At 58.9% G+C, this 56,833-nt stretch carries 55 protein-coding genes and 1 pseudogene (1 of these 56 cut by a window edge); 35 read left to right on the top strand and 21 right to left on the bottom strand.

The window, feature by feature from the left end; all coding sequences use genetic code 11:
* A protein-coding gene (locus QE432_RS09650; protein ID WP_306624004.1) for a hypothetical protein crosses the window boundary here: on the top strand, positions 1-328 show its end. The gene continues 452 nt to the left of window position 1, outside the view; the window shows 328 of its 780 coding nt (coding positions 453-780); its start codon lies beyond the left edge, outside the window; its stop codon occupies positions 326-328.
* 53 nt (positions 329-381) lie between these two features.
* Here the strand turns inward: QE432_RS09650 and QE432_RS09645 are convergent, their stop codons facing one another.
* Positions 382-1,026, bottom strand: a complete 645-nt coding sequence (locus QE432_RS09645) for a hypothetical protein (RefSeq protein ID WP_130692364.1) — start codon at positions 1,024-1,026, stop codon at positions 382-384.
* Between the two features lie 81 nt (positions 1,027-1,107).
* Between QE432_RS09645 and QE432_RS09640 the strand changes: the two genes are divergently transcribed.
* Positions 1,108-1,983, top strand: coding sequence for a hypothetical protein (locus QE432_RS09640; protein ID WP_130692362.1), 876 nt, complete (start codon positions 1,108-1,110; stop codon positions 1,981-1,983).
* A gap of 92 nt (positions 1,984-2,075) precedes the next feature.
* Here QE432_RS09640 and QE432_RS09635 read toward each other — a convergent pair whose 3' ends face one another.
* Positions 2,076-3,224 (bottom strand): site-specific integrase, encoded by a 1,149-nt coding sequence (locus QE432_RS09635; RefSeq protein ID WP_306624002.1) that lies wholly within the window; start codon positions 3,222-3,224, stop codon positions 2,076-2,078.
* A gap of 198 nt (positions 3,225-3,422) precedes the next feature.
* On the opposite strand from QE432_RS09635, the gene QE432_RS09630 reads away from it, so the two are divergent.
* Complete coding sequence (locus QE432_RS09630; RefSeq protein ID WP_306624000.1) at positions 3,423-4,514, top strand: RHE_PE00001 family protein; 1,092 nt, start codon at positions 3,423-3,425, stop codon at positions 4,512-4,514.
* A 641-nt stretch (positions 4,515-5,155) separates the two neighbouring features.
* Here the strand turns inward: QE432_RS09630 and QE432_RS09625 are convergent.
* Genes QE432_RS09625 through QE432_RS09615 form a run of 3 tightly spaced genes read right to left on the bottom strand, consistent with a single transcriptional unit; the run spans position 5,156 to position 8,267 of the window.
* Positions 5,156-6,169, bottom strand: a complete 1,014-nt coding sequence (locus QE432_RS09625; RefSeq protein WP_306623998.1) for an ankyrin repeat domain-containing protein — start codon at positions 6,167-6,169, stop codon at positions 5,156-5,158.
* A 21-nt stretch (positions 6,170-6,190) separates the two neighbouring features.
* Complete coding sequence (locus tag QE432_RS09620; RefSeq protein ID WP_306623996.1) at positions 6,191-7,201, bottom strand: alpha/beta fold hydrolase; 1,011 nt, start codon at positions 7,199-7,201, stop codon at positions 6,191-6,193.
* Between the two features lie 13 nt (positions 7,202-7,214).
* A complete protein-coding gene (locus QE432_RS09615) occupies positions 7,215-8,267 on the bottom strand; it encodes an NAD(P)-dependent oxidoreductase (protein ID WP_112392137.1) in 1,053 nt (350 codons plus the stop codon).
* A 54-nt stretch (positions 8,268-8,321) separates the two neighbouring features.
* Here QE432_RS09615 and QE432_RS09610 point away from each other — a divergent pair, with 54 nt between their 5' ends.
* The 5 genes from QE432_RS09610 (at position 8,322) to QE432_RS09590 (ending at position 14,422) form a co-directional block, all read left to right on the top strand.
* Positions 8,322-8,939: a TetR/AcrR family transcriptional regulator gene (locus QE432_RS09610; RefSeq protein ID WP_306623994.1), complete on the top strand. Its 618-nt coding sequence runs from the start codon at positions 8,322-8,324 to the stop codon at positions 8,937-8,939.
* Positions 8,940-9,215: 276 nt separating this feature from the next.
* On the top strand, positions 9,216-10,301 hold the full coding sequence (locus QE432_RS09605) for a PAS domain S-box protein (protein WP_112497046.1): 1,086 nt from the start codon (positions 9,216-9,218) through the stop codon (positions 10,299-10,301).
* Positions 10,302-10,328: 27 nt separating this feature from the next.
* Positions 10,329-10,760 (top strand): hypothetical protein, encoded by a 432-nt coding sequence (locus QE432_RS09600; RefSeq protein ID WP_112497045.1) that lies wholly within the window; start codon positions 10,329-10,331, stop codon positions 10,758-10,760.
* An 84-nt stretch (positions 10,761-10,844) separates the two neighbouring features.
* Entirely contained in the window at positions 10,845-13,847 is a 3,003-nt protein-coding gene (locus tag QE432_RS09595; RefSeq protein ID WP_112497044.1) for a TrlF family AAA-like ATPase, read from the top strand.
* 206 nt (positions 13,848-14,053) lie between these two features.
* A complete protein-coding gene (locus QE432_RS09590; RefSeq protein ID WP_306623991.1) occupies positions 14,054-14,422 on the top strand; it encodes a hypothetical protein in 369 nt (122 codons plus the stop codon).
* Between the two features lie 91 nt (positions 14,423-14,513).
* Here QE432_RS09590 and QE432_RS09585 read toward each other — a convergent pair whose 3' ends face one another.
* The 3 genes from QE432_RS09585 to QE432_RS09575 all read right to left on the bottom strand — a co-directional run bounded on the left by QE432_RS09585 (position 14,514) and on the right by QE432_RS09575 (position 17,457).
* The gene (locus QE432_RS09585) at positions 14,514-15,449 is read right to left on the bottom strand and encodes a DUF2971 domain-containing protein (protein WP_306623989.1); all 936 of its coding nucleotides are present in this window, start codon (positions 15,447-15,449) and stop codon (positions 14,514-14,516) included.
* A 135-nt stretch (positions 15,450-15,584) separates the two neighbouring features.
* Positions 15,585-16,856, bottom strand: coding sequence for a HEPN/Toprim-associated domain-containing protein (locus tag QE432_RS09580; protein ID WP_112497042.1), 1,272 nt, complete (start codon positions 16,854-16,856; stop codon positions 15,585-15,587).
* Between the two features lie 373 nt (positions 16,857-17,229).
* On the bottom strand, positions 17,230-17,457 hold the full coding sequence (locus tag QE432_RS09575; RefSeq protein ID WP_112392144.1) for a hypothetical protein: 228 nt from the start codon (positions 17,455-17,457) through the stop codon (positions 17,230-17,232).
* A 197-nt stretch (positions 17,458-17,654) separates the two neighbouring features.
* Here QE432_RS09575 and QE432_RS09570 point away from each other — a divergent pair, with 197 nt between their 5' ends.
* Both QE432_RS09570 and QE432_RS09565 read left to right on the top strand, forming a co-directional pair.
* Positions 17,655-18,734 (top strand): type IV toxin-antitoxin system AbiEi family antitoxin, encoded by a 1,080-nt coding sequence (locus QE432_RS09570; RefSeq protein ID WP_306623987.1) that lies wholly within the window; start codon positions 17,655-17,657, stop codon positions 18,732-18,734.
* Positions 18,722-19,591: a nucleotidyl transferase AbiEii/AbiGii toxin family protein gene (locus tag QE432_RS09565; RefSeq protein WP_112392145.1), complete on the top strand. Its 870-nt coding sequence runs from the start codon at positions 18,722-18,724 to the stop codon at positions 19,589-19,591. Before QE432_RS09570 ends, QE432_RS09565 begins: the two co-directional genes overlap by 13 nt.
* A gap of 157 nt (positions 19,592-19,748) precedes the next feature.
* On the opposite strand, the gene QE432_RS09560 is transcribed toward QE432_RS09565, so the two are convergent.
* The 4 genes from QE432_RS09560 to QE432_RS09545 all read right to left on the bottom strand — a co-directional run bounded on the left by QE432_RS09560 (position 19,749) and on the right by QE432_RS09545 (position 21,246).
* Positions 19,749-19,940: a hypothetical protein gene (locus QE432_RS09560; RefSeq protein ID WP_112392146.1), complete on the bottom strand. Its 192-nt coding sequence runs from the start codon at positions 19,938-19,940 to the stop codon at positions 19,749-19,751.
* Positions 19,941-19,953: 13 nt separating this feature from the next.
* Positions 19,954-20,199, bottom strand: a complete 246-nt coding sequence (locus QE432_RS09555) for a hypothetical protein (protein ID WP_306623984.1) — start codon at positions 20,197-20,199, stop codon at positions 19,954-19,956.
* A gap of 82 nt (positions 20,200-20,281) precedes the next feature.
* Positions 20,282-21,058 (bottom strand): exodeoxyribonuclease III, encoded by a 777-nt coding sequence (xth, locus tag QE432_RS09550; RefSeq protein WP_112497039.1) that lies wholly within the window; start codon positions 21,056-21,058, stop codon positions 20,282-20,284.
* Positions 21,059-21,069: 11 nt separating this feature from the next.
* Positions 21,070-21,246 (bottom strand): hypothetical protein, encoded by a 177-nt coding sequence (locus QE432_RS09545; protein WP_010974312.1) that lies wholly within the window; start codon positions 21,244-21,246, stop codon positions 21,070-21,072.
* Positions 21,247-21,445: 199 nt separating this feature from the next.
* Here QE432_RS09545 and ku (QE432_RS09540) point away from each other — a divergent pair, with 199 nt between their 5' ends.
* From ku (QE432_RS09540) to QE432_RS09515, 6 genes are all read left to right on the top strand, one after another.
* Complete coding sequence (ku, locus tag QE432_RS09540; RefSeq protein ID WP_112497048.1) at positions 21,446-22,345, top strand: non-homologous end joining protein Ku; 900 nt, start codon at positions 21,446-21,448, stop codon at positions 22,343-22,345.
* Positions 22,346-22,357: 12 nt separating this feature from the next.
* Entirely contained in the window at positions 22,358-23,170 is an 813-nt protein-coding gene (gene ku, locus QE432_RS09535; RefSeq protein WP_112497038.1) for a non-homologous end joining protein Ku, read from the top strand.
* Entirely contained in the window at positions 23,167-24,198 is a 1,032-nt protein-coding gene (gene ligD / locus QE432_RS09530) for a non-homologous end-joining DNA ligase (protein WP_306623980.1), read from the top strand. Before ku (QE432_RS09535) ends, ligD (QE432_RS09530) begins: the two co-directional genes overlap by 4 nt.
* Positions 24,199-24,371: 173 nt before the next feature.
* Positions 24,372-24,848, top strand: a complete 477-nt coding sequence (locus QE432_RS09525) for an Hsp20 family protein (RefSeq protein ID WP_060642025.1) — start codon at positions 24,372-24,374, stop codon at positions 24,846-24,848.
* Positions 24,849-24,919: 71 nt separating this feature from the next.
* Complete coding sequence (locus QE432_RS09520; protein WP_306623978.1) at positions 24,920-25,219, top strand: DUF982 domain-containing protein; 300 nt, start codon at positions 24,920-24,922, stop codon at positions 25,217-25,219.
* Positions 25,220-25,229: 10 nt separating this feature from the next.
* Entirely contained in the window at positions 25,230-25,505 is a 276-nt protein-coding gene (locus QE432_RS09515; protein ID WP_112497035.1) for a hypothetical protein, read from the top strand.
* 26 nt (positions 25,506-25,531) lie between these two features.
* On the opposite strand, the pseudogene QE432_RS09510 reads toward QE432_RS09515, so the two are convergent.
* Positions 25,532-25,950: pseudogene (locus QE432_RS09510) on the bottom strand (DUF4112 domain-containing protein).
* Entirely contained in the window at positions 25,947-28,601 is a 2,655-nt protein-coding gene (ligD, locus tag QE432_RS09505) for a DNA ligase D (RefSeq protein ID WP_168293334.1), read from the bottom strand. The pseudogene QE432_RS09510 and the gene ligD (QE432_RS09505) overlap by 4 nt, the downstream one beginning before the upstream one ends.
* 732 nt (positions 28,602-29,333) lie before the next feature.
* Here ligD (QE432_RS09505) and QE432_RS09500 point away from each other — a divergent pair.
* From QE432_RS09500 to QE432_RS09455, 10 genes are all read left to right on the top strand, one after another.
* Entirely contained in the window at positions 29,334-30,092 is a 759-nt protein-coding gene (locus QE432_RS09500; RefSeq protein ID WP_112497032.1) for an ImuA family protein, read from the top strand.
* Positions 30,010-31,524: a Y-family DNA polymerase gene (locus tag QE432_RS09495; protein ID WP_197729445.1), complete on the top strand. Its 1,515-nt coding sequence runs from the start codon at positions 30,010-30,012 to the stop codon at positions 31,522-31,524. The genes QE432_RS09500 and QE432_RS09495 overlap by 83 nt, the downstream gene beginning before the upstream one ends.
* Complete coding sequence (locus QE432_RS09490; RefSeq protein ID WP_112497030.1) at positions 31,521-34,787, top strand: error-prone DNA polymerase; 3,267 nt, start codon at positions 31,521-31,523, stop codon at positions 34,785-34,787. Before QE432_RS09495 ends, QE432_RS09490 begins: the two co-directional genes overlap by 4 nt.
* Before the next feature lie 10 nt (positions 34,788-34,797).
* Positions 34,798-35,463: an SOS response-associated peptidase family protein gene (locus QE432_RS09485; protein WP_112497029.1), complete on the top strand. Its 666-nt coding sequence runs from the start codon at positions 34,798-34,800 to the stop codon at positions 35,461-35,463.
* A gap of 29 nt (positions 35,464-35,492) precedes the next feature.
* On the top strand, positions 35,493-36,137 hold the full coding sequence (locus QE432_RS09480) for an SOS response-associated peptidase (RefSeq protein ID WP_112497028.1): 645 nt from the start codon (positions 35,493-35,495) through the stop codon (positions 36,135-36,137).
* Positions 36,138-36,609: 472 nt separating this feature from the next.
* Positions 36,610-36,786 carry a hypothetical protein gene (locus QE432_RS09475; RefSeq protein ID WP_165422072.1) on the top strand — a complete coding sequence of 59 codons (177 nt, stop codon included), beginning with the start codon at positions 36,610-36,612 and terminating at the stop codon, positions 36,784-36,786.
* Positions 36,787-37,002: 216 nt separating this feature from the next.
* Positions 37,003-37,968 carry a DUF3991 and toprim domain-containing protein gene (locus tag QE432_RS09470; RefSeq protein WP_112392081.1) on the top strand — a complete coding sequence of 322 codons (966 nt, stop codon included), beginning with the start codon at positions 37,003-37,005 and terminating at the stop codon, positions 37,966-37,968.
* Between the two features lie 141 nt (positions 37,969-38,109).
* On the top strand, positions 38,110-38,715 hold the full coding sequence (locus tag QE432_RS09465) for a DUF1419 domain-containing protein (RefSeq protein ID WP_112497027.1): 606 nt from the start codon (positions 38,110-38,112) through the stop codon (positions 38,713-38,715).
* An 11-nt stretch (positions 38,716-38,726) separates the two neighbouring features.
* Positions 38,727-39,128, top strand: a complete 402-nt coding sequence (locus tag QE432_RS09460; protein WP_168293333.1) for a DUF3085 domain-containing protein — start codon at positions 38,727-38,729, stop codon at positions 39,126-39,128.
* 100 nt (positions 39,129-39,228) lie between these two features.
* Complete coding sequence (locus QE432_RS09455) at positions 39,229-44,346, top strand: DEAD/DEAH box helicase family protein (protein ID WP_306623975.1); 5,118 nt, start codon at positions 39,229-39,231, stop codon at positions 44,344-44,346.
* Positions 44,347-44,537: 191 nt separating this feature from the next.
* Here the strand turns inward: QE432_RS09455 and QE432_RS09450 are convergent, their stop codons facing one another.
* Entirely contained in the window at positions 44,538-45,473 is a 936-nt protein-coding gene (locus tag QE432_RS09450) for an NmrA family NAD(P)-binding protein (protein ID WP_306623973.1), read from the bottom strand.
* Between the two features lie 73 nt (positions 45,474-45,546).
* On the opposite strand from QE432_RS09450, the gene QE432_RS09445 reads away from it, so the two are divergent.
* From QE432_RS09445 to QE432_RS09420, 6 genes are all read left to right on the top strand, one after another.
* Positions 45,547-46,371, top strand: coding sequence for an AraC family transcriptional regulator (locus QE432_RS09445; protein ID WP_306623971.1), 825 nt, complete (start codon positions 45,547-45,549; stop codon positions 46,369-46,371).
* A 293-nt stretch (positions 46,372-46,664) separates the two neighbouring features.
* Complete coding sequence (locus tag QE432_RS09440) at positions 46,665-46,982, top strand: hypothetical protein (RefSeq protein WP_112497023.1); 318 nt, start codon at positions 46,665-46,667, stop codon at positions 46,980-46,982.
* A gap of 328 nt (positions 46,983-47,310) precedes the next feature.
* Positions 47,311-49,068: a ParB N-terminal domain-containing protein gene (locus QE432_RS09435; RefSeq protein WP_306623969.1), complete on the top strand. Its 1,758-nt coding sequence runs from the start codon at positions 47,311-47,313 to the stop codon at positions 49,066-49,068.
* Between the two features lie 133 nt (positions 49,069-49,201).
* Positions 49,202-49,513 carry a hypothetical protein gene (locus tag QE432_RS09430; protein ID WP_112497021.1) on the top strand — a complete coding sequence of 104 codons (312 nt, stop codon included), beginning with the start codon at positions 49,202-49,204 and terminating at the stop codon, positions 49,511-49,513.
* A gap of 385 nt (positions 49,514-49,898) precedes the next feature.
* On the top strand, positions 49,899-50,486 hold the full coding sequence (locus tag QE432_RS09425; protein ID WP_112392083.1) for a hypothetical protein: 588 nt from the start codon (positions 49,899-49,901) through the stop codon (positions 50,484-50,486).
* Positions 50,487-50,760: 274 nt separating this feature from the next.
* Positions 50,761-51,690 carry an ArdC family protein gene (locus QE432_RS09420; RefSeq protein ID WP_112497020.1) on the top strand — a complete coding sequence of 310 codons (930 nt, stop codon included), beginning with the start codon at positions 50,761-50,763 and terminating at the stop codon, positions 51,688-51,690.
* 157 nt (positions 51,691-51,847) lie between these two features.
* Here QE432_RS09420 and QE432_RS09415 read toward each other — a convergent pair whose 3' ends face one another.
* A complete protein-coding gene (locus QE432_RS09415) occupies positions 51,848-52,339 on the bottom strand; it encodes a helix-turn-helix domain-containing protein (RefSeq protein ID WP_162705239.1) in 492 nt (163 codons plus the stop codon).
* Positions 52,340-53,263: 924 nt separating this feature from the next.
* On the opposite strand from QE432_RS09415, the gene QE432_RS09410 reads away from it, so the two are divergent.
* The gene (locus QE432_RS09410; protein WP_112392071.1) at positions 53,264-53,572 is read left to right on the top strand and encodes a DUF736 domain-containing protein; all 309 of its coding nucleotides are present in this window, start codon (positions 53,264-53,266) and stop codon (positions 53,570-53,572) included.
* Positions 53,573-53,694: 122 nt separating this feature from the next.
* Here QE432_RS09410 and QE432_RS09405 read toward each other — a convergent pair whose 3' ends face one another.
* Positions 53,695-53,844 (bottom strand): hypothetical protein, encoded by a 150-nt coding sequence (locus QE432_RS09405; protein ID WP_162716360.1) that lies wholly within the window; start codon positions 53,842-53,844, stop codon positions 53,695-53,697.
* Between the two features lie 46 nt (positions 53,845-53,890).
* Here QE432_RS09405 and QE432_RS09400 point away from each other — a divergent pair, with 46 nt between their 5' ends.
* Both QE432_RS09400 and QE432_RS09395 read left to right on the top strand, forming a co-directional pair.
* Positions 53,891-54,061: a hypothetical protein gene (locus QE432_RS09400; protein WP_165418274.1), complete on the top strand. Its 171-nt coding sequence runs from the start codon at positions 53,891-53,893 to the stop codon at positions 54,059-54,061.
* 260 nt (positions 54,062-54,321) lie between these two features.
* Positions 54,322-54,495 carry a hypothetical protein gene (locus QE432_RS09395; RefSeq protein ID WP_168293341.1) on the top strand — a complete coding sequence of 58 codons (174 nt, stop codon included), beginning with the start codon at positions 54,322-54,324 and terminating at the stop codon, positions 54,493-54,495.
* 212 nt (positions 54,496-54,707) lie between these two features.
* Here QE432_RS09395 and QE432_RS09390 read toward each other — a convergent pair whose 3' ends face one another.
* From QE432_RS09390 to QE432_RS09375, 4 genes are all read right to left on the bottom strand, one after another.
* Complete coding sequence (locus QE432_RS09390; protein WP_306623965.1) at positions 54,708-54,944, bottom strand: hypothetical protein; 237 nt, start codon at positions 54,942-54,944, stop codon at positions 54,708-54,710.
* Positions 54,945-55,102: 158 nt separating this feature from the next.
* On the bottom strand, positions 55,103-55,435 hold the full coding sequence (locus QE432_RS09385) for a WGR domain-containing protein (RefSeq protein ID WP_112497105.1): 333 nt from the start codon (positions 55,433-55,435) through the stop codon (positions 55,103-55,105).
* 147 nt (positions 55,436-55,582) lie between these two features.
* Positions 55,583-55,780 carry a hypothetical protein gene (locus tag QE432_RS09380; RefSeq protein WP_112497104.1) on the bottom strand — a complete coding sequence of 66 codons (198 nt, stop codon included), beginning with the start codon at positions 55,778-55,780 and terminating at the stop codon, positions 55,583-55,585.
* A gap of 15 nt (positions 55,781-55,795) precedes the next feature.
* The coding region (locus QE432_RS09375) for a type IV secretory system conjugative DNA transfer family protein (protein ID WP_306623963.1) at positions 55,796-56,833 on the bottom strand (1,038 nt) is incomplete at its 5' end.

Raw genomic sequence — 56,833 nt, 5'->3', positions numbered from 1 at the left:
AGTCTACGGTGACCTCAGCGGTGCAGCCCACGTTTCCCAGTCGGCACTTCTTCACGATATCGTAGAGATGGAGAAGGGTGAACTTCGTGGGCCATCGGCGTTCCCGATCTACCATCGCGACCTCGCCCGGAACCTATATTCGCTGCATGTCTGCTACATTGTGATGATCGGTAGGCTGACCAGCCAGATCCACGATGCCATCGGCCTAGACGGAGCGTCTGAGGACGAGGAGAAGATGCTTTACCTTGCCTTGGCGACGCTGGAAGGAGAGGGCCTCATTAATATCGAGAAGGCCCCCTTGGATAAGCCGATTGCGACGGTTGGCTAGGCCGAGCCTTCCACGGCCACCACCTGATTGTCATTGAGGAAAACGGGCGGCCTTTAGGTCGCCTGTTTTCGTTCATAAGCCTGCCGATCCCACTCCCGCTGAAGATATCTCCGACCAATCTCGCAGAACTCGTGCCGTGTGGCTCCCAGCAGTCCCATTCGCCGAGCGACTGCGACTTTGCCGTCAAGGTTTGGATCGTCCGACCACCATTGCGGGCGCCATGCCTGGACTATGGCATTGAACACCCGCATCTCTGCCGTCGTAGTTTCGAAAAGCAGCTTGTAGCTATGGGCGGCGCCGTAGACCGTCATCAAGATATAATCGACCGAGAAGTCGTTCTCTACCGCGAGATCGGAGGATGAGTGCTTGAGAAAATTGTACGAGTGCTGCAGGCCGGTGAACACCTCGTTTTCGAGATCTGGGGGGAGCTCTGCTTCTTTCAGCATATCTCGCACGCTATTCAATCCGACGCTGGCGCGGCCCTTTCCTAGGATTTCCATGATGGCGGTCGCGGCGCTTGCGAGCACGTGAGCCGAGATCGGATCCTCGTCGACCAGGAAGAGCCTGATCGCTGAGTTGATCTCCCGCTCGCAGATCTCCTGCCTGTTCAACCTAAGGAATTCGATGCCGGGGTTCTCCTCGGCGATCGGCAACGCGGCGCGCTCGTCCAGCGACATTGTGGTCTTTCGGCGTGCCATATCTCGATTTCCTTCCTTCGGTGTGGTCTTGTGGTCAGCACATTCGCACCATCCAATTTCTCAAGCAATTTCGGCGGGTCAATGACGGTTGAACCAGGGACATTTTCCGAGATCGAGCAGGAGGCCATCGTCCTCAGTGCTGTCATCAGTATGGTCGACGACATGGTCAATCACGCGATCTTCTGTCCCCTTGACGATAAGCGCACTGACACGAACCTCCTTCCACAGACCGCCGGAAGCCTGCGGCAGTTCGGGACCTTCCTCCGGGACTTTCTGTCACCGGTAACCGGTAAGGGTGGCTCGCGCCTGCCATTCAGCCTGCCAAAGCCGCCAAAGGATGGCAGTAAAGTCGATCACACGACACTTTATTATCTGAAGCGCGTCTGCGAGAAACCGCTGATCGGAACGAAAATCGATCACCTCAGCCGGATCGTTCACGAGTTCAGCGACTGGCTCGAGGCCTACTCTTTCGTAGAAGAGGTCTGGTTAGGCAGTATCGAGGTGAAGGTGGATCTTCGGATCAAGCGGATCGAGTTCATCCGTATGAGCGGTGACATCGGAAAGCACAACTTCCTGCGTCTGGGTGGGCAAGCAAATACCCTCCGCAGGATCTTGGCCGATAACAAGGTCGAGATCAATGAGAGCGACGCTTACTTGGCATTGCCGGACTGTTGGGATTGGTTTCACACCCATTTGCTCGCTTACCACGCCAGCACGATCGCGGAGTTTTTGAACAACATCCGTTATGCGATCCGGCTCTACATCACGCCAGTGGCGAAGGAACGGTACAGAGTGACTGGAAATGTCGATGGTTTGGAGATGTTCACTTTCGAGCGGCCAGACGAGATCGTCAACAAGTTCGCTTGGGCCCAGTTCTTCGAGCTGATGCAGGGATCACTCCGGCAGCCGAATTTCCCGCCTTTCAGCGTAGCCCAGACAATGAAGATGCGGTTCTGACCGAGGAGAATATCAGTATGGCAAAAATCTTCGATCGGTTGGCCATGATGCAGCTAACCGGACATTGGGCGACGGTTTTCGCGCGAACGCCGTCAAAGTATGCGAGCAGCACGTCCGCTTCGTCGTGTGGCACTGTTATAATAGCTGGATGCCTGCTGGACCGAGCGATGGCGTGACTGCTCCATTGCTTCGGGGAGGGGAATACCGCGGTTGGCGGCCTCTGTAAGATATCCCGACCGCAGCCCATGCGCGGAAAACTCCCCCCTCTCCAATCCTGCCATCTGCGCGCGCTGCTTCAGGATCGCATTGACCGACTGCGGATCGATCGCCCGCCGCGACACCGTCCCCCATCGCCCGATCGCCCGAAACACGCTCCCGCTGTCGATCTTCGCAGCCGCCATCCAGGCATTCAGCGCTTCCACCGGCCGGCCGGTCAGATAGACGACGTCATCCTGCTCGCCAGTGGTCGTCTTGGTGCGGCCGAGATGGATGGCCAAAGAGGGGAGGGCAGGGCCATCGGGCACCTCGATCGGTGGCTCGACGGTCAGCTGTTCGCATCGCAGTCCGGCGATCTCGCTGCGCCGGCGACCACCGGAGGCAAACGCGACCATCAGGATGGCGCGGTCCCTGATATCGCGAAGGCTGTCCGTCGCGCAGGTTGCCAGCAGTTTTGCCATCACGTCGCCGGTGACCGCCTTGGCACTCTTGCGACGTCGGGTCCGAGGAACGGCGCGCACCGCGAGACGAATGGCCGATTTCAGGGCAGGGGAGGCGAAGGCGCCGTCGAGGCCGCGCCATCTGGTCAGCGTCGACCAGTTCGCCAGCCGTCGGCGCACGGTCGCCGGGGCGTGTGGGCCGACAGATTTGAGAAAACCTTGGCGCCGAAGGTTGTCGTCGACATCGGACGGCATGCCGTGATCGGCATCGGTCTCACGCCGCTGCGGGTCCCAGAGGTGATGGGCGACGAATTTCAACAGCAGCGCCTCGGGCGCCGGCCAGGGCAGGGAGCGTCCGGTCGCGGCAATCCCCCAGGCTTCGAGATAGGCGAGATCCGAAGTCAGGGCGCGCAGCGTGTTGTCGCCCATGCCCTGGTTGACGAGATGGCGCAGCGTTTCGACATCGTGGTCGGTAAGCAGCTCGGCCAGCTCGTCGCGACGTTCCATTGGCAGCACCGCGGCGATGGTGTCGAGTTCTTCGGCACGGCGCTCGACGGCGGTCAGCGATGTCTTCGGTTTGGCCACGGGCGCTCCAAAAGGACGGTTTCAGCGGCCTTCTGGGCCGTGAGTTGGCCCCGATTCTGGATGATTTGCGGCCTCAGATCTACTACCATCGATAAACGTTCGTTATCGATGGTAAGCCAACGCGTCGGACACCTCAATGAGTGACGCTAGTAAAATGCTTGTTTGCTTTCTTAATGCAAATCATCGAAGGTGAAATCAATGGGTTACGATTACACCGAGATTAATCTGAGAGAACTAAATGCGCCCGCCGCGCGCGCCGGTGAGGCTCTTGCGCGCCTTGACGAGCGCATTGCCCGCTCGCCGATCCGTGACGGCTTTCTCGAGCGCCAAAACTTCGCTGATGCGATCGCGTCGTTATGGGTGGACGGTGAACTCGTTCACCTCGAGGACATCGTCCTGCATGACGCCCGCCTCGATATCCGGACCCCAACCCACGAATTGACAATCGCCCATTCAATCTTGCGCGGTCGCCGCCAGATTTTTGCGCATTCGGCCGAGTGGGCGCTGAGCGCCGCGGGCATTGCTCGTTTGCGGGGGAGGGGAGACGGAGGTGACAGTATCAATGTAGCACCGCGTAGTCTTCCACGCCCGGTCGCGATCGAGGGTGATGTTTTCCCGGTGGGCGGCTATGATGATTTTAGCGAGATCGACGCCGTGCTGGCGCGTAGCGCGGCCGTTCTCGATGGATCGGCTATGTCTAGACCAGTGAACGAGCGCGACCCGTTGGTCTATGACGCGGACTGGAATGAAGACCAGAGATTAGAGCAATGGCGTTTTGTACTCAATGGAACCGAAGGCCTGTCGCCGGTTCTACGAGCCGCCATTCTCCTTGACGCTTGGAACGCGATCGAGGTGCTTCAGCGTCGCGCGGAGCTTGGTCGCCAGCTGGTCGCCTCACTCCTGCGCCGCGACGGCACGACGCCGGCCCACCTGCCGGCGCTGAACATCGGACTACGTAGCGTACGACGGGAGCAGCGGCATGCCAGGAGCCGGATGACGCGGCTGATGGCGCTGCTCGAAGCATTCATCGCGACGGCCGAACTGGGGATGAAGGAGCACGACCGCATTCTGCTCGCCCGCCAGCAACTAGACCGTCAGACATCCGCCAAACGCACCAACTCGAACCTGTCGCGATTGGTCGATTTGGTGGTGGCGCGACCCGTCGTCTCGGCTACCATGATTGCCAAGGAGCTCGAGGTCACGCCGCAGGGCGCGAGGTATCTGGCGGCGCAGCTGCGGCTCCGGGAGATGACGGGCAGGGGAAGGTTTCGGGCATGGGGATTGCTGTAAACCGGTTCAAGCTGAGCCAAGTGAATTGGATCTCCTACACACTGCCCAACAACGAATGCCGAGCTTTAGAAGTTTAGCGCCCCAGGTTTAAACCGGCCCGTAGGAGTTTCGCGGCCACTTCAAGGGACTCTCTTTCAAGACTATCCCAACCTGATTAGGCACGGAAGAATGCATCCTCCGTGTCATAATCGAATAGCGGAACGGTGTAGCTAGCCAGCACAGGGAATTGTTCCTGCCAGTCCTTGTCAACCGAGCTTCGAAGCCATTGGGAGGTATTTGCAACTGAACGCGAGTAGTCGGTGGCAGCCTTGTATCCAATCTGCTCCGCAGCCGCCGTACTTAAGGTGAATGGAGCAGGCACGGACCAGGGTGTCCAGCCGACAGGCGAGCCTAGTCGCGAATCGCCTATGTCGATCGGCACAAGGGTCCCTGCCCATCCCATTGCCTCGGCAATGTGAGAGCCAATCTCATGCACAGTCGGGCTACGGGATCTGCTATGTTGAGGATGAGTTTCCGCGACACGGCAAGGGCATGGGAAGTGAAAAGCGGGCAGAGTTGAATTCCTGATTGGACTCGTCGCAACTTTTCATACGTTACTTCGGCACTGCGGCAGCAAACGAAATTTCCGATGGAAGGCGCTATCAGGTAGCCTGCTGACTGTCGCTGCTCAGGATTTCAACGATCCGGTCATAGCCGTAGAGAGTGGCGAGGCTTAGTGGTGTCAGGCCCGAATGAGTTTTCAAATCACGGCGAGCACCGGCGCGTACCAGGGACGCTACGGCATCCACGTATCCATGCCACACAGCATCGTGCAAAGCGGTCAGACCATTGTAAGGACCCTGCGCATCGAGCTCAACCTGTGTGTCCCCCTGCTTTGCTGATGAGGTCAGAATATCGATGTGATCGGCCTTTCCGAAATAGGCAGCATCGTGAAGTGGCGAACCACGCATGAGACCGATTGTACGGCGAGGATCTGCACCAGAATCCAGCAGTACGCGCACTAGTTCAGCATGACCTTCGCGAACTGCGAGACCGAGAGGTGTGTAGTCGTCATCGAACGTCCCGGTTATCGGCACCCGAACCTCAAAATCCGCGCCATCTGCGATCAGCCGCTTCACCTCCTCAATATTTCCGGCCTTGACTGATGAGACGATCGACAAGCCCGCAATGTGCTTTTCATCCGCCTCATCTCGTTCCTCGATAAGCGCTGCGATTGCTTTCAGGTCGTCATGCCTGGCGATTTCGAGCGCGGTCTGTTGCCAGTAATTCCGTATCGTGGTCCGCGCGCGGCGCGACAGCAAAACCCGCACGACAGATTCGTGCTTGTGAAGGACGGCATCCATCAAGGCTGTGTTCCCAAGAACGGGCGATTGCTGATCGATGAAGGCTCCATGGTCAAGGAGTATCTCGATCACGTCGGCGCTGCCGGACTGTGCTGCCTTGTGAAGTGCTGTTGCTCCCATTCGAGGATCCGCCGCCAGTACGTCCGCGCCGGCAGTAAGGAGCAAAGCAACAGCTTGTGCCTGCCCAAGCGCAGATGCGATCATCAACGGCGTGAGACCATCGGGGCCTCGAGCATTCACGTCGGCCCCGGCGTCGATAGCTTCTTTGACTGAAGCAAGATCACCTGTACGAAGTGCGTGAGAAAGTGTCATGGTCTTACGTTCCTTAATTTATTAAGCAGTTGCTGAAACGGTGGCATTCAGGCCGTTCAGGAATTTGATTATTTCGGTGTTCACGCGTTCACGGGCCTCATGATGAGGCCAGTGACCTACACCTTCCAGCCGCACGACATCGACGAGCCCCGGCGCTGTTTTGCGCATCTCTTCCACGGTCGGTGGGATGGGGTGGAACAGCCGGCACAACCCATCTGCATCGCCCCAAATATAAAGCGATGGCTGCTTGATCAGCACATCTTTGTAGGCAGCGAGATGCTCAAACGTCGCCTGCACGCCACGATACTGGTTCAACCCGCCTCGGAATCCCGTTCGCTGGAACGTTTCGATGTTGTGCTTCACATAGGCTGGGTCGGCCCAGCTCGGCAGCACCTCAGGGGCAGGTCGAAACATATTCCGCTTTGCGTCGATGGGATTCCACCCGGTTCCTTCGGCGGGTTCGCCCGAGAGCCAATAAAGTGCACTGGGAATAGTCTTGCTCGCATCACGGATCCGTTCATCCGTCTCCGGCCTCATCATGTCGAAAGCATAATAGAGATCGCCGAGACCCTGACTGCGTAGCAAGTCCCATGTACTCAACTCGCCACGCGGCAGGAACGGGATACTGAGTGTTATGATCCCGTTGAAGCGATCTGGTCGCATGACCATTGCCCGTTGCCCGTGGTCCGCGCCCCAATCATGCGATACGATCGTTGCGGTCGGTACCTTCAATGCATCAAGGATGCCAATCAGGTCGCCAACAATTAAGGCTCCGCTATAAAGTGCCGGATCATCCGGGGAATAGCTGTCGCCAAAACCCCTCATGTCCAGCGCGACCGCGCGGTAACCGTTTTCTGCGACGACTTGCATCTGGCTGCGCCACGTTTCGACCGTGTCCGGAAATCCGTGCAAGAACAGCACGACTGGACCACGGCCTTGTTCAAGCACATGAAAAGAGGCACCGTTGGCCTCGATTTGCGAGTGGTGTACGGGATAATCCGCCGCGGCTGATACTTTATCAGGGTCATTCATCTTCTGCTCCAGGTTATGCTTGATATGAGCCTTGCGGCGCGTGTTGGATCGGCTCCAATTCCATGACTTCACCACCTGATGCGCGAAGCCGCTCGAAGTATGTGGAGTGATCAATGAGCTGGGCCGGGAAGTAGAGACCCGGTCGAGGCGTATCGCCTGCGAGACCAGCCAGGCGTTCAAGAACGAGCGCGACACCCAAACCCGTCAGCGGCATCTGCCCACCGGGGTGAACGATCGCGTGACGTTTCCGAAGTTGCTGCCCGGCGTGATCCAGGCCCGAAAGATTGATAATGATTTCAGTCGATACCGGTCCGCCATTCCGGCGGGCGGAGCTCATTCCAATCGCCAGGTCGAACCGGATATCAGGTGCGCCGGTTGCGTTTGCCAACAACAGGACATCGTTCGGCGAAAACGCGTTCGCGTCGAGCTCAGTGCCGTCGACTGAACGCACCCTGGACCCGGTTTCGTCGCCACGGCACCACCGCCACGCGCCAGCCGTTCTCATAAGAGCGGCAGCACCCGCATACATCTGTCGCTCAAGGTCTGCATTTGCTGCAGGTCCGAACGCATCTTGCTCGTCGAGCACTGCCTCGATGTGAATTTTTTCCAGACGACCAAATTCTCGAGCGAACAAGAGTGAAGGTACGCTTGTCGCGCCAACAAGCCATTCTGTGCCGAGAACAACGGGCGCGGCGGCAGGTTTCTGCATGAATGTCGCAGTTTCCAGGCCAAGCTCGCTGATGCTTGGTGAGATGTTGACCTGCCCAACGCCCATTTGCTGGGCCCAGCGGAGAGCTGCCCCCGTTTCATCGGTAAAAAGCGTTGCGACCGCCGAGACACGTTGCTCGCCTAGCCCCAGGTCAGAGGCGGTGAGGTCCACGACCACTGCAGACGCGCCGTCGACAGCGGCTGCCGCTCGTATCGCCCGTTGTTCGTCCCGACCGCCAATGAGGATTGGTACATCAGGATGTTGGTCACGCAAGAAGCGTGTAGTCCAGCGCCCGACCTCACCGGCCCCGCCGATAATCAGTATTGGATCTTGCGTTCTTCCAGAAGCTTGTAACATCACGATACCTGTGTTTTACTAATTCCTACACATAGTAGGTTACTAAAAGTAGGTATGCAAGTGGAAAAGCCAAAAGCCGCCGTCGAGAACAGGACCGCGGGTCGTCTTTCGAAGCCTGAGCGACGTCAGCAACTTCTCGAGACGGCGCGCCTGATCGTTCGGGAGGAAGGTGCTGATCGGCTGACACTAGGGCACCTGGCAGTGCGTGCGGGCGTTTCCAAACCTGTGACCTACGAGCATTTCGAGACCAGAACGGGTCTTTTGATTGACCTCTATCGTTGGATCGACACCGAACGCATTACCGCGTTTCGCGCGCTTATGGCTCAGGAAAAACGATCGACGAAAGAGACTATCTCGGCTTTGGCTAAAACCTATCTGGCATGCGGAACCGACCAGGGTGACGAATTTCATGCCGTCGGTGCGGCGCTCGCAGGAAGCGAGGAGAAAGCTGGCGTGTACCAAGAGTTAATCGACGCAGTGATCGAGATGTTCGTGGAAGTTCTTCAGCCTCACTCAAGCTTGCGGCTGGAATCGCTGGCATTGGCTTCCGCGGCTTTGGTTGCAGCAGGAGACGCGTTGACAAGCGCTGTGACACGCGGAAATTCCTCCGCTTCTGAGGCAGAGGAGGTGTTTTCGGTTCTCATTGGAGCTGTGGCTCAGGGTCAAATCTAAGAAGGACCTGCCCCAAATTATTCACGCGATGAACTGCTCATTGATAATCCAAGTTGTGTGAAGAAGAGGGCTTAGCGTACATCACCTTACAACGCATCGTCCTTATTCAGCTGGATTACCCCTTGGAGTGCATTGTGGTAATGCAAGCCGGTGCTGCGTTGCTGCTAAATGCAAGCCATTGCACGCCCGCTAGAAAAGTGAGTATCCTCTGGTGAAGGGGGCTCGTCTGCGTAAATGCCGGCTGACATTCCACATTCGTAACTGAGTATCTATGAGATGGAAGAATATCCACGTGCCGGTGAAGGCGAAACTAGCGAAGACCGTCGACAGCGGCTGCTGGCAGATATCAAGGTAGCGCAGCCGGGATATGAAGCTGCGGCTTTCCTCGCGGCGATCGTCGAATCTTCCGATGACGCCATCATCAGCAAATCGTTGCAAGGGATCATCACCACATGGAACCTGAGCGCGCAGCGGCTGTTCGGCTATTCAACTGACGAAGCAGTGGGACGACCAATTACCTTGCTGATCCCGGAGGACCGTCTGGGCGAAGAGCCTGCGATCCTCGCAAGGATCAATGCGGGAGAGCGCGTCGATCATTTCGAGACAGTCCGCCGGCGAAAAGACGGCACGCTCATTGATATTTCTCTCACAATTTCACCCATTCGGGGCAGCGACGGCACGATCATCGGCGCGTCCAAGATCGCCCGCGACATCTCCGAGCGGAGACGTGTGGCAGAACATCAGAATATGCTGCTCCGGGAGATGCATCATCGGGTAAAAAACCTCTTTGCGATCACCGGCAGCATCATATCGCTGGCCGCACGCACAGCGCAGACACCTCTTGAACTCGCCGACAGCATGAAGAACCGCTTGATTGCTTTATCCCGTGCCCACCAGTTAACTTTGCCCGGCTTCAGCGGCGACGAAGCCCCCCCGGAACAATCCACGACGCTCTTCACTATGCTGGCGAATCTTCTGTTCCCCTTTGAGGAGAACGACCGCGGGCGATGGCGTCTGCATGGTGACGACCCCCACATTAGTGCCGACCGCGTGACAAGCCTTGCGCTGCTGTTTCACGAGTATGCTACCAATGCCGTGAAGTACGGTGCTCTTTCTGTGGCGGACGGACAACTGGATGTGACGGTGACGTCAGAGCCGGACTATTTCGAGATCGCATGGCAGGAATCGAACGCGAGAGCCGCAACAGCCGGGCAGGCCGAGAAAACTGGCTTTGGAACGACCCTCGAAAAGATGTTGGTGCAGAGCCTGAATGCCCGGGTATCGAGAGAGTGGCAACCGCGCGGGCTTCTGATTAAGCTCACTCTTCCCCGCGACCTGTTTGCACTTCCAACCGAGACATAAGTCGGGAACGAGCGCGTTCCAGGCAATATGATCCTAAGGGAGGCGATCAGCGTTGCCTACAGTAGGCGCGCAATCGAGGATGTCACGGTCGGCCCATCGCTGAACGGGCCGATCGCGAACAGGCGCACCAGCCGAAAACCGTCAGCCCGCCACAGCGACCGCCGCCCGGACGTTACCTGCCGATTGATGGCCGATCAAGTCAGCATAAAATCCTCCCATTTCCACCAGGTCGTGATGCGCTCCTCGCTCTACGATCCGACCATCGCGCATAACAAGAATTTCGCCGGCAGCCCGAATGGTCGAAAGACGATGAGCGATGATGATCGTCGTTCGATCAACCATCAGCTCATCGAGAGCCCTACGAACATGCGCCACACTGGATGCATCGAGATGGGACGTTGCCTCAGCTCTGCCACTTGGATCGATAACGACCCCACGGTAATCCGCAAGCTCGATTAGAGATATCTGCGTAATTCGTATGAATTTACCGTCTTACAACCATCGGACGGTAATCTTCCGGGATCTGAGGCGGGATTTTTTCGAATGACTGGCGAGCAAACAATTGAGAAGAACCGAGAGGGTTCGGTTTGGCATCGATGGGACCCCCACATTCACGCCCCCGGAACAATCAAGAACGATCACTTCGGCGGCGACGACGATGTTTTTGACAAATATATCGCTCTTATAAATGCTGCGGATCCACCTATCCGCGCGCTTGGCGTGACCGACTACTATATCCTTGACTCGTATGAACGGGTGAAAGCAGCCTTCGACGCAGGCAGACTTCCAAGCGTCAAACTCCTCTTCCCAAACATCGAGCTAAGGTTTGCTTTATCTCACGGTAAGGGATCGCCCATCAATGTGCATCTGCTGATTAACCCCGACGCTCCAGATCATATCGTTAATGCAAAGAGTTTCCTGAGTAGTTTGAAGTTTGAATATAATGGGGAACCCTACGGCTGCACCAACAACGATTTAATCAGGCTTGGCAAGGCTTTTTCAGGCTCCACGCAGACGGAGACGCGTGCTTTAGAGGTCGGTGCAAACCAGGCAAAAGTCGAGATGCGGACTTTGCGTGAAGCCTTCAAGAATTCACTGTGGGCGCGCGAGAACATCCTTGTCGGGCTTGCGGCAGGGAAAAATGACGGTGCGGCGCAGCTGCAGGAAGATGGCTTGAGTGCAATACGGGAGGAAATCCAAAGGCTCGCTCATGTCATATTTTCAGGAAATCCTAGCGATCGTAACTTCTGGCTCGGAGACGGCGCCCTTTCGCGTGAAGATCTGAATGAAAAATATGGTGGTCCGAAGCCATGCATCCACGGGTGCGATGCTCATGAACTCGCTAAGGTGGGAAAGCCGGATCTCGACAGGCTGTGTTGGATCAAAGGCGACCTAACATTCGAAACTCTCCGCCAGATTTGCTTTGAACCCGGTTCGAGAGTTTCTGTCGGCGCTCAGCCGCCAATGGCTGGCAGAGACTCTAATACGATCAGGAATTTTAGCGCCACCGGTACCGAGTGGTTGGTGACGCAGTCGGTACCCATCAACGCTGGCTTGGTTGCAGTAATCGGTGCAAGAGGGTCGGGAAAGACCGCGCTGGTTGAAATGATCGCAGCAGGTGCCGAGAGTGTAGACAGCAAACATACATCGCGCTCATTTCTTGAGAGAGCACAGCCGTTTCTGGTAGAAGGTAAAAGCCATCTTAGATGGGGCCGCGGGGAGGAGACCGCCGCCACCATCAATATCAAAGCAATGGGCAGCGATACTGATCCGCGAGTAAGATACCTTTCTCAACAATTTGTCGATCAACTTTGCTCGTCGGACGGTTTGGCGGATGAATTAGTTGGCGCTATCGAAGACGTCATTTTTGCTGCGCATCCGGCGAACGAGCGGCTGGGAACCCGCTCTTTTAAGGAATTGCGGGGCCTTCGAACCCAATCGGTGCGGAGGCAGATGGAGCGCCTGATGCAGCAACTGCGGGAGCTCGGTGAAGAAATCTCGGCACAAAGCGACCTGTCGTTGACACTTCCGGACCTCCAGAAACGGCTTCATGCTGAGGAAGCTGAGCTGAACCGTTTAAAGGAAGATAGAAAAGCGCTTACACCGGGCGATAACAAGGAAGTCTTAGAGCGTCTCGAGAAGGTTCGAGAGGCGGCGGAATGGAAGTCCGGTAGGATTGCTGAGCTTGAGAGGAAGGAGCTTAGCCTAAGCTCCCTGCAGGACGACGTCGTTTATTTCGAGGAGGTCGGGGCAGGGTCCCAGTGGGATCAGTTGAAGGCGGACTTTCGGGATGCCGAGCTTTCAGACTCGCAATGGTCGGACTTCAGGCTCAGGTACAGCGGCGATGTGAAGGGACTCCTCAAAGAGGAGCTTAAACTGGTTCGAACGCAAGCGGACGACTTGCGGGGGCCAGGGCAAGATGAAGCTCCCGAGGTCCCAGACGAGAAGCTGTCCTCTGCTCCGCCGTACTTCGATGAAGCCGCAAAGCTTAAAACCCTCACCCTGTCATTGTTGGCCAAGGAACAGAGTCGCCTCGAAGCCAGGGTTGGAGTGGACCAAGCTCGGAAGAGAAGATACACAGATCTTTCGGATAAAATCGTTCGCGGCGAGGCCGCTATTGCTCAACGAAGACAAGAGATTGCTTTAGCTGCCGGTGCAAAGGACACGATCAAGAAACTGACCGCCGCGCGCCACGAGAGCTATAAGAGCCTCGTGACACTGATAGATAAAGAGGAGGAGGTACTGCAGAGTCTCTACGAGCCTCTGCAGGAAAGGCTCAACTCGCAGAAGGGAACGCTCAAGAAGCTCACATTCTCAGTGCGCCGCATAGTGGATATCGATGCTTGGGCAGAGGCCGGAGAACGTTTAATCGACCGCTCACGCCAAGGTCAGTTTAGAGGTGTGGGCCAACTCACCAGGATTATAAAAACGGAGCTTGAAGAGGTTTGGCAGAACGGAACTGCAGAAGAGATAGCGGCCGCAATGGGAGCATTCAGAGAAAAGTACTCTCAGGAATTCCGCAACCACGCTTTTCAGGATACCTTCAAAACAAGAGAGTCGACCCGGAATTGGTTCCAGCAGATCACGGAGTGGCTTTACTCGACGGATCACGTGCGGGTGCAGTATGGTCTGCGCTATGAGGATGTTGACATCCAACAGCTCTCGCCCGGCACACGGGGGATTGTTCTGCTCTTGCTCTACCTCTCGATTGACATCGACGATGAACGACCTTTGATCATCGATCAGCCCGAAGAAAACCTCGACCCGCAATCGATCTTCGACGAGTTGGTGGGAGAGTTCAAGGAAGCTAAGAAACGCCGGCAGATCATTATTGTTACTCATAACGCAAACCTGGTCGTGAACACGGATGCAGATCAAGTGATCGTTGCGACGCGCGGAGCCCATCATCGCAATAGACTGCCGGAAATAACTTATCAGAGCGGCGGGTTGGAGAACCCCGAAATAAGGCGCGAGGTATGTAATATACTTGAAGGCGGAAAAGATGCGTTCGAGCAGCGTGCAAAAAGGCTCCGGATGCCGTTGTAGCAGTTGTCGTGGTATCGACCCGTCTGCGCCTGACGCGGTCGGACCATGTCCCATCTACGGCTGCAAACGAACAAGTCCTTTGATGTGCAGGCTTCTAGCGTCGCAGATAGCGACCATTTGTTCGAGACGGGTGCCTTTTCATGATACAGACGAGTGCGTGTAATCCGCGCTGGCTTGTTCATGGCCGGCGACGAAAGGAGCTTGCATTGAACCAATCGCAGCCAAATCGATTTGCATTTCACACACAATGCCCAAGAGACGATGGATGCGGGGTCTTTGTCCTGCAGATGCTCACCGGCATGAGCTACGACGATGTGGCAGCCATGATTGATTGGGGCGATAAATCGGCGCATTATACAAGCTGGAACGATCTTTGCGGCGTGTTGGCGGAGATCGGATGGTCGATCGAAGTCCCGATCAAAACCAGTCGATGGAGCGATATCCAGGGGTCGCCATCGTCCACGTTCAGGGGGATCACTTCATGCTTTACGACGCGGAAAACGGCCTGTTCTATGACCCAGCAGAGATGGAAGGCCCAGGGGTTGCCAGCGATCGCGTACCAACCAGCTATCTAACCGTATACCCATCGGCGCTATCGGGCTAATCTAAATTATGTGGTCACCCTATGAGATTAACGCGTCCGGAAAGCAAGAAATGGTCGATGCGCTATCTGTCTACGTATGGCTTGCGCGGTCTCGTCGGAAATTTCTCAAGATATCCATCCAGCAAACCATAGCTGTCGAGAATCCTGAACGGGTTACCTGCAGCTGCCGCCAGCTGATGTGATTCATTGATAGAACACCAAGGGCACAGATCGCCGGCCACTCTCAGCGGCTCTGAACATTCTCGGCAAATACCAACGGCATCTCCAATCTCCCCGCCCGCAAACACACTGGGGTTTCCACCATCGGGCACAAGGTATGGGGTCGGGAAACTGCGACCAATTCTTTCGTTGTAGAATTGAGCGTCAAGTTCGCTTGCCGACGCTGTGAGGGCTTGTCTCGTCTGGAGCGACGACCTGGCGCCCGAAATAATCGCCGCGATACACTGTTTAGGAACGTAGAGGATTTTGTAGCCGTTCACATCCTCGACATACTCCTCGAAATTCACGGCGCGGGCCTCTTGCTCATAGCTCCACTCAAGATACTTCGTAAAATAGCCGTGGAATCTCACGGCATTCCTCAGATGAGCAGCGTCCCTAGGCTTCTTTCGATGCGCGGCCATTTGAGTGAATCCGACGAGGGCCTCACTCGGCCGATCTGCGTATGTGATGTCGTGGATCAGGATTTCGGGAAACAGCTCTTGAAACTGGACGACATCAAAACCGATGACATATCCACTATGGTTGTTCGCATAGTGCGCCCACATAGGTGCGACCACCGGTGATTTGGAAAAGCACGTCGTCAGTTGTGCGGGAATTTCCTCGACTACCTCACGATATGTCGCCAATAATTCGGTCTCTTGATCAAGATCGACGCCAAGGAATAGCTCGAAGGGGTCGTTATAATCTTGTGGCAACGAGCACTTGATGCCGACATGTTCGTCGCGAATAAAAACGTGTTCGATTGATTCCGCTGAGAAGTATTTGAAAAGCATTTTCATTAGCAACGACTCAAGTTTGAGGGCGTTATTTGGCACGCCTCCATTTCACACAAGATAAATAAGCTAACGACGCAATCGGATCAGCCCATACCGTGGCAGCGTCTGGCCCCGCCGTCACTCGCGCCAAACCTCTACTCAGAAGCTTCCACTTTCCAAGGCCGTCGCCCTGTTCTCTTCGTTGATCGAGATGCACTCTCGGAGCAGCATGTCCAAGACATTTTCAAGCCCCGAATAATCATAACCATCTACTAACGCCTTTTGGGACAGAAACTCCTTGGAAAACGTCTCTTTCTCCACAAGGTGTCCTTGATAACAATCTCGCCGCTGATCGTAGCTGGTCCACCGAACAACCGGCGCTCGACTTACGTCGAGATAGCACTCAATCGCTGCCGCCTTGCCATTAATATTCGCTATCTGCTCTCCGGTCGGTCCTAACGTGCGGAACCTCACAAAATTCTGCCTATCTGGCAGCTTCATGATGCGCATGTTCGGTAAAGTGTTTAGTCGAGATGAACGTTCAAAATTGAACACCCCTTCTGCGTCATTATCAAACAAAACCAATATGTTGTTCTGGATTCGAATGCTAATAAGACCGCGGACAAAATTGTATAAGTTTCCAGTGCCCGAAAACGGATAATTATCGTGCATGTCCACGAAATCAAAGAAATCTGAGAGATCGGGCCGAAGTAAATGGAGGGCGTGCTTGATGACTTGCACATCGGATGACCCCTCCGTCACGAGCAAAAATCTCCTCCCCTGCGCGACTGGAGTAAGGATTACATCACGCGATACCCAACCACCTTCTAAAACGTCCGAAAATTGCCACGTAACTGGCAGGTCGCGCGCAGTGGGGTTGTCCGCAAGCAAACGGATCACCGTGTAGGCGCCTAGTCCGCTTACCTCGCCGTCATGCAAATCGGATTCGTGTTGGAGGCGTTGAACCGTCTCGGGGATGTGGCGCAGGGCAGTGACGGCTAAAAATTCCGCCAAATTTTCGCTCGGTAAATGAGGGCCAAGTGCAGCCTGAGTAAAATCAGCGTCTAGCAGCAATACCTTCAGCTCATCAAATGAGAAGTCGTGATTGGAAGGCACCATTGAAGTCAATTCTTCGAACTCCCGACGGCAGTATTTTTCCGTGTATCCGAGTAGCTCCAGTCTTTCCGCGACCACACGAAGAGGAGCGGAAAAACCTTCCTTCATTTCCGTGACCAGCCGGTAGCTGAAGCCACTAGAGCGAGAGATTAGAGGTAAATGCTGGCATTCTTTGTCGTCTGCGTCGGCGGCATAGTAGTAGGGAATTTCAGCCAGGTCGTTGGGGCGAAAAAGCGGACCATGGTCGCAGAATCCCGCGTTTTTACCCCAATCAAGCTGGATACGACCCAGCGTTAGATGAATCATTGAGCCCATTAGCTCGGTCCCCGCCTATAGTTTGTGGCCCCGATGACAGGACCAGCACTCGTTATGTGAGCCGTGAACTGGCTTTCGTTTGGAGCATCTAACAACACTTTCCTCAGGCTTTCGTCAAACAGACCTAGCAAGTGGCTCGCGATGCCGGGCGCTTCCAGATGAAGCCCCACCTCATCCAGGGGATCGGCTTCAAACCCTGATTGGGACCCGAATCATCGTGCTGACGACCAACAGACCACGTCGTCACGGTCCCATGCGAGAAACTTAGTGTGAACCTGCGGTTCGCGCACAGGGATGACCTCTACCGTTCTTGTCGCCGAAATTGCATCCAGCTTGGGTATTAATGAAAATATTAGGAATTGCGCGAAAACAATCACTTGATAACTGCTCTTAAGACCGCATGGGTGCGCTCGATCACGCGGTCCAGCGTGTTGATCGGCGCTGTTACCTGTTTCAATCGGTTAGAGCACTGCCCGAAGAAGGTGGGCGCCACTCTGGCAAGAGCAAGGTCGAGCGCGTTGCGCGAGTTCGTAACATCAATGGAGAGCTCGGCACCAATCTTCTTGTCAAGCCACCGTGCCGATGGAGACGTTCCGATCACGCGAGCCCAAGTCCTAACCTCGTTGTTGCGTGCAGGTTCGCGGCGAATAGTGCTAGACCATGACAACCGCACTCATCGAGGCAGTCCCGCTGACGCCAGAACATCTGAGCTAATTCTTCCATTTCAACAGATGTTGAAAACGCATCTTTTAGTGAAATGCACTTGACTGGTTTCACTATTGATGACATTTTCAGCAGATGTTGAAATCGTCTATTCCACTGAAAAAATTAGAAGAGCAAGCTGCCTTGGCGGTCAAGGAGCTGCTTCAACACGTACCCGCTCTGCAAGTTTACGGCGTGGAACTCATCAATGGTCCAGACGTCGGGGTCGACATCGTTGCCCGCTTTACACACCACAGTCGCCAGCACGTGCTTGCATGTGAGGTAAAGTCCATGGGGCAGCCTCGGCATGTTAGAGCAGCACTCCTTCAGCTTCGAAGGGCCGCTGAGAACTTTATCCCTCGTGCCACCCCAGTATTCATTGCTCCATTTCTGTCGCAAGAGGCTCAGGCTCTTTGCCGAGAATACGAGGTGGGTTATCTCGACCTAATGGGAAATGCTCGCATAGCGCTTGATGGCATATACATCGAGCGCCAGGTCGCGGACAAACCGCGCGCCTTCCAGCGCAGCTTTAAATCGGTATTCAAACCCAAGTCAGCACAAGTTCTTCGCATCCTGCTTGGCGATCCTGGGCGGGCATGGAAGGTCGTCGATCTCGCCGAAGCCTCTGCCGTGAGCCTTGGTCATGTTAGCAATGTTCGAACAGAGCTCGTTGATCGCGAATGGGCCGAGGTCACTGACGATGGTCTACGACTTGCGCGGCCAGACGATCTGCTCGACGCTTGGCGAGAGGTGTACGAGGCGCCGAAGGGAGAACGACTAACCTTTTACACGACCCTGCATGGATCTATACTTGAGTCGGCTACCCGTGAAGTTCTGAACGTCGGCTCTAATGCGCCACGCTCAGTTTTCGCTTCCTTTTCTGCAGCGCAGTGGCTCGCGCCGTACGGACGGGTCTCCACTCAGTATTTCTACGCGGATGATGCTGGCGCTAAGCGCCTTCGGGATTCATTGAAACTGTCGCCAGCCACAGCTGGGTCAAACGTCGTCATCACAGTGCTAGCAGAAGAAGGACCGTTTCTCGACACAATCGCTCCGGCGCCAGGCATAGTCTGCACAAGTCCCGTTCAGACTTATCTCGATCTTGCGATAGCAGGGGAGAGAGGAGCCGAGGCAGCTGATCACCTGCGAAAGGAAAGACTTTCATGGCAAACGTAGCCGTACCCGATCCCCAATCTGCGGCTGATTATGAAGACCGCACTACGAAGGCCGTAAAGAGCGTGCTCCTTGAGATCGGTCAGATTCTCGGCAGCTTCAAGGGAAAGTTCGCCGTAATCGGTGGCGCCGTTCCCTGGCTTCTGCTTGACAACGAGGACATGCGTCACGTCGGCACGCTTGATGTAGACCTCGGTCTTGACGCGGAAGCGTTGGGTGATGGCGAATATGTGACGCTCGTCGAAGCATTGATGGGGCACGGCTATGAGCAGGGAAAGGAACTCCGGAGATTTCAGCTTGTCCGTGAGGTGCCCGCGAGCGACGGTGGCGTACCCATTAACATAATCGTCGATTTCCTCATGCCCCGGCATGCTGAAATCGTAAAAAATAGTCCTCCCATCTTGAGCGATTTTGCAGTTCAACGGGCTGATGGAGCGGATCTTGCTCTTCGTTTCTATCAGTTGGTGGCAATCTCAGGCGATATGCCAGAAGGCGGGACCAACCGCGTTGAGGTCGCGGTTTGTTCCATACCTGCGCTATTGGCCATGAAGGGTTACGCCCTCAACGGACGGCATAAGCAAAAAGACGCGTATGATGTCTATTATTGCATTCGAAACTATCCCGACGGGATAGAAGCGCTTGCCGAAGCTTGTAAGCCCTTGCTCGAAGAGAAGAGTGGCGTTCAAGGTTACCAGTACATTTCGGAAAAGTTTGACGTACCAGAGGGCTACGGCCCAACGAGTGTCCGAAAATTCGTAGCTGAGACCGAGATCCTCGGCGACCGCACCCCCGACCAGTGGCAACTTGATGCTTTCGGACAGGTGGATGCATGGCTGCGGGCACTCGGCCTGAGAAGCTGAGATCGAAATCGAGATAGCGAGCCGCGAAACGCCGTTTGCCGGCGACGGTGAACCAAGAGGAAAAGGTAGGGCACCCGGGAGACTGGGGCCCGTACCGAGCCAATTCCAATTGCGTGGACGAGGCTGCAAAAATGCAAGAAACTTCTTAAGTAGGAAATTATATATGCCCACCGGCAAGGTGAAATGGTTCAGCGCAGCTAGCAAGCTGAAGTTTTGCCAGAACGTCCTGCAGCGTTTCGATGACGACCGCAGTTCCCTGTCCCTGGCTTGCAAACTGGTCGATGATGTCAGCGATAAGATCGTCAAGCTGCTGAAACAGCCGTTCCGGACTTCCGGATTGTTCGGTCATGATAGGCGCTCCTTCAGTTTACGGCTCGACGCTGTAGCCAATCTTTGTACGGCGCAAGGAACTGCCCCGGAAACCGATCCACGATGGCCGTCTCGACCAAGGCGATTTTCGCGAACACATCGCTACCGTCGCGCTCGTCGGGACGGATGCCTTCGCTTTCCTCTTCAAGCCCCCGCATAGTTTCGAACAGTTCATCTTCGCTCATCGCCGCGAGACGATTGGCGAAACCACCGGCATCGAAGTCTGCTTGATCGGGCATGGCGCCACTCCTTCAATTGATATCTTCAGTACAGTCACCCGGCAGAGGGGCCCATAGCCAAGATGTCTGACCATGAAATAAGTTATCCCTCATCGAGTTCGATCCAGACCGGCGCGTGATCGCTGGTGCGCTCCCAGACACGTGCAAACTTGTCGACGCCGGCCGCTATCAAACGTTCGCGCAGGGACGGACTGAGCAGGAAATGGTCGATGCGCAGCCCGGCATCGCGGGCGAAGGAGTTCCGGAAATACTTCCAGAACGTATAGATCCGCTCTTCCGGATGCAGCAGCCGAATAGCGTCCGTCCAGCCCATGGCAATGAGTTCGGCATAGGCTGCGCGAACCTCAGGCCGAAACAGCGCATCGTCTCGCCAGCGCTCCGGCTTGTAAACATCAAGGTCGGTCGGCATCACGTTGAAGTCGCCAACCAGAGCTACGGGCACATCGAGTTCAAACAGTTCCGCCGCATAGGAGTGCAGCCGCTCGAACCAGCGGAGTTTGTAGTCGAATTTCGGCCCTGGCGCTGGATTTCCGTTCGGAAGATAAAGGCAGCCGACGAGGATGCCATCGATGGCAGCCTCGATGTAACGGCTGTGACTGTCGTCAGGATCGCCAGGCAAGCCGCGTCGCGTCTCGCGCGGCTCCTGATCCCTGGCAAGGATCGCCACGCCGTTCCAGGATTTCTGACCGTGCCAGATGGCGCCATAACCTGCACGCTCGATCTCACGGCGCGGAAACTTCTGGTCCGGCGCCTTTAGTTCCTGCAAGCATACGACATCAGGTTTCGCCTCGGCGAGCCACCGGAGCAGGACCTCAAGCCGACCGTTGATACCGTTAACGTTATAGGTGGCGAGCTTCACCGGCGTTTCCGTCAGTGCTTGCGATCACCCTTGTCACCCTGGCCGGGCTTCGCATCATGCTTCGCGTCGTGGCGGGCATCGGCGGACAGCGATCGCGAGACGTCGACGCTCTCCTTGAACTTGCCTTCCTTGTCCCGGCGCACATAACGTTTGTCGGTTCCCGTATCGATCAGTTCGCGCTTGCTCATGACAAGACTCCTTTAGGGTTGCTGTCGGAGAAAACGCGCGCGACCGGGAAAAGATGCACGGGAATCAAGAGACTAGCGCAGACTCGCAAAACGAGTGGGCCCGATCGCGCTAAGTCCTTGAAAAATGATTCGTTTCGACTCGGAACAATTACATGCTGATTCGCTTGAATCGCATTGGTTGTGTCAGGAGTCCTGCGTCATGGTTGCCCCGAGAGCGAATTGGAAAGGCTTCATCAAATTCGGAGAGGTCGCTTGTCCGGTGGCGCTCTACACCGCGGCTTCATCCTCGGAACGGATCGCTTTCAACACGCTGAACCGCAAGACCGGCAATCGGGTGAAGCGCGAGTTTGTTGACAGCGAGACCGGCGATCCGGTCGAGCGGGACGATCAGGTCAAGGGCTACGAGGTCGAGAATGGTCAATACATCGTTCTTGAGCCTGACGAAGTGGCGGCCGCCGTGCCCGACAGCGACAAGACGCTGAAGATCGACGCCTTCATTCCCTGCAACGAGATCGACGGGGTCTATTTCGACAAACCGTATTACCTGGCACCCGACAAGATGGGGACGGATGCCTTCGTGCTGCTGCGCGACGGCATGAAGAAAGCGAAGGTCGCGGCCATTGCTCGCACGGTCCTGTTCCGCCGTGTCCGTACCGTGCTCATCCGGCCGCACGGCAAAGGGCTGATCGCCACGACGTTGAACTTCGATTACGAGGTTCGCTCGTCCGAAGACGCATTCGAGGAACTGCCCGATCTGAAGATCGAAGGCGAGATGCTGGAGCTCGCCGAACATATCATCGGCACCAAGAAGGGAAGCTTCGATGCCCGCACATTCGATGATCGTTATGAAGCTGCCGTCGCGGAGCTGGTGAAAGCGAAAATCGAGGGGAGGGCGCTCCCGAAGAAGAAGGCGCCGGCCGCGTCGAAACCCAGCGATCTTCTGCAGGCACTCAGAGAGAGCGCCGGCATAGGTGGGATGAAGGCCGAGCCGAAACGAGCGGCTGCCAATGTCAACAAGGGCACGTCGCGCCAGAAGGCCGCCAAGCCCGCCGCTGCCAAAACCAAGTCTGCGGCATCGCAGACCCGCCGCGCAGGTTGATCGGAGGAAAACATGGCTGTCCGTCCTTATTGGAAAGGCTATCTCAAGCTATCGCTGGTCACCTGCCCCGTGCAGATGATGCCAGCGACCTCCGAGAACGAAAAGGTTCGCTTTCACACGCTGAACCGTGAAACCCAGAACCGCGTCGTCAGTCACTATGTCGATTCTGTCACCGGCAAGGAGGTCAAGGACGAAGACGAGGTCAAAGGCTACCAGCGCGGCGAGAACGAATACATCATGCTGGAAGACGAAGAACTGGAAAACGTCGCGCTCGACAGCACCAAGACAATCGACATCTCGACCTTTACGCCGCGCGACAGTGTTGAATGGATCTGGCTCGACACGCCCTATTATCTGTCTCCCAACGATCCTGTCGGACAGGAAGCCTTCTCCGTCATCCGCGACGCGATGGAAGCCCAGCACATGGTCGGTATCTCGCGGCTGGTGATCTCACGCCGGGAACGCGCCGTCATGCTGGAGCCACGCGGCAAGGGTATTGTCCTTTGGACCTTGCGCTACGGGGATGAAGTCCGTGACGAGGATACCTATTTCGCAGGCATCGACGACGACGAGACGGCGGATTCCGATATGATGCCTTTGGTGCAGCAGTTGATCAAGAAGCAGACGAAGCATTGGGATGCGAAGATGGTGATCGACCCGGTGCAGGACCGGCTGCTCGATATCATCGCCGCCAAGAAGAAGGCGATGAAGAAGCCGGCAAAAGCCAAGCCGCAAGCGCCGGGGAAAGCCACGCCAAGCAACGTCATCAACATCATGGATGCCTTGAAAAAGTCGGTCGCCGCCGAAACCCGGTCCGGCAAATGAGCAAACGCGCCAAACCACTCCTACTAGATGACAGCTTCACCGCCAAATCGCAGCCGCGCCGAAAGCGCGACCCGGCTCAACCGAATCTTCCGTTCGATCCAATGCCAGCCCGGGTCGAGCCGTGCCTGGCGCTCCTGAAGGCTACGGCGCCGATCGGCCCTGACTGGGCCTATGAAATCAAATGGGATGGCTACCGGCTCGCCATCCATATCGAGCCGAAGGGCGTGCGCATCATCACCCGCGGTGGCCACGATTGGACACATCGGTTTCCAACGATTGCGGCGGCGGCAAAAGAGGTTGGAGTCGGGACGGCCATCCTGGATGGCGAGGCGGTGGTTCTCAATGCGCAAGGCCGTTCGGACTTCGGAGCGCTTCAACGTTCGCTCGGGGGACGCGGCGGCAAACGAACCTCTGCCGAGTCCGTCCTCTTTGCTTTCGATCTCTTGTATTTCGACGGACATGATCTGACGAAGTGCGAGCTGTCGGTCCGCAGGCATCTTCTGGCAGACCTCCTCGATGGTGCGGTTGGCGCGATCCAGCTTTCCGAGGAGGTGCAGGGTGACGGCGCCGAGCTCCTCGAAAACGCCCGCTCGCTTGGACTGGAAGGTATCATCGCCAAGCACCGCGATAGGCCGTATCGTTCAGGTCGCACCGGCGACTGGCTGAAGATCAAGTGCATTCAAAGCGAGAGTTTCATGATCGTCGGCTACGAGCAGTCGGCGGTTGCTCGCGGTGGGATTGGCAGTCTGCTGCTCGCCGCCCGTCGCGGACACGACTGGGTCTGTGTCGGCGCCGTCGGCACGGGCTTCAAGGAAAAAGATGCGGCGTATCTGAAGAAGACCCTCGACAAACTGAAGACGAGGACGCCGGTGGTGCCGCTGAAGGGTAAGAACTATGTCTTCGCGCAGCCGACGCTGATCGCCGAGATCGAATTCCGCGGCTGGACCGACGACGGTAATCTGCGTCATGCTTCCTATAAAGGCTTACGCGAAATTCAGGATAATGCTGCAGTCTACGAGCTCGACTGACCTGATGTAGGCGGCCGTTGCGACTTCCGAATTTTTTTCTAGCGACGCTCTTGAATCGGAAATTCTCAAAAACCAAATCGATTGTCGCCAGCTGCTGAGGACAGGGCTGGCCTCGCTGGGAGCGCCGCTTTTCGGCGCTTCCGTACCCATGTTGCTTCAAGGAGGATATGGCTATGGCAACATCTTACGACTATGCACCCCTCTTCCGCTCGACCGTCGGCTTTGATCGGATTTTCAATCTTCTGGAAAATGCCCAGCGCGCTCGCTCGATCAGCGACTGGCCGCCTTATGACATCGCCAAGACCGGCGATGACAGCTACCGGATTTCGATTGCGGTGGCGGGCTTTGCCCAGGATGACCTCGACGTCACCTTCCAGTCCAACCTTCTGACCGTCACGGGCAAGAAGCAGGAGACTGCCAATGACGACTACCTGCATCGCGGCATTGCCGGCCGGCCCTTCGAACACCGCTTCGAACTGGCCGACCACGTCCGCGTAAATGGCGCCGATTTGAAGAACGGTCTTCTCTCAATCGATCTCGTTCGTGAGATCCCCGAGGCCCTGAAGCCGCGGAAGATCGACATCCAGACCAACCCGGCCCTCGTGCAGCCGACCGCTCCGGTCCAGATCGAAGCGCAGAAGGCCGCCTGACCGAAACTTTGGTGAAGGGCGCCGCGCGCAGCGGTGCCCTATCAGACATCCGGGTTGAGAGGAGAGAGACAATGAAACCCGATATGTTCGAACAACCTGTTACCATCCTTGTCGGCCTTGGCTTTCCGGCTGAGGTCCGAACCGTCATGGATGCCTACCGATATCTTGCTGAATGGCCAGGATCGTCGCGCGACACTGCACACTCGATCGCGCTGAAAGCGTGTAGCGCGGCACTGCGCGGCGAGATCGAAGCCGAGACCGCGCGCGGCCTGTTTGCCGCCTTCGCTGAGAACCACGATCTGCTGGCGCCGGAAACCAATGCGATCGCCGCCTCCAGTCGCCAGCGTGACAAAGATCCGCACGTTCGCTAAGGAGGCCGACATGCACGAGGTTTTGCAGCAGGCCGCAAGCAGCGCCGCTGCGATGGGTCCGACGGTCCTCCTTCAGGGCATGCAGGTTGAGCGGCCGCTTGACGTGGTGAAAGCGACCGCACTCTCCGCAGACGACAAACGGACCATCTTAGCCTCATGGGCCTCGGACTTCTACGCGGTCGACTCCAAGCCGGCGTTCCGCCATATCCCCGGAACACCGCAGCCGGTTTCCATAGATGAGGTTAAGGCTGCCCTCACAGAACTTGATCGGCGTTACGGATATTGATTGCGCCTACCGGCCGAACCGGCCGTTTATTCACGTGTCGGTCGGTTGCGATCGAGATCTGAATGGTCGAGACCGAAGTGCTCCAGAACGAGATCAAGTTACGGCGGTTGGATTTGAAGTAGACGTCGAACAGGTCACCGACCAACGGAACGCTCCCGGCCGCCGCATCGAAACCGATATTGACCAGCATCTTTACGAGCTTGTCGTTCGGCACCCCCAGCCGTCGCGCTTCGTTGACGATGTAGAGGCTGATCGCCGCGCCGGCGAAATCGCCGAGGCCCGGGACCAATCCGATGATAGAATCCGCGCCGAACGAGAAGTGGGTCCCGGGAATGCGCAGTGCCGTATCCATGAGCCGCGCCAGCCCGCGCATGCGACGAAGGCGGATCAGGTGGTCCGTGTCGCGGAATTCCACACGCTGGCTACGCGCTCGGTTGTGCGTCATGCCGCCGCCTTCGTCATCTTGCCGAGACGTTTGATCGCCTGCTCCAGCGAACGCTGTCCATCGCAATAGTCTTGCCAGGCCGTCGTCTTTGCCAGGAGTGCGGGCACGGTGCGGATCGTGAAGCGTTTCGGGTCGAGATCCGTCTTCACCTGGCTCCAGGTGAGTGGCATCGACACCGTGGCGCCGGGGCGGGCACGTGGCGACAACGGCGCGACTGCTGTCGCCATCCGGTCATTACGCAGGTAATCGAGGAAGATCCGGCCATTGCGCTGGTTCTTCGCCATCTTGATCAGATAAAGCTCAGGGTTCTCGCGCGCCATTTGCAGGCAGACATCGTGCGCGAACCCTTTTGCCTCCGGCCAGGCCAGCTTCTTACCCTTCGCCACCGCAAGCGGCGTGACGACATGCAGCCCCTTGCCGCCCGTGGTCTTGCAGAAACTGACGAGGCCGAGTTCTTCCAGCCGGTCGCGCATTTCCCGAGCGGCTTCGACGACGGTTGCGAACGGGACATCCGGACCGGGATCAAGGTCGAAGACAAGACGGCCTGGCACCTCCGGCTGGCCCGGTTCGCAATTCCACGGATGCAGCTCGACACCACCGATCTGGGCAATGGCAGCAAGGCCCTCGACTCGATCGATCTGCAGATAGGGTTTCTTGTCTCCAAACACCTTCACCAGTTCGAGCAGGTTCGATGTTCCCGGCATCGCATGCCGCTGGAAGAATTGCTCGCCGCCGATGCCATCCGGCGTTCGGATGATCGAGCATGGCCGTCCCTTGATATGGTTGATCAGCCATGGACCAACGGCTTCGTGATAACGGGCCAAATCTTCCTTGGTTACCGGTTCTCCGTCATTGGCATCGGGCCAGAGCGGCTTGTCCGGGCTAGAGATCATCACGCCCATCACCTCGGCCTTGGCATTCTTGCCGCGTCCTGGTCTTGATGGCTTTGTCACGGCCGGCGTCGGCGTGTCGGTCTTTGCCGGCGATGCCGGTTTTTCCGCCTCGACTTCGGCCGCAGGCTTGTCTTCGCGCAAACCCTTGAACGCCGCCTGACGCACCAGTCCGTCCGCTGTCCAGCCCGCGAACTGGATTTCGGCGACCAGTTCGGGTTTGACCCAGACGATGTTGGGATCCTTCTTCGGCGCGCCAATTCCGGTAAACGGTGATTTAGCGGCTTCGATCTCGCGGAGTCTTGGCAAGATCGTATCGACCGTTTTGGCACCGTAGCCGGTTCCAACCCGGCCGACATAGACGAAGTGATCACCCCTGAAGACACCGACCAACAGGGAGCGGAACTTACCGTTGGTCTTGGCATAGGCGCCGATGACGACTTCATGGCCAGCGCGGCACTTGGACTTCGCCCAGCTCTCGGTACGGCCCGATTGATAGGGCGCGTCGGCCTGTTTCGAGACGATGCCTTCCAGCGACAGCTTGCACGCCGATCTGAGAACGGCATCGCCACCGGTTTCGAAATGTTCGACGAAACGCAGGCGTGGGTCCTCGCCGGCATCATCAAGCAGTGTCTGCAGACGTTCCTTGCGTTCGGTCAACGGCAGTTGTTGCAGATCCTCATTGCCCTCGAACAGCAAATCGAAGGCGAAGTAGACTAGTTCGTCGGTCTTGCCTTCCGACAGTGCGGCCTGAAGTGCTGCGAAATCCGGCGCGCCGTTTTCATCGAGCGCGCAGATCTCCCCGTCGATGATGGCATCAGACAAGTTTGCCGCCGATGTCGCAATCGCCGGATACTTGGCCGTCCAGTCCAGGCCCTTACGGGTCTTCAGCGTCACCTCGCCGTTTTCGATGCGCGTCTGGATGCGGTAGCCGTCGAACTTGATCTCGTGGATCCAGCCATCGCCTGAAGGCGGGCGATCGAGCGTTTCGCAAAGCTGCGGCGCAATGAACTCCGGCATCGTGGACTTTGCCGGTTTTTTCGCTGCTGGCTTTCGCTTTGTCTTCGTGTCCGCGGCCCGTTCCTCCGCCGCAAGCCCATGATTGCTGTCCCAGACGGCATCCGCCTGAACGTCGCCGCTCTGCACCATGAACGGTTTTGGCTTCCTGCCCTTTCCGGCGGCGATCGCCTCCATGGTTCGGCTGGATGCAACGGAGGTTGCATTGTCCTCAAGGATGGCAGCGCCATCCTCTTCGACTGAGTAATCGTCGTGATGCTTGATCAGCAGCCAATTTGTGCGCTTGCCGCCGTCGCGATCGTTGCGCATCCGCACCAGCACGAAACTGCCATGCAGCCGCTCACCTTCCAGCGTAAACTTGAAATCACCCTTGGCCAGCGCCTGTTCGGGCGTCTTGTTGCCTTCCGGCTCCCAGTAGCCGCGATCCCACAACATCACCGTGCCGCCGCCATATTGGCCCTTGGGGATCGTGCCTTCGAAGTCGCCGTAGTCTAACGGATGGTCCTCGACCTCGACAGCCAAACGCTTGTCGTGCGGATCGAGTGATGGCCCCTTCGTCACCGCCCACGACTTGAAGACGCCATCGAGTTCGAGCCGCAAGTCATAATGCAGCCGCGTGGCGTCGTGTTTCTGAATGACGAATCGCCTGCGGTTCGACGCCTTCAGTTTCGCAGCGCCGCTCGGCTCCTGCGTCTTCTGAAAATCGCGCTTCTGTTTGTAGGTCGAGAGCTTATCGCTGGCCATGGCAGTCCCCGGTACAAATCCGCCTCCCGCCTCGGATGAAGACGGGATGAGGCACGGGCTGGACAGGTTGGACGCTCGACTGCCGTTTCGTTGGCCGCGATGGGAAACCGGAAAAACCATCGCGTTCGTCATCCCTGCCACGTCCGGTTGACACGACACGCGACCTCACCAAGCAAAAAGCAACAGAATGTCGTTTTGTTCCGAACGGTTAGATGCCTTGCTGCTCTCTCCCGCCCCGCCGCTGACCTGCATTCCTCGCATGACTGCGCTGCAGCGATGTCTATTTGATAGGCGCGGAAAACCGGTATGATCCCATTATCGAACTGATGCACCTCCTCCCGCGTCGGTTCGATGTGCGGACGTCCTACTCCTCCTCCCAAGGGCGTTTGCTGGAACGGCAACACTCCTCCTCCGAGTTGCTGTTCGGTTATTTTCGAAAAGCCTGCCGCACCTCCTCCCGCGGCAGGCTTTTTCGTTTTGGACCCTACTTGGGCGGCGGCATGTTTTAGGTCCTGCGCAAAACGCCAAAAAAAAGAGCCCCAGCAGATACTTGGAGCTGGGCGGTTAGGTCACTGATTCGCTTGGTGATTCGCGTGTCGGTGTTTCAGCCGGCCCTAATTTATCCTCTGGACGCCCGCTTGACTCTTTTCCGGCAACGGAACAAAAAGAGAACCTCCATATTTTGAGGGGCATGGAGTCCCTTGCAACGCGAGCTGAGGAGGTCCGTGAACGATGTCGCGCGCCCATAATCCTCGGGTCATCGAGGAACTGAGAGACCGCATCGCCCACCTGGAGGGCAGTGCGGCAAAGAAAGCCATCGTGCTGCCCTTCGGCGTTTGCGAGATGGACGAGCATCTACCGGGAGGCGGGCTATCCTATGGCGCTCTTCACGAGATAGCAGGCGGCGGCGTCGGCACGGTCGATGGAGCCGCAGCGGCATTGTTTGCCGCCGGAATTGCCGCGCGCTCGAAGGGCAAGGTCCTATGGTGCCTCACGAGACCCGATCTGTTTTTCCCCGCTATCGCCCAGGCCGGCCTGCATCCCGACCGGGTGATCTTTTGCGAGGGTGACAAGGAAGAGGATGTGCTGGCGTCCATGGAAGAGGGGCTTTCCTTCGGCGGATTGGCTGCAGTGGTCGGGGAACTCGTTCGATTGCCGATGGTGGCATCTCGGCGGCTGCAACTGGCTGCCGAGAAGACCGGAACCATGGGGCTTGTTGTCCGCAGGTGGCGTCGGCAGACGGAGGCGTCGGATTTCGGCAACCCGACGGCCTCCACCACCCGCTGGAGAGTGAGTGTGCTCCCGTCGGAGGCATTGCCAGTCGCGGGCGTCGGGCGGGCGCGATGGCTGGCGGAATTGATGCGCGTGAAAGCAGGCGAGTGTGCTGAGTTTGAATTAGGAGCCTGTGATGCCAAGGGTCGTGTGTGTCTACTTCCCCACTCTGTCAACAGACCGGATACGACGGCATGGAGAGGGAACCGTGCCAGCTGAACAGCCTCTTGTCGTCATCTCGAAATCAGGCTCCAAACGCTGGGTCTCGGCTGCCGATACCGCCGCGCGCAAACTCGGCCTCAAGCTCGGCATGCCCGCGAGTAAAGCCCAGGCGATCGTTGCCAATCTGACGATGATCGATGCCGATCCGTCCGCCGACGCCGCTGCCCTTGAGCGCCTGGCGCTTTGGGCGCTGCGGCAATACAGCCCTGTTGTCGCCGTCGACGGCGTGGACGGTATCGTGATGGACACCGAAGGCGCCGATCATCTTCAGGGCGGCGAAGCCCTGCTGATTTCCGGGCTGGTCAACGGCTTGAGAGGACGAGGCCTGACCGCTCGTGCGGCCGTCGCCGACACTTGGGGAGCAGCGCATGCGATCACCCGCCTGACGTCGGCGGAGACGACCGTTGTTCCGCTAGGCGGCGTGGCGAAAGCAGTCACGCGACTGCCCATCCACTGTCTCCGGCTCGCCCCGGACACGATCCACGGTTTGCGGGTGATGGGCGTCGAGACGGTCGGGGAACTCTCCGCAATGCCACGCGCGCCCTTGACGCTGCGATACGGCCCGGAGGTCGGTAGGCGGCTGGACCAACTGTTCGGGCGGATGGCAGAACCCATCGAACCTCTACGGACACCAGAGCTGGTCGAAGCCGCGAAGAACTTTCAGGAGCCAATCGGCGCCGCGGAGACAATCGCCAAATATGTACGCCGACTGGTTGGCGAACTGACATCCAAACTGGAGACACGCGGTCTTGGCGTCAGACGTTCCGATCTTGTCATCCACCGTGTCGACAACACCCGCCAGTGCATTCGAGCCGGATTGGCAAAACCGGTACGCGATCCCGCTCGGCTGTCGAAGCTGTTGTGCGATCGCATCGAGAAAATCGACCCCGGCTTTGGAATCGAACGCCTGGTGCTGGTCGCCATCATGGCCGAGCCCCTGGAGGAGCGACAGGTCGCGTCGTCACTCATCGAGGAGCTGGTCGTCGACGTCACGCCGCTCGTCGACATCCTCGGCAATCGCGGTCAGCGCCTCTACCGGGTCACGCCCGTCGCCTCCGACGTTCCCGAACGGTCGGTGATGCGCATAGGGCCAACGGCCGACGAAACCGGAGCGACTTGGGCCGCCAAATGGCCACGGCCGTCGCGGCTGCTGGCGAACCCGGAACGGATCGACGTCACCGCTTTGCTTCCCGACCAGCCACCTGCCGTGTTCACCTGGCGCGGCAAGCGCCGGCGGGTCAAGCGAGCTGACGGGCCGGAGCGTATATTCGGGGAATGGTGGGTTCGCCCGAGAGAACACGCCGCCGTTCGGGACTATTTCGTTGTCGAGGACGAGGCAGGCGAACGGTACTGGGTCTACCGCGCCGGCGACGGCATGGACACCGATACGGGCTCTCACCTCTGGTTTCTGCACGGGGTGTTCGGATGAAGTACGCCGAGCTTCAGGTCACCACCCATTTCTCGTTTTTGCGCGGAGCAAGTTCGGCCGAGCAACTGTTTGCCACCGCGGCAGCGCTTGGCATCGATGCACTGGGTGTTGTCGATCGCAACTCGCTCGCGGGGATCGTGCGCGCATGGGAAGCCGCTAAAACCACGGGCGTGCGACTGGTTGTCGGCTGTCGTCTCGATCTCTCTGACGGCATGTCGATCCTGGTCTACCCGACTGATCGTCCAGCCTATTCGAGATTGACCCGCCTGCTGTCGCTCGGAAAGAGCCGGGGAGGAAAGGGCAAGTGCATCCTCGATTTATCGGATGTGGAAGCCTATGGCGGCGGACTGATTGCCGTCCATATTCCTGACGAGGCCGACGAGACAACTGCAGCTCAGCTCAGGAAGCTCGCTGCGATCTTCGGCGACAGGGCCTACGTTTCGCTCTGCCTGCGCCGTCGACCCAACGATCGCCTGCGGCTCCACAATCTGTCGAACTTGGCCGCCCGTCACAAGGTCAAAACGGTCATCACCAATGACGTCCTGTTTCATGACCCCAGCCGCCGACAGCTGCAGGACATCGTCACCTGCATCCGAAACCGCACCACCATCGACAGCGTCGGGTTCGACCGCGAGCGACATGCCGATCGCTTTTTGAAAGCGCCAGAGGAGATGCATCGGCTGTTTTCGGAGTATCCGGAAGCGCTGGCGCGCACGCGCGAAATCGTCGACCGCTGTCGTTTCGACATGAGCGAACTTCAGTATCAGTATCCTGAAGAAGCCCTTGTACCGGGCCTTGATGCCCAGCAGTCACTTACCAAGTTCGCCTGGGAAGGGGCTGCCACCCGATACCCCGAGGGGATCCCCGACAAGGTCCGCAAGGCGATCCTTCACGAACTCGAGCTCATCCGGGTGATGAAATACGCCCCGTACTTCCTGACCGTCTACAGCATCGTCCGGTTTGCCCGGTCGCAAGGAATTCTCTGCCAGGGGCGGGGGTCGGCGGCGAACTCGGCCGTTTGCTATTGCCTGGGTATCACCAGCATCAACCCGGAAACCGGTGACTTGCTGTTCGAGCGTTTCGTGTCGATGGAACGGGACGAGCCGCCGGATATAGACGTCGATTTCGAGCATGCCCGCCGCGAGGAGGTCATCCAGTGGATATATGAAACCTACGGCCGCTCACGCTCGGCGCTCTGCTCCACCGTCACCCGCTACCGTGCCAAAGGCGCGCTGCGTGATGTCGGCAAGGCGCTCGGCCTGCCTGAGGACCTGATTACCCAGCTGTCTTCCGGCGTCTGGGGCTGGTCGGAAGGCGTCGGCGAAAAGCAGCTCGTAGATAACAACATGAACACGGCTGACTACCGCCTCAAGCTGGCTCTCGACCTCTCCGCTCAGCTCATGGGTGCGCCCCGCCATCTCGGCCAGCATCCGGGCGGCTTTGTCCTGACGCAGGACAGGCTCGACGATCTGGTGCCCATCGAACCGGCGACCATGAAGGACCGCCAGGTGGTGGAATGGGACAAGGACGACATCGAGGCACTCAAATTCATGAAGGTCGACGTGCTGGCGCTCGGAATGTTGACCTGCATGGCAAAATCGTTCGAGCTGCTGCGCGAACACAAGAATATCCCGATGGGCCTGTCGGACGTCGAGCAGGAAGATCCGGCGACCTACGCGATGATCCGCAAGGCCGATACGCTCGGCACGTTTCAGATCGAAAGCCGCGCCCAGATGGCGATGCTGCCACGTCTCAAACCGCGCACGTTCTACGACCTTGTCGTGCAGGTCGCCATCGTCCGGCCCGGACCCATCCAGGGCGACATGGTGCATCCGTATCTGAGGCGGCGCGAGGGCAAGGAGAAGGTCGAATATCCGACGCCCGAGCTTGAAGCGGTGCTTGGTAAGACGCTCGGCGTCCCGCTGTTTCAGGAAAGTGCGATGAAGGTTGCCATGACCTGCGCCGGATTCACGGCAGGCGAGGCTGATCAGTTGCGTCGGGCAATGGCGACGTTCAAGTTCACAGGCGGGGTCTCGAAGTTCAAGGACAAGCTTGTCGAGGGCATGGTCAAGAACGGCTACACCCGCGCATTTGCCGAGAAGACATTTACACAGCTCGAAGGCTTCGGAAGCTACGGTTTCCCAGAAAGCCACGCTGCCAGCTTCGCGCTGATCGCCTATGCCTCCAGCTGGATGAAATGCCACCATCCCGACGTCTTCTGCGCGTCCTTACTCAACAGCCAGCCAATGGGTTTCTATAGCGTTGCCCAGATCGTCCAGGATGCCAGAAACCACGGCGTCGAAGTCCGGCCTGTCTGCGTCAACCGCTCTCGCTGGGACTGCACGATGGAAAGGATCGGCAACTCAGACCGGTTTGCTGTTCGTCTCGGCATGCGTGTTGTCAAGGGATTGTCCACCAACGATGCCGCACGCATTATCCTGGCGCGTGCCGAACAGCCGTTCGTATCGGCCGATGACATGTGGCGACGCTCCGGCGTGTCTCCGTCTTCGCTGGTCAAGCTGGCCGAAGCTGACGCTTTCCTGCCGTCGCTGCAATTGGAACGGCGGCAGGCACTCTGGGATATCAAGGCGCTCCGGGATGAACCCCTGGAGCTTTGGGCGGCCGCCGCTGAGCGCGAAGCCAAGGTGATCGCCGAGATGCAGGAGCCTGAAGTGGCGCTGAAATCGATGACGGAGGGCAGGGAGGTCGTCGAGGACTACTCACACACGGGCCTCACCTTGAGGGCGCACCCGGTGTCGTTTCTCCGAAAAGACCTCGACCGGAAAGGCATCGTTACCTGCGCCGAGGCGATGCGGCAGCGGGACGGGAAATGGCTTTGGACGGCTGGTCTCGTTCTCGTGCGACAGCGGCCTGGATCGGCAAAGGGCGTCATGTTCCTAACGCTGGAAGACGAGTCTGGCATCGTCAACGCCGTCGTCTGGCCATCGCTGTTCGAACGCCAGCGGCGTGTCCTGATGACCGCGAGCATGATGGCTATCAATGGCCGCATCCAGCGGGAAGGCGAGGTCGTTCACCTCGTTGCCCAGCGCCTGTTCGATTTCTCCGCCGACCTGGCAAGCGTTGGTAATCGGGACGGCGGCCTCGGTGACTTCCCGCTGCCCCATGGCCGCGGCGATCAGGTCAAGCACGGAGGAGGGCCGGATTCTCGGGATAATCCCAAGCCCGCTGTGCAGGCGCGCGACATCTATATTCCCGACCTTCATATCGATAATCTGAAAATCAAATCAAGAAACTTCCATTGAGGAGACCGGTGTGTCGCGCCTGTTTGCAGTCACCCAAAGCCTGGAGGAGATTGTCGCCCATTTCGCGGTCGACATGGCGCCGGCGCTTGAGGTGCCGAGTGAGACCGTCGAAGGCACCCCGGGACTGATCGTCCTTGAGAAAGATGGATTGAGGCTGCTGAAGTCGATCCCATGGGGCTTCCCACGACAGACACGCGACATGCGGCGTGAAGGCGAGCCGCCGAGCCGCATCGGCCTCGTTGCCGACCTCACCAATCCGCTCTGGGACCGGATCGTCGTTGACCCCAAATATCGCTGTCTGATCCCGCTCACCCATTTTGCCAACCCCGACGGTGTCAAAGGGGCAAAAACCAGATCATGGTTCTCGAAGAACCGCCAACCTTTGATGGCCTGGGCGGGGTTCTGCAAGAACACTCCCGACTTCGGCCCCGTGTTTGCCGGCATGACCATGACCGCCAATGAGAAGATCAGACCGTTCAACGACCGCATGCCTGTTTTGCTCAAGCCGGAGGAGTACGACCGCTGGCTTCACGGTTCGATCGAGGACGTCATCGCATTCCAGTTCCGCGAGCCACCGCCGTCGGATGACTTCGAAATCCTGCATACGCGTGATCGCTGGCAAAGCGGCGTTTCGCCCTCCAAGGCTTCACCGCGCCGGGACAACATGCTTATGTAGCCAAGGTTTCCTGTAGAAAGGACTGCCATATGTGCAACTTGTACACCGTCCGTCTTTCCGCCGCGGAAGTGGCCGCGCACTTTCGCGTGCCGAACCCGATGCAAACCAACGCTCCCGAGGAAGTCTATCCGGGCACGCCCGGGATGGTGGTGACGGAGAATGAAGGTGTTCGCGAGCTCCGCTCGATGGTGTGGGGCTTTCCCCTCCGCCTTAAAGGCATGAAACCAGAAGCCAAGCCAAAGCCGGTCAACAATATAGCAGACCTCGCGAAAGGCATGTGGATTGGCTTGGCACGTAAACCTCAATGGCGATGCTTGATCCCCGTGACGGGTTTTGCCGAAGCAGAAGGCGAGAAGGGCAGGATGACCCGCACCTGGTTTTCCCTGAAGGACCAGCCGGTGTTCGCCTGGGCAGGGCTGTGGCGTATCAGCGACGAGTGGGGTCCAGTTTACTCCGGTGTCATGACGGATGCCAACGAGGCGATCCAGCCCGTGCACAATCGGATGCCTGTCCTGCTACATCCAGATGAGTACGAACAGTGGCTTCACGGTAGCTTCGATGATGCGCTCGCATTCCAGAAGCGGACATTTCCGCCCGAGTTGGTGACGATGGAGCGGACAAGCGAGCTATGGGCGAAAAAGAAGGCCACGCCCGAGGCGCCGCTGCTGCTTTGATGGCGGCTTCTTCCTGTCGATACCGGAATTGTCAGCACGCGATGCCAATCACCAAGGTGCGCACCAGACCTTTCGATTAATCACCGAGGTAACAAGATGGCTCCAGGGGTTCTCGATCATGGTCACACGAGAAGTCGAGCTGTCGTCAAATCACGTAAGACATCGCACCCAACCGGAGGAGGCATCCTCGGACCTGATGGAAGGCTGAACAAACGGCCAAGGTATCGGACCACGACAAGATCCGCATCAGCATCATCATTGTTTGTCGGAGGCGGCCTATGAAAGCGTCCCAATCCCGCTCTCTGTGATGGCGTCCTGGCCCGGTTCCGGATCTTCCACGATCAACCCATAAAGGGTCCGCTAGCAAGCTGCGGCCGCTTCCGCTTCGCGTCGCGGTGATCGCGCCCGGAGCCCGTGCCTTTTGAGGAGCCATCGAGCGGGAATTGGCCCGCTCCAAAGATGGAGCCCTCCGATGAACACCGATCTTTCGCTTGCGCAGAACCACGCCTTCCAGCTTTCCCGCACCCTGATGGTTCCAGTCACGCTGTTCAGGTCCGGCGACGAGTTCGGCGTTCTGCCGAGCGACGAACTCGATGACGAAGACGATCTTGAGATCGTGCATGAATACGTTCCAGGCGGGTCTCATTGAGACCCTTCATCTCCTCGGTGCCGCTTGCAAGCGGCAGGCGGCAAGGGAAGCTTCGCCGCGCCTTGGCACCGACGATGGGCGTTGATCTGCAGATCAGCAGATTGCCAGGGCGCGCCCTTGCCCCCTTTGCTCTTCGCGGCCGCCGGAAACGGTCCCGCAAATTGCGGGGGAATGAATCTGGAGAGAAGGGCGGCGTCAAGAGCGCCGGGCAAAATAATGGAGAAACAGAAACTGGAGGAACTTCGGGACCGTGTCCCGTGCGCAGCCGTGCTGGAACAGGCTGGCTTTGCCATCGACGTCAAGGAAAGCACTCGCAAAGCTTTGAAGTATCGGCGCGGCGCGGAAATCGTCATCGTCATCCATGGGGGGCGGGGTTGGTTCGATCCGCTGTCTGACGCGAAGGGCGACGTCTTCGGTCTCGCGGAGCATTTGGACGGCGTCACCTTTGTCGAAGCGCTCGACCGGGTGGCCAACCTCGTCGGCGTCATCGCCACGGATCCTGTTTGGTCTCGCCCGGTCAGAAGCCTCGCTCATAGTATTTCGGTCCCGGAGCGCTGGGCAGAACGACGTCGCCCGTGGCAGGGGTCGATGACCTGGCGCTATCTGCGAACCGAGCGCTGCCTTCCGGCAACAATCATCCGTGAAGCCCTCCAAAGGGATATCCTCCGGGAAGGACCCTATGGCAGCATGTGGGCCGCACATGTCAAGGACGATGGCGCTGTCACCGGATGGGAGGAGCGCGGTCCCAATTGGCGCGGGTTTTCCGCAGGCGGCTCGAAGATTCTGTTTCGCCTTGGTTCTTCCGATGCCATGCGCATTTGCGTCACCGAAGCGGCGATCGACGCCATGAGCCTTGCGGCTTTCGAGGGGCTGCGTGACAGCAGCCTCTATCTCAGCACCGGCGGTGGGTGGTCGCCGGCGACAGAAGCGGCAGTCCGAAAGCTGGCCGCGCGTCCCGGTACTGTTCTGGTCGCGGCTACCGACGCCAATACTCAGGGCGAAACCTTCGCCGGCCGCCTCCGTGACATTGCCGATGAGGTCGGCTGCGACTGGTTGCGACTGACGCCGCCGGCCGAGGACTGGAACGATGCGCTGAAAGTGCGGGGCGAAGAAATGAAGGAAAGGACAATGAGGGCAGGAAGAGGAGGCCTGCCGCATGCCCGCCGGCCGCGTCAAGGGTGAAGCTTCGCCCGCTTGCCAGCGGCCCTTGACCCGCCCGGACGGAGAGGCGGCTTGAGGGGAGGGGTCAGGAAGGGCTGAAGAGACGATGGCGACCAAGAGGATCTGCCGCGCTTCGCCCGGACAAGGCTGAAGGAGCCAATCATGACCCTTTCCTCCATCCGCAAAGTCTACCAGGGCGTCGCCGACCGCCATCAGATGTTCAGGTTGTTCGATCGGCACGCACAACGTCCTCACCGCTTCGACGGTGACACGAGCGCGCTTTATGCTGGCGAATGGTTCGAAATCACCGAACGCGAACACGACTATATGTTCGAGATTCTGCCGCCGCTTTGGATCCGGGGCTCGATGTTCGCAATGCGCGAATTTCTGACCGGATCTGTCACATCGGTGTTCTTCGCGCTACGGATCGACGGGGTCATTCGTCACTTCCACGGATATTGCGATCTCTCCGACGGTCGGTCGGTAGAACAGATGCGCCTGGCGATCATCGAGAGGGAAACGCGCCCTGTGCGATCGATGAGGCGCGAGGAACGTCTTGAGCATATCTGGAGCGCCACTGCGGACGCCTATCGCGGCTACTCCGACGAAAACTCCCCCCGTTATTTGCCGGGTCATCGCGTCATTACTCTCTACAGCGAGGCTGGGTCTGCCAGGTCAAAATTGCTCGACGACCTGGCCGACGATGAGATCGCCAGCAAACTGCCCATCCAACTGCGGCATCTTCCCGATGCGGCAGCCGCAGCGTGAGGAGATGCACCATGCTTTCCTTTCCGATTGAATCCGTGCGGGCGGTGATCGCCCGCGGTCGCGCCGACGCCGAGGCCAACGGCGGCTACCGCAATCCCCATTACGGTCTTCATCCCGGGCGCGACGAACAGCCGGGTGTATGGCTCGTGGGTGATCGCGGAGTCTATCTTTGCTCGAATGGCAAATTGCCCAATGGCGAAAGGCCTTTCGTCGCCTATGCGCTCGAATGCGATCCTCGCACGAACGACGACTGGTTCGAGGTCAAGCGCAAGACCTTCGGGGGAGATGACGGCGTCGATTTCATCGACGCCGACCAGCTGGAGGCGATGATCGCCGCCACCCCCAATGCCAGGCATCTCGGCATCAGATTTGACGCGGACTCGATGGAACTCTTCATCATCGAGTGGTCGTAACGTCCCCGCTGCAGCGGGATCCCCACCGTCAATCAGCGTCCCTTCGCCGCCAATCGCCCTGGCGGAACGATGACGCGCGCTTTCACTAGGAGATTTTATCATGAGCAACGATCCTTTCGCGCTCGACATGTTCGGCAATACCGCACTCACGTCCGGTCTTGGGCTCGGCGTCACGGCCTTTGGGAGCTTCGCGCCCGAGGCGGCTGTCGAACCAGCCAACGATGACGATCCAGATCCGACGCCGCCGGCGCCAGCGCCGGCATCCGCACCTCCGCGGGCGGCCGTACCCTCGCGGCCCCCCTCACGCCCGGGTAGGCTTCGGGCAAACTTCTATCTCGAGGGTGACCGCGGCTTACCTTCGTCCTGGAAGGATCGTGCCCGCGCCAATGTCGCGGCGATCCTCGTTGCCAATAACATCTCCAAGCAGGACCGGCCGGCGACGTCAAAAGAGCAGGCGCAGTTGATCCGTTTTACCGGCTTTGGCGCCGGCGAGCTGGCCAACGGCATGTTCCGGCGGCCAGGTGAGGTGGATTTCCGACAAGGCTGGGATGAGCTCGGCTCCTCGCTCGAAACCGCGGTCTCCGAAGCGGACTATGCGTCTTTGGCCCGCTGCACCCAGTATGCGCATTTTACGCCGGAGTTCATCATCCGGGCGATCTGGGGCGGTATCCAGAGGCTTGGATGGCGCGGCGGCCGGGTGCTGGAGCCGGGGATCGGTACGGGCCTGTTCCCGGCGTTAATGCCGGAGGCTTACCGCGACGCCGCTTATGTGACCGGGATCGAGCTCGATCCGGTCACAGCCCGCATCGCGCGCCTGCTTCAGCCGAAGGCCCGGATCATCAATGGTGACTTCGCTCGCACTGATTTGGCGCCGATCTACGATCTTGCTATCGGCAATCCGCCCTTTTCTGATCGCATCGTCCGCTCGGACCGCGCCTATCGGTCGCTCGGCATTCGTTTACACGACTACTTCATTGCTCGGTCGATCGACTTGCTGAAGCCGGGCGCGCTCGCCGCCTTCGTCACCTCGCACGGCACGATGGACAAGGCCGATACGACCGCACGCGAGCATATCGCCAAGTCCGCCGATCTGATCGCCGCCATTCGTCTTCCCGAAGGCAGCTTCCGCCGTGACGCCGGCACGGACGTCGTGGTCGATCTCCTGTTCTTCCGCAAACGCAAGGCGGCTGAGCCGGAGGGGGATCAGACTTGGCTCGATGTTGACGAGGTTCGCCCCGCGTCGGAGGACGAAGGCGCCATCCGTGTCAATCGCTGGTTCGCCCGTCACCGCGGCTTCGTGCTCGGCACCCACGCGCTGAGGTCGGGACCATTTGGCGAGACCTATACCTGCTTGCCGCGCGACGGTGAGGATCTTGAAGCCGTCCTCGCCGCTACGATCGATCTCCTGCCGGCCGATCTCTATGACGGCGAGCCGACGCCCATCGATATCGATCTGGAGGATGAGCTCGGCGAGATCGTTGATCTACAGCCGAAGGACAGGGCCATTCGCGAGGGGAGCTTCTTCCTCGACCGGACAAAGGGTCTGATGCAGATGCTCGACGGCTCGGCCGTGCCGGTCACCATGCGCAAGGGTCGCTCCGGCGACGGGGTGTCAGAGAAGCATATCCGCATCATTTCGAAGCTGATCCCGATCCGTGACGCGGTTCGCGAGGTGCTGAAGGCCCAGGAACTGGACCGAGCGTGGAAGGATCTCCAGGTGCGGCTGCGCATCGCTTGGTCATCCTTTGTCCGCGACTTCGGCCCGATCAATCACACTGATGTATCGATCCAGAAAGATGCGGAGACCGGCGAGGTCAAGGAGACACATCGCCAGCCGAACCTTGCACCGTTCCGCGACGATCCCGATTGTTGGCTGGTCGCCTCGATCGAGGACTACGATCTGGAGACCGACACGGCGAAGCCGGGTCCGATATTCGCTACCCGTGTGATCGCTCGGCCGATGCCGCCTGTCATCACCAATGCGGCTGATGCCCTGGCGGTGGTACTCAACGAACGCGGCCATGTCGACCTCGAACACATCGCCGAACTGCTGCATCTCGACGTGTCCACAGTGATTGCCGATCTCGGCGACGAGGTGTTTCGCGACCCGGTCGATGGATCCTGGCAGACAGCCGATGCCTATCTTTCAGGGGCAGTCCGCACCAAGCTCGCCGCCGCAGAGGCAGCGGCCGAGCTTGATCCGGCCTACGAGCGCAATGTCCGCGCCTTGGCTGATGTTCAGCCTGCCGATCTTCGACCCTCCGACATTACTGCCCGTCTCGGCGCCCCGTGGATCCCGGCCGCCGATGTCGTGGCATTTGTGAAAGAGAAGATGCAGGCTGATATCCGGATCCACCATATGCCGGAGCTCGGGTCCTGGACCGTGGAAGCTCGGCAGCTCGGCTACAGCGCCGCCGGCACGTCCGAATGGGGCACGAGCCGGCGCCATGCTGGTGAACTGCTCGCCGATGCACTGAACAGCCGGGTGCCACAGATCTTCGACACCTTCAAGGATGCCGATGGCGAGCACCGGGTTCTCAATGGCGTCGATACCGAAGCCGCGCGCGACAAGCTGCAAAGGATCAAGCAGGCATTCCAGGACTGGGTGTGGACCGATCCCGATCGCACCGACCGGCTTGCCCGCGATTACAACGACCGCTTCAACAATATCGCGCCGCGGAAATTCGACGGCTCCCATCTCAAACTTCCCGGCGCCTCTGGCGCCTTTACTTTGTATGGGCATCAGAAGCGCGGCATCTGGCGGATCATCGCCGATGGCTCGACCTACCTCGCCCATGCCGTCGGCGCCGGCAAGACAATGACGATGGCGGCGGCGATCATGGAACAGCGGAGGCTCGGGCTAATCGCCAAAGCTATGCTTGTCGTGCCCGGCCATTGCCTGGCACAGGCCGCGCGAGAATTTCTGGCGCTTTACCCCAACGCCCGCATCCTTGTCGCCGACGAGACCAATTTCACCAAGGACAAGCGCGCACGCTTCCTCTCGCGGGCCGCGACCGCCACCTGGGATGCGATCATCATTACTCACTCGGCGTTTCGCTTCATCGCCGTGCCCTCGGCTTTCGAGCAACAGATGATCCAGGACGAGCTGCAACTCTACGAGGATCTTTTGACAAGGGTCGAGAACGACGACCGGGTTTCTCGCAAGAGGCTGGAGCGGCTGAAAGAAGGTTTGCAGGAACGGCTTGAAGGCCTCGCCACTCGCAAGGACGATCTTCTGACCATATCGGAAATCGGCGTCGATCAGATCGTCGTCGACGAGGCACAGGAATTCCGAAAACTCGCCTTCGCCACCAACATGTCGACGCTGAAGGGCATCGACCCGAACGGCTCGCAGCGGGCATGGGATCTCTACGTCAAATCCCGCTATATCGAAACGAAGAACCCCGGGCGCGCTCTGGTGCTCGCCTCCGGAACGCCTATCACCAACACGCTCGGCGAGATGTTTTCGATCCAGCGCCTGCTTGGGTATGCAGCACTTGCCGAACGCGGGCTGCACGAGTTCGATGCCTGGGCATCGTGCTTCGGCGACACGACCACCGAACTCGAAATCCAGCCATCGGGAAAATACAAGCCGGTCAGCCGCTTTGCCTCCTTCGTCAACGTGCCGGAGCTGATCGCCATGTTCCGCTCGTTTGCCGATGTGGTGATGCCGGATGACCTGCGGGAATACGTGAAGGTGCCCAACATCTCGACCGGCCGGCGGCAGATCGTGACTGCCAAGCCGACGGCACTGTTCAAGACCTATCAGCAGACCCTCGGCAGCAGGATCAAGGCGATTGAGCAGCGCGAGGGTCCCGCCAAGCCCGGTGACGACATACTGCTGTCCGTCATCACTGATGGGCGCCATGCGGCGATCGACCTGCGCTTCGTCATGCCGGCGGCCGACAACGAGGAGAATAACAAGCTCAATCTGCTCGTCCGCAATGCCTACGGGATCTGGAAGGATACCGGCGAGGCGATCTATCGGCGCCCGGACGGCAAAGACTTTGATCTACCAGGGGCTGCCCAGATGATCTTTTCCGATCTCGGCACCCTTAATGTCGAAAAGTCCCGCGGCTTCTCGGCCTACCGCTTTATCCGCGACGAGTTGATCCGGCTCGGCGTGCCGGCGTCGCAAATCGCCTTCATGCAGGACTACAAGAAGACCGAAGCCAAGCAGCGGCTGTTCGGAGATGTCCGCGCCGGCAAGGTCCGTTTCCTGATCGGTTCGTCCGAGACGATGGGCACGGGCGTCAACGCCCAGCTTCGGCTAAAGGCGCTCCATCACCTGGATGTGCCGTGGCTGCCGTCGCAGATCGAGCAGCGCGAGGGCCGGATTGTCCGCCAGGGCAATCAGCATGAGGAAGTGGATATCTTCGCCTATGCTACCGAAGGCTCGCTCGACGCCTCGATGTGGCAGAACAACGAGCGCAAGGCCCGGTTTATCGCTGCGGCCCTGTCCGGCGACACATCGATCCGTCGGCTCGAAGACATCGGTGAAGGCGCTGCCAACCAATTTGCCATGGCCAAGGCCATCGCCTCTGGCGACGAGCGCCTTATGCAGAAGGCTGGCCTGGAAGCCGATATTGCCCGGCTTGATCGTCTTCGCGCGGCGCACGAAGACGATCAGTATGCCGTCCGCCGGCAGATGCGTGATGCGGAGCGTGAGATCGAAGTCTCAACCCGGCGGATCGATGAGATCGGCCAGGATATCACGCGGCGACAGTCGACGTTAGGCGATGCCTTCACGATGACGGTGCTCGGCCAGGCATATGCAGAGCGCAAGGAAGGCGGTCGGGCGTTGATGAAGGAGATCCTCACGCTGCTGCAGCTTCAACAGGAGGAGGAGGTTCATCTGGCGACGATAGGCGGTTTCGATCTCGTCTATGAGGGTGAGCGGCTCGGCAAGGGTGACGGCTATCGTTACGAGACCCTCCTCCAGTGCACTGGCGCCGATTACGAGATCGATCTGGCGATCACGGTCACGCCGCTTGGCGCCATCTCACGGCTGGAGCACGCTCTCTGCGGCTTTGACGACGAACAGCGCCAGTATCGCCGGCGTTTAGAAGAAGCCGAGCGGCGATTGGTTTCCTACCGTTCCCGAGACGGAGGCACTTTCGCGTTCGCAGACGACCTGGAGGTAAAGCGTCTGAAGCTGCGGGCAATCGAGGCTCAACTGGCAAATTTGGACAATGAGACCGTCCCGGCAGCTGCATAGCTGCGTTGCACAATAAATGTTTTCGTGGTGGTCAAAAATCAGGCATAACGCCTTCAGCTGATGCACATGGCGGTCACCTCCCAGTTCCGTCGCAGCAGCTGTTCCCCTCTGGAGGTTAGATCTCCACACTTCATGGGCCGCGGTTTCTCGCAGGCCCATTTTTTTGTTCTTCGTCGAGATCTAACGCAGCATTATCTTTGCGAGCTCCACGTCAGGAAGGTCTCCGGTTTGAGGCCTTCCGTCCTCGCCTTCTCGATCAGCGGTCTGAGGCTGTCCTTGACGAAGTCTCCCATTGTGGTGGTCAGCGCCGGACGATAATCGTGGAACTTGACCCGCCCATCGTTAAGAGCCGCCGCGGTATTCTTGTCATAGACCCAGCGATCGAGCGTTCCGAACTTCTCCCGGAATACCGTTTCGACCTCGGGATCGCTCGGATCGACGAAGCGGTAATCCACCTCTCTGCCGAGCGCTCGGCCGATAATCGCGGCGATCTCGGTCATCGTGTAATCGATGCCCAGTTGCTTTATGGATCGGTGCTCGTCAGTCGGCGTGTCAAACTCCTTTGCCGCGAAATCCGCGAGGTCATGAATGGAAACCCAAGGCGCTTTAACATCGGGGGCAAGTGTAAAGCCGATCCTGTCGTGCCGCGCGATCGCGTCGCTCCACCTGGACAGGTCCTCCATGAACCAGCCACCCTGCAGGTGCACCAGATTGATGTCGCGTAACCGGTTGAGGATCTGGTCCAGGATATGGAAGCCCTGAAAATGGCCGGTATTTCCGCTGAGCTCGGATCCCATTGCGGTCAGGCTCACGGCAAGCTTCACCGGCGAATCCCGAAGCGCGTCGAAAAACCGAAGCGCGACCGCAGGGTAGTGCCCATGAAAATCCTCCGCCGCCCAAAGGGTTTTGACCATCAGGAACGCCGCGTCGGCGTCTTCAAAGAAACCGGAAAGGTCGCCATCGCCCATGTCGAAGCTACCGAGAAACGGTTCTGCTCCTTTCGCGACAAGTGCTTCGAGTGCGGGCCCTCCTCTCGAAAGAGCTTTGACTGAATGGCCTTTGGCCAAGAGGTTCTCGGTCAGTCTGGCGCCGATCCTGCCGGTCGCCCCAACCACGGCAATGCGCATGGCTCATCTCCTACAGTTTGCTGAGCCGATTCTTACAGGATTGCCTCGTGGGCAAAAGTGGAGATAATGCCATATGATCTCGAAATCAGGCCAACCGTTGATGAAGCCAACCTGCAGCACTGCCATAGATCTGAGCCTCTCGCATGGGCCGGCGATGGCGTTCAGAGTGGACTTCGCCGATTATGAAGCCGAGGGGCATCAGCATCAGCACCCGCAGGGTCAACTGATCCTGGCGCTCCATGGCGCGGTGACATGCACAGCGAAAAGCGGGGTCTGGGTCGTTCCACCCGACTGTGGGCTTTGGGTACCCGGCGGCGTTCCGCACAGCAATCAGGTCACATCCAATGCTCGACTGACATACTTGTTTGTCGAGCCTGGCGCGGCGGAGCTTCCGGATGAGTGCTGCACGCTTTCGGTATCGCCAATGCTTCGGGAAATGATCCACCGGATAGCGGACTTATCGGAGAGGGACGCGCCCGACGCTCATGTCGATCGCCTCATGCGGGTCATGCTCGATGAGCTCGCCCTGATGCCGCGGGAGAGGCTGGAGCTACCTGTATCCGACCATCCAAAGATTGCCTTGATCGCTGCGGCGCTTTTGGCAAACCCGAGCGACCGGCGCACGCTCGGCGAATGGGCCGAGCATGTCGCCATCAGTGAGCGAACGTTGAAGCGGCTTATGGTCCAAGAGACGGGATTGAGCTTTGGCCGTTGGCGGCGTCAGCTACATCTGGTCATTGCCCTGCGGCAACTTGCCGGCGGTGCGACAGTCCAACAGGTAGCAGGCGACTTAGGGTACGATTCCACCACGGCTTTCATCGTCATGTTCAAGAAGGCACTTGGGACCACGCCATCGCGGTACTTTGCCGATCGGCTCTTGAGCGCCGAGCGCGCGTGACGCGTTGCCCATCCGAAGTCTCGGCGGCTCTGGCTCAACGATCGGCTCTGACCCCAGATCACGACTTGAAATTGCTCTTCGTCAACAATATCTGAGCATCACTTCCCGATGAGACGATGTCCTGCTCGCTGCAATCGCCGCAGCGTTTGACATTGTCCCGGGATACAGAAGAAGGCGCTCCCCTCACGGGTCGAGCGCCTTTTTATTTCGGAGGCGACCGCAAATCCGGTACTGCATCTTGACCGCACCCGCTTGGCGGATGAGATCTGCACTCAAACATCGCGTGGGAACACATGCCGTTTTTTCTCGTGACGCAGACATCGCTTGTCGAAGCTCAAGACGAGCAGGAGGCCGCCCAAACGGGCGTCGACCGCCTCCGTTCCGGAGGACAGGTCACTGTCGCGGTTAAATCGGATGAGACAACGGTCACGCACGTCGTTGTCGCCGCACTGGTCGAACAGCCGCTTCCGGTCTCACCTTCCGAAACCATCAATCCATCGCCTTCTACCGTTGCTATCCATAAAGCTGCTTCTGCCGCACCGGAAAGCAGGAAAGTCATCTTGAAGCGTATGATGGCTGACGCGCTGGCCCTTCTTGGGGGGCGAGCTTAGGTGATCCTCGCGACGTACGGCTGCTGCCGCATCCAATTATCTTCGCGCCAAGCTTCGAATTGATAAGTGAGAACTGAAAAGAGGGAGGGATGAACCCGTCGCAGATCGGTCCTCCTGCCGACGCTGTCGCTCAACCGCCGCCTGCGCCATCCCGGCCGCTTGTTCTTCGCAGGGCTGGCAGCCCCGCTTGAACTTCCCAGCAGGGATGCTCGGCCGCAGTTGCCGCAGTCCGGCCGCTCGGCGGTCCGGGAGGTGTCTTCGAGAAAAGATGAAGACAGGAAGGGCTGGCAAGGCGCCGGCCCGGAACTCTCCCGAAAGGAAAGACATCATGCAGATCATGAAGGTTGACCCGCGTGCACTGAAGGAAAACCCTGACCGGATGCGTCAGTCGAAGTCGTCGCCGCAGGCCGATGCGTTGATGTTGGCGACGATCAAGGCCGTCGGCATCGTCCAGCCGCCGGTTGTTGCCCCCGAAACCGATGGCGGGAATGGCTATATCATCGACGCCGGACATCGTCGCGTGCGACTGGCCATCGCCGCCGGCCTGGAAGAGATCGAAATTCTTGTCGTGGATGCCGCCAACGACAATGGCGCCATGCGCTCGATGGTCGAAAACTCGGTTCGCGAAGCGCTCAACCCCGTGGATCAGTGGCGGGGCATCGAGCGTCTCGTTGCGCTCGGTTGGACCGAGGAAGCGATTGCGGTCGCCCTCGCGCTTCCCGTCCGCCAGATCCGCAAGCTGCGACTGCTTGCCAATGTCCTGCCGGCCATGCTTGAACAGATGGCGCTGGGCGACGTGCCGTCTGAGCAGCAGCTGCGGATCATCGCCGCCGCCGGTCAGATCGACCAGAAGGAAGTCTGGAAAGCGCACAAGCCGAAGAAGGGCGACACCGCTCCGTGGTGGCAGATCGCCAATGCGCTCACGAAGAAGCGTATGTATGCCCGGGACGCGAGCTTCGGTGACGATCTGGCTCAAGCCTACGGGATCGAGTGGGTCGAAGACCTCTTCGCGCCAGCCGACCAGGACGGTCGCTACACAACCAATGTCGAAGGCTTTCTCGGCGCCCAGCATGAGTGGATGACCGCCAACCTTCCCAAGCGTGGCGCCATCGTCGAGGTCAATAGCTGGGGCCAGCCGGAGCTGCCGAAGAAGGCGGCGCAAGTCTACGGCAAGCCCTCCAAGTCCGACCACACGGCGCTCTATCTTGATCGCGATGGCAAGGTTCAGACGGTCCATTACCGTATGCCCGAGGCGGCCAAGCCGAAGAGCGCCGGTCGAGACGGATCCACGGCGGACGGCGATGATGGCGACGCGATTGCCTCCCCGAAGGTTCGACCCGACGTGACCCAGAAGGGTCATGACATGATCGGGGATTTCCGCACCGACGCGCTGCATGATGCGCTCGGCCGGACGCCGATCGAGGATGACATGCTGATGGCTCTTATGGTGCTCGCCTTCGCCGGGCAAAACGTCCGCGTCGATTCCGGTGCAGATGGGACGTTTTACGGCGGCAAGCGCTTTTCGCGCCATGCCGTCGCCCTGTTCGGTGAGCATGGCAAGCTCGCCTTCGATCAGGACACGCTTAGGGTCGCCGTTCGCTCGGTGCTGATCGACGTTCTGTCGTGCCGCCGCGGCATGTCGAACAGCGGTATGGTCTCACGCATCGCCGGCGAGGCTATCGGCGCCGACGAATACCTGCCGAACATGGGTTCGGAGGAGTTCCTCCTATGCCTGTCCCGCCAGGCACTGGAAGCATCGTGCGCCGAGGCATCCGTGCAGCCTCGGCCCAAGGTTCGTGAAACCCGTGCAGCGCTCGTCGAGCATTTCGCGAACGAGCACTTCGTCCATGCTTCGGCGCGCTTCGCACTACCAGCAGACGAGTTGCTCGACTGGATCCGGGCGAGTTCTAGGACGGATGTCATCGGCGCGGCCTCGCAGGACGACGGTGGCGATCATGTTGACGACCCAGCCGAGGATCAGGAAGGGCACTTCGACGGGGCTGCGGATCAGGACGATCTGGAGGATGCAGATCTTTCGGACCACGAAGAGGACGACGCCGGCTTCGATCAGAGGGACGCAGCGTGACCGCCGTCTCCCAGTCGGACATGGCAGCACCCACCCCCGAAATTTCGGGGGTGGAGTTTGCCACCAGTGCGGACGGCTTGTCCGGCGACAGACCGTCCTCCTTCATCGGCCGCCGACGACCGGGGGATGGGCGATGATCAATGTCCGCGCTTCGAAACCACTGGCAAAAGCAATCGTCGACCGGCGAGAGATCCAGCGGCATCTGGAATGTCTCACCCGGCAAATTACAGCGCGCGCGGGAAGGCAGACGACGACGGTGAAAGCCCGGAGCCGAGCGCGTCGCCGATCGGGTCGTCATACTTGCCATCAGGAGCTCGTCGACCGCCTCACCTTCGAGCGTTGGGTCGAACTCGACATGATCCACCGCAGGCTGGCGATGCAAGAGAGTGTCATCGGTGAACTGCAGCATCGCAACGATCGACCTTTGCATCGTCCGGCGACATAGGCAGACCCGGAAACGTAGCCGCTGGTGCTGAACTTGCCCGGCTTCGATGTCGTCCGCGTGGCGGGTTTGGCCGCGTCTGTTCCTTCCCGCTAGAGCCAGAAATCGGGCCGTGCTGGACTGCCCTTCTTGTTCGCTGCGGTCTGAACCGGCGGCCGGGCGTTTCAAGGCCGCTGTCGCGCCGCGTGGCGGCCGACCCAGCCTCCCTGCGCGAGGGCAGGCTCGCGGTCCCATGCAGGTCAAAACCTGCTGGCCCGCCAACCTGCCCTGCTGGTTCAGCCGGATCGGACCTGTGAAGCCGCCCGTCCTTTGCCGGTTCTGGTCGTCCGCATCGAAGGGCAGACCGGCACGGGCCGGAACCGCTTCGGCAGCCAAGGAAGGAACAGACATGGCCAAGCCATCAACTCATAACCGCTCCAACGCACGGATTGCGCAACTTCGCAAAGTAGCAACCCTCGAAATGGTCCGCCTCTCCTGCCCAGACACCGCCCAGGCACTCAAGATCGCCGAAAGCTTCGGCACCACTGTTGTCGATAGCGATGGCATCCGCAGCCTGCATGAGCGGCTGATCGTCGAGACCGCCGACAGCCTGTCCGAGGGGCTCGGCGAGAAGGCCATGCAAATCCATCTGCAGCGTATCGTCGGGGCCTTCGTCGGATCGGCGCATGGCGCCGGGCAGTTCTACTCGCGCGCCGTCACCGAGGCGCGCGACGCAACGGCCAAGGCATCCAACGATGCCCGCGACGAGGATCTCGACGGTCCGGTCGGCTATGACAGCGCGGCCCAGCGAAAGCGAGAATTCGCGGCTGACATGGGTATCCAGTCCCATGCGCTGCGCATGGCAGCCGAGGGCGCGGTGGCGTCTTACGAACAGGTCGTCGGCGAGAGCTGGAAACCATTCGACCGGCCGGTCGAAAACCCGGGCGCATCGCTCGACCGCAAAGCGGCGGAAGTTCAGATGGCTGCATTCGGATAACTCATTTGGCGGGGTTGCACCCCGCCTTCTTTTCCTGGTCCAAGGCCGGTGCTTACAGCGCCGGCCTTTTCTCATGCCGAAAAGGAAAACTGGAGACGCGCCTATCGCGGCCCGTCCCGCTCGGCGGTCCTGCAGGAGCCGGGTGTCCATGCAACGGCCTTGCCGTCCTCCACGCTGTTGCGGCCTTCGGTGCATGGCCACACCATCGGCCCCTGACTTCGGACCTCCGTGACGGACCGCGATAGGCGCTGTCCTGAGAATGGAGAAAGAAGTCATGAGCAGGAAAACGGATACCGATCGCGTCGACATCTATGCGCGGATCACCGATCGAATTGTCGAGGATCTCGAACAGGGCGTGCGTCCCTGGATGAAGCCATGGAGCGCCGCCAACACCAATGGTCGCATCAGCCGGCCGGTGCGCCACAATGGCCTTCCCTACTCGGGCATGAACGTGCTTCTTTTGTGGTCTGAGCAGATGTCGCGCGGCTTCGTCTCGTCGATGTGGATGACCTTCAAGCAGGCGCTCGAACTGGGCGGGGCCGTGCGCAAGGGCGAGACCGGCTCGACCGTCGTCTTCGCCAGCCGTTTCACCAAGTCCGAAGCCGACGGAAACGGCAACGAAGTCGATCGGGAGATCCCGTTCCTGAAGGCGTATTCGGTGTTCAACGTGGAGCAGATCGAGGGTTTGCCCGATGGCTACTATGCGCCGCCGGCCAAGGTCCTTGATCCGATCGACCCGATCAAGAGTGCCGATCGCTTTTTCCGCAATACCGGCGCAGTCATCCGGCACGGCGGCAATCAAGCCTACTATTCGCCGGTCATGGACTATATCCAGATGCCGCCCTTCGAGGCGTTTCGCGATGCTGCCGGGTACGCGGCCGTCCTCAGTCATGAGGCGACGCACTGGACAGCGGCAGCGCATCGCGTCGGACGTGACCTGTCCCGCTATGCCAAGGACCGGACGGAGCGCGCGCGGGAAGAACTTATTGCCGAACTCGGCAGTTGCTTCCTGTGCGCTGACTTCGGTATCGCGCCGGAGCTTGAGCCGAGGCCGGATCATGCATCGTATCTGCAGTCGTGGCTATCGGTGCTGGCAAACGATAAGCGGGCAATTTTCCAGGCGGCAGCGCACGCGCAGCGCGCTGTTGCCTATCTTCACGGGCTTCAGAGGGGTGAAACGATTTCGGATAAGGTTGCAGCTTGAGCGCGGCAGCGCATCCGGACTTGTCGAGGGGCCGCCTGGTCGGCCCTTCCCGAGGCTTCAGCGCGATCGAAGCTGTAAAATCGCGACCAAGAGCGCGGCGACCGCTACGGCAAGCGAGATGTATTCATAAAGACCAACACTCATCTCTGTGCACCCCTCAAGCTGCAGTCTGCGTGCGTTTGCGCGCACCGGGTCGGACAGCCTTTCGCTTCGCCTGGTTGGCCTCTTCCTTCGCCTTGGCCATGTCCAGAGAAATTGCTTTGATTCGCTCGACCAAGGGCGAGAGATCGTACTCGTTCGATACCCGTCGGCCATTGTTGAAACGGTTGACCCGCTTCAACAAGCCCTCTTCCTCGAGCCTGGCAATCGAGCGCTGAACGGTCTTGGGAGTGACGGCGAGCCGCTCGGCAATGCGTGCTTTTTTCGGCCAAGGCATTTCGTCGGGCCGCCACCAATGCTCAATCAGGTGGATCAGCACGGCAAGATCCGTGGCATTGATCTTCAGACGCGCCTGGCCCTGAAGCAAGGCCTTCGGCAGGACGGTGTATCCCACGTCGATCGCCTCTTTGCCCCACTTCTTGATCAGGACCTTATCGTCCTTCTTGCCGGTATCCTCATTGGCCGGCTTATTTTCAACTTCTTCGGTCACATTGGCCTCCTTGTGGCTTGTTTGTGACCTGTATTTCGGGCATAAATGACTGGAAATAAAGGGCAAGGCCCCTGATCACGTATGGACATATGGGGGCATACGTATGGACATTCAAGACCCGTCGCGGTGTGGGCTGTGATGTCCACTGAAGTAGTAAGCAATCGTGATATAGGATCAGCGGAAGCAGGATGCTGGAGTATAACCAGGCGTCATGGACAAATTTGTCCATACAAACTGGCCCATTTTTCCCTGCCGTAGGGCCTTGGTGCTGCAATCAACGAGCTTTTGAAGCAATTTCGGTCTAAGTGACCACCTGTTCGATAAGACCGGATAGGCGTTCCGGTCGAAGCGTGCCCCTGCTGGGCATCGACAGCGGCTTCGGCACTTTCGACTGGGGTCGATACCGTCACGAAAGAGACGGCCTGGACATTAATCCCAACAGCTCCGGCTAAAACCTTGCCGGTGCCCAGAACGTCGAGAAATTCAGCGTGTGGGAACGCGATACCGTGGAAACGTTCCTTCGAGATCCCCATTGTAACGACAAGTTTCGAGTGGCTGATAGGGCGGGATACCTCGGGAGGAAGCGCGACGTTTCGAATGCCATTGCCATATCCCTTCCGGTCAGAGTTTTCGGCGACCCGTCTGCGGGCTCGATGAGGCATGTCTGACCGGAGACCGGCTGCGCCTCGATCGTCTTCCCGCAACGGCAGCCTCAGATTTCTTACCCCGGAAGGCTGCACCTTCCTCCTCGCCCACTAACAAATCTGCGACTTGCCGCCCTCCATTTCATTGCGGCCCAATGCCACCCCAGCGCGCAGGCGCGCCGGGGACCCCGGCTGGGTGCGGTCCGATCGTCACCGGTCTGTTCGACAGCCATCGAGACCGCGATGGGCGCGGCCCGAACTTGAGAAAAGGAATACGACAATGGCAACCATCGGCACCTTCACCTCCACCGAAAACGGCTTCACCGGCTCCATCCGCACTCTCGCACTCAACGTCAAGGCCCGCATCGTCCGGGTCGAGAACTCCTCCGACAAGGGCCCACAGTTCCGCGTCTACGCAGGGAGCGTCGAACTGGGCGCCGCCTGGCAGAAGACCTCGGGCGAGGGCCGCGACTACCTCTCGGTCAAGCTTGACGATCCGAGCTTCCCGGCCCCCATCTACGCAACGCTCGCCGAGGTCGAAGGCGAAGATGGCCTCCAGCTCATCTGGTCTCGCCCGAACCGGGACTGATTGACATCACAAGGCTCCGCCACCGGCGGAGCCTTCTCCTCTAACCGAGATTTCAAGCCGGACCACGCATCGAGCGAGGTCCGGCTTTTTTGGGTGCCATACGGAGAGGAGGAAAAACCTGCTCAGTATCCGATGATGATGCCGACGGGATTGCCGACGTCAAGGATGAGCGGTGCCCCCAATTTCGAATTGGCAGCAGAGCCGCCAACACGAAATCGGCTCCCCCACTCCCCGGCGCTGCCGGTCGCTTCAGCGATCCCTGACATCGTCATTCCCTTTCCGGCGCCGCTGATCGTCTTTCACATAGGAGATCAGACAATGACCTACGAAATCGAATGCCAGATCGAAGAACTTCGTGCGGAATTGCGTAATGCTTTGGAGCCTTGCGAGCGCCGCCAGATCGAAGCCGAGCTCGATCTCGCACAGGCCGAACTGACGGTCGCGATAGCCGAGCTGGACGGCCGCGTCGATGCGGAGCCACCGTTCTGAGGGGCGGCGTCAAACCGCGTCTTCATCACACGCTGTCGCAGATCTCATGTCGATCCCATTTCATTGACATCAGGGATAGTGCGTCCCGAGCGTCTGGCTGCAACCTGATAACGCCAGAATTTTCCCCGCCTCCGGCTCCTCGCGGACCAAAATTCAGTCGCCATCAGGTCCTCCGCTCCACTTCAGCCCTGCGGGTGCAGCCCTCCTTCTCGGTCCGCCCATCATCCCCGCAATGAAGCGCAATCAACCGGAGATCCATGATGCAACAGCTCGCAAAATTCCTTACCGCCACCGGCCGCCGTCTTCGCACCCTCGGAAAGATTGTCTGTCACCTTTTCCGCAAGGGAAAGCTCGGTCTGAAGATCGCTATCAAGATCCCGTTTTTCGCAGACGTCGAGTTCAATATCGAGACCGAATGGGAACGGCGCCAGTGAGCGCCGACCGGCTCGGCCTTAACCGGCCGAGCCGTCTAGCACCAGTGTTCCCGACGGCCTGTCCAGGTCTGGGCCAGTCCTTCCGAGACCAGGATATCGCCGAGGCTATGGCCATTTCGCACGAGAACCCGAAGTGCTCGGCCATAGCGATCCGTGTCGCGACCGGGCCATGCTCGAATTTCGAATGGACCGACCTTGGTTGACGAGTTCGATCAATCGCTCGGTCGCTCGGTTTCCCAGAGCAAGTTCCGAGGGGCATTGGGGTCGCTGATCTCAGGTGCGTCTATGTCGGCAATTCGGACTTTCGTGCCATCGATCCACAGCGTATCACCATCAACGACGCAGGCGGTCCGATGGCCGCCGGTGCATTTCCCGAACATTGTCGCAGCTATATTCGGTGCGGCCAGTGTCATCGACGCAGCACTGGCCGCGAGGGCGATCGTGAACATGGTGCGGAGCACTATGCCGCGCATAGTGAGGTTGCGCCGCCCTCTCTTTTTCCGGAAGAAAAGCCGGAGACCATGCGAATATGCCAAACGTCGAATGCTCCTGTTTATCGTGGTCGATGTGTGGATGTTAGCCAGTGTCTGCGAGAGATCTCCGACCTTCAATGACGGGCTGCCGAACGGGTGACCCGGTATCCGCGGGTTCGCTTGCGGCGGAGAAGATCCAGGAAGGTAGTGACCGCATCTTGCTCTCTGGCAAAATGCTGGGTCTTCATCTGGCCCTGGGCTCCAATCCGGCCCCATCGGCGTGTCAGGCAGATTTCGCCGAACAGGTTGGGCTCGATCGTCATGGCGTAGAAGCGGGCCATGTTGCGCGCTTCGTCCGTGCGTTCCACATAGAGCTGATAGGGTTGAGTGAGCATGGCAGCATAATCGCTCGGCCGCCAATTTTCGTCCAACGAGAGATATGAATCGATGGGGTCTGACCGATTCATTTTCGTGAAGTTCCGTTGAAATCTCGGAGCGGGCCGCCTGCGGCGTTCAGCTCTATCCGCCAGGCGAACGAAGCGCTGTGGTCTTCGCCCATTCGGGTCACGATCTTCCCGCGAACACCGCGAGCCATCAGCGTAAACGAACGCCGATCAATATCCGAGGAAGCCGAGGATGTCGCCGCCATAGAACTCTCCGTAGTCGTCGGGAAGGCCAATGACTTCCCCACTGTCCTTGTCGATCAGCGCGCCGTCGGCTTCGCGTACCACCGCCGTGATGCCATGCTTGCGGCATTCATCGATCGCCTCGGCCACTGTCACCTGTGCTTCGCATGCTTCCCAATATCTCACCGTTGGGTCCTCGATCTATCGCACAGCCGGGTCATGCGTGCCGGAAGAGTTTTTGTGAAAGCGGTTCTCTCCGACACAGGCCTTCATGTCCTCGCGGCGGAACCAGACGGCGCGCCCGCATCGCAGCGGTGCGTTCCCCGAGGTGAAGACGATCTGTTCGTCGCCGCGCATGCGCAGCACCTCATGCGGAAGGATCAACGGCCGGCGGTTGAGTTGCTTCGACCTCGACCGTGACGATCCCTTCATTCCGGACGAGCGATTGGTCTGGTCGACCTCGACCGTGGTGTCGCCACATCGCTTCGAGATGTAGTCGGCCGTATCGGGATCGTTGATCGCCGCGAACGAAATCCACGACGCGGATTCGAACCATTTGCTCGTCGCATCACGCCCGCCATAAGCCTCGCGCATCTGGCCGAGCGACTGGAAGATCATCGTCAGCGTGATGCCGTATTTGCGGCCTGCATCGCGCGCGGTTTCGAGGATGCGCAGATAGCCAAGACGAGCCACCTCGTCGAGTAGGAAGAGTGTGCGATCCTTCACGTCGCCTTTGCGGTTATAGATCGCGTTCAGCAGCGAGCCGATGACGACGCGCGCGAAGCCCGGATGGGCTTCCAGCACTTTCAGATCGAGCGCGATGAAGATGTCCGTCTCGCCGTTTGCGAGATCGTCGGTCGAGAAACTGTCGCCGGAGACCAGACCGGCATAGTTGGGATAGGACAGCCAGTGTGTTTCCTTGACTGCATTGGCATAGACACCGGAAAATGTCTCCGGCGTCATGTTGACGAAGACGGAGACATTCTCCTTCACGAAATCGGAATCCGACCCTTCATAGATCTTCGTCAAACGTGCTCGAAGTTTTGGCTCGGGTTCGGACAGGTTGGCGCGGACCTGGCGCAAAGTCTGGTCTTTTTCATCGGTGTGTCCTGACAGGCAGACGTCGGCGATCAAAGCCGTCAGGAGTTGCATCGCCGAGGCTCTAAAGAAGTCGTCGCGGGCAGATGCCGTGCGCGCATTGTCGGTCATGATCCACGTCGCAACGGCGACGATATCCTC

This window comes from Agrobacterium sp. SORGH_AS_0745, assembly GCF_030818995.1.
GTDB lineage: Bacteria > Pseudomonadota > Alphaproteobacteria > Rhizobiales > Rhizobiaceae > Agrobacterium > Agrobacterium tumefaciens.
The sequence above is the reverse complement of the archived record's forward strand: the minus strand, read 5'-3'. Positions and strand labels throughout refer to the sequence as shown.

Excerpts from the sequence above, each read along its gene's own strand:
- QE432_RS09645 (WP_130692364.1), bottom strand. The coding sequence starts at position 1,026 with ATGGCACGCCGAAAGACCACAATGTCGCTGGACGAGCGCGCCGCGTTG.
- QE432_RS09640 (WP_130692362.1), top strand. The coding sequence starts at position 1,108 with ATGACGGTTGAACCAGGGACATTTTCCGAGATCGAGCAGGAGGCCATC.
- QE432_RS09630 (WP_306624000.1), top strand. The coding sequence starts at position 3,423 with ATGGGTTACGATTACACCGAGATTAATCTGAGAGAACTAAATGCGCCC.
- QE432_RS09625 (WP_306623998.1), bottom strand. The coding sequence starts at position 6,169 with ATGACACTTTCTCACGCACTTCGTACAGGTGATCTTGCTTCAGTCAAA.
- QE432_RS09620 (WP_306623996.1), bottom strand. The coding sequence starts at position 7,201 with ATGAATGACCCTGATAAAGTATCAGCCGCGGCGGATTATCCCGTACAC.
- QE432_RS09615 (WP_112392137.1), bottom strand. The coding sequence starts at position 8,267 with ATGTTACAAGCTTCTGGAAGAACGCAAGATCCAATACTGATTATCGGC.
- QE432_RS09610 (WP_306623994.1), top strand. The coding sequence starts at position 8,322 with ATGCAAGTGGAAAAGCCAAAAGCCGCCGTCGAGAACAGGACCGCGGGT.
- QE432_RS09605 (WP_112497046.1), top strand. The coding sequence starts at position 9,216 with ATGGAAGAATATCCACGTGCCGGTGAAGGCGAAACTAGCGAAGACCGT.
- QE432_RS09600 (WP_112497045.1), top strand. The coding sequence starts at position 10,329 with ATGATCCTAAGGGAGGCGATCAGCGTTGCCTACAGTAGGCGCGCAATC.
- QE432_RS09595 (WP_112497044.1), top strand. The coding sequence starts at position 10,845 with ATGACTGGCGAGCAAACAATTGAGAAGAACCGAGAGGGTTCGGTTTGG.
- QE432_RS09585 (WP_306623989.1), bottom strand. The coding sequence starts at position 15,449 with ATGAAAATGCTTTTCAAATACTTCTCAGCGGAATCAATCGAACACGTT.
- QE432_RS09580 (WP_112497042.1), bottom strand. The coding sequence starts at position 16,856 with ATGGGCTCAATGATTCATCTAACGCTGGGTCGTATCCAGCTTGATTGG.
- QE432_RS09570 (WP_306623987.1), top strand. The coding sequence starts at position 17,655 with ATGTTGAAATCGTCTATTCCACTGAAAAAATTAGAAGAGCAAGCTGCC.
- QE432_RS09565 (WP_112392145.1), top strand. The coding sequence starts at position 18,722 with ATGGCAAACGTAGCCGTACCCGATCCCCAATCTGCGGCTGATTATGAA.
- QE432_RS09560 (WP_112392146.1), bottom strand. The coding sequence starts at position 19,940 with ATGACCGAACAATCCGGAAGTCCGGAACGGCTGTTTCAGCAGCTTGAC.
- QE432_RS09555 (WP_306623984.1), bottom strand. The coding sequence starts at position 20,199 with ATGCCCGATCAAGCAGACTTCGATGCCGGTGGTTTCGCCAATCGTCTC.
- QE432_RS09545 (WP_010974312.1), bottom strand. The coding sequence starts at position 21,246 with ATGAGCAAGCGCGAACTGATCGATACGGGAACCGACAAACGTTATGTG.
- ku (WP_112497048.1), top strand. The coding sequence starts at position 21,446 with ATGGTTGCCCCGAGAGCGAATTGGAAAGGCTTCATCAAATTCGGAGAG.
- ku (WP_112497038.1), top strand. The coding sequence starts at position 22,358 with ATGGCTGTCCGTCCTTATTGGAAAGGCTATCTCAAGCTATCGCTGGTC.
- ligD (WP_306623980.1), top strand. The coding sequence starts at position 23,167 with ATGAGCAAACGCGCCAAACCACTCCTACTAGATGACAGCTTCACCGCC.
- QE432_RS09525 (WP_060642025.1), top strand. The coding sequence starts at position 24,372 with ATGGCAACATCTTACGACTATGCACCCCTCTTCCGCTCGACCGTCGGC.
- QE432_RS09520 (WP_306623978.1), top strand. The coding sequence starts at position 24,920 with ATGAAACCCGATATGTTCGAACAACCTGTTACCATCCTTGTCGGCCTT.
- QE432_RS09515 (WP_112497035.1), top strand. The coding sequence starts at position 25,230 with ATGCACGAGGTTTTGCAGCAGGCCGCAAGCAGCGCCGCTGCGATGGGT.
- ligD (WP_168293334.1), bottom strand. The coding sequence starts at position 28,601 with ATGGCCAGCGATAAGCTCTCGACCTACAAACAGAAGCGCGATTTTCAG.
- QE432_RS09500 (WP_112497032.1), top strand. The coding sequence starts at position 29,334 with ATGTCGCGCGCCCATAATCCTCGGGTCATCGAGGAACTGAGAGACCGC.
- QE432_RS09495 (WP_197729445.1), top strand. The coding sequence starts at position 30,010 with ATGCCAAGGGTCGTGTGTGTCTACTTCCCCACTCTGTCAACAGACCGG.
- QE432_RS09490 (WP_112497030.1), top strand. The coding sequence starts at position 31,521 with ATGAAGTACGCCGAGCTTCAGGTCACCACCCATTTCTCGTTTTTGCGC.
- QE432_RS09480 (WP_112497028.1), top strand. The coding sequence starts at position 35,493 with ATGTGCAACTTGTACACCGTCCGTCTTTCCGCCGCGGAAGTGGCCGCG.
- QE432_RS09475 (WP_165422072.1), top strand. The coding sequence starts at position 36,610 with ATGAACACCGATCTTTCGCTTGCGCAGAACCACGCCTTCCAGCTTTCC.
- QE432_RS09470 (WP_112392081.1), top strand. The coding sequence starts at position 37,003 with ATGGAGAAACAGAAACTGGAGGAACTTCGGGACCGTGTCCCGTGCGCA.
- QE432_RS09465 (WP_112497027.1), top strand. The coding sequence starts at position 38,110 with ATGACCCTTTCCTCCATCCGCAAAGTCTACCAGGGCGTCGCCGACCGC.
- QE432_RS09460 (WP_168293333.1), top strand. The coding sequence starts at position 38,727 with ATGCTTTCCTTTCCGATTGAATCCGTGCGGGCGGTGATCGCCCGCGGT.
- QE432_RS09455 (WP_306623975.1), top strand. The coding sequence starts at position 39,229 with ATGAGCAACGATCCTTTCGCGCTCGACATGTTCGGCAATACCGCACTC.
- QE432_RS09450 (WP_306623973.1), bottom strand. The coding sequence starts at position 45,473 with ATGCGCATTGCCGTGGTTGGGGCGACCGGCAGGATCGGCGCCAGACTG.
- QE432_RS09445 (WP_306623971.1), top strand. The coding sequence starts at position 45,547 with ATGATCTCGAAATCAGGCCAACCGTTGATGAAGCCAACCTGCAGCACT.
- QE432_RS09440 (WP_112497023.1), top strand. The coding sequence starts at position 46,665 with ATGCCGTTTTTTCTCGTGACGCAGACATCGCTTGTCGAAGCTCAAGAC.
- QE432_RS09435 (WP_306623969.1), top strand. The coding sequence starts at position 47,311 with ATGCAGATCATGAAGGTTGACCCGCGTGCACTGAAGGAAAACCCTGAC.
- QE432_RS09430 (WP_112497021.1), top strand. The coding sequence starts at position 49,202 with ATGATCAATGTCCGCGCTTCGAAACCACTGGCAAAAGCAATCGTCGAC.
- QE432_RS09425 (WP_112392083.1), top strand. The coding sequence starts at position 49,899 with ATGGCCAAGCCATCAACTCATAACCGCTCCAACGCACGGATTGCGCAA.
- QE432_RS09420 (WP_112497020.1), top strand. The coding sequence starts at position 50,761 with ATGAGCAGGAAAACGGATACCGATCGCGTCGACATCTATGCGCGGATC.
- QE432_RS09410 (WP_112392071.1), top strand. The coding sequence starts at position 53,264 with ATGGCAACCATCGGCACCTTCACCTCCACCGAAAACGGCTTCACCGGC.
- QE432_RS09405 (WP_162716360.1), bottom strand. The coding sequence starts at position 53,844 with ATGACGATGTCAGGGATCGCTGAAGCGACCGGCAGCGCCGGGGAGTGG.
- QE432_RS09400 (WP_165418274.1), top strand. The coding sequence starts at position 53,891 with ATGACCTACGAAATCGAATGCCAGATCGAAGAACTTCGTGCGGAATTG.
- QE432_RS09395 (WP_168293341.1), top strand. The coding sequence starts at position 54,322 with ATGCAACAGCTCGCAAAATTCCTTACCGCCACCGGCCGCCGTCTTCGC.
- QE432_RS09390 (WP_306623965.1), bottom strand. The coding sequence starts at position 54,944 with ATGTTCACGATCGCCCTCGCGGCCAGTGCTGCGTCGATGACACTGGCC.
- QE432_RS09385 (WP_112497105.1), bottom strand. The coding sequence starts at position 55,435 with ATGAATCGGTCAGACCCCATCGATTCATATCTCTCGTTGGACGAAAAT.